We start from the raw sequence: 57,509 nt of genomic DNA on the forward strand, positions 1-57,509 counted from the left end.
AACAGCTCCCTGCTTGCCAAGCCCCGAGACGAAGCCCCGCTGCTGCTGGCTCACCGCGGGCTCGCCCAAACGTTTCATATGGAGGGTATTACCGACGAAACCTGCACCGCTGAACGTATATACGAGCCAGAGCACCCTTACCTCGAAAATACACTGGCTTCCATGGACGCCGCCTTCCGGGAAGGAGCCGACATCGTGGAATTTGACGTGCAGCCTACCAAAGACCGTAATTTTGTCGTCTTCCATGACTGGACACTGGATTGCCGCACGAACGGCAAAGGCGTAACAAGGGAGCATACAACGGCGGAGCTGAAGGTGCTCGACATCGGCTACGGCTATACGGCGGACGGCGGGGCGACGTACCCGTTTCGCGGCAAAGGCATCGGCATGATGCCGACGTTGGACGAAGTGATGAGTACTTTTCCGGATCGGCAATTCCTCATTCACGTCAAAAGCAACGATCCCGCGGAAGGCGTCCAGCTTGCCGAATATTTGCAGGCTCTGCCTGCGCAAAGGCTGGAGCAGCTGACCGTATACGGCGGCGACGAGCCGATTGCGGCGCTGAGCAAGCAAATGCCTCAGCTGCGGACGATGTCCAAGGCTTCGCTGATCAAGTTCGTGCTCACCTACACCGCCGTCGGATGGACCGGCTATGTCCCCGCTTCGATCGGCCATACCCAGGTGCACATCCCGGAAAAGATCGCTCCTTGGCTGTGGGGCTGGCCTACACGGTTTATCAACCGCATGGAGGACGCCGATACGAGGGTCATTCTGGTCGGCGGAGACGGAAGAGAAGCTTCCAGCGGCTTCGATACTCCGGAGGATGCAGCGCAGCGGATTCCGCACGGCTATACCGGGGGGATCTGGACCAACCGAATCGATCTCGTAGCGCCGATGTATTTGAACCGGTAATGCTGCACCAGGCCGTATACCCCGCCCCGCACGCGGAGAGCGGCTTTTTTCATTGCCCAACACTCCGTTCCCCTAACACTAACAAATGGTGGAACTCGCCGATTTACGATTTCCCTCTAGGGCAATCTGTGCTTTAATAAGAGTAGGACGCAGGCCTTCGTTTGAGAAGAACGCCCTGCTTTTTTTGTGTTGGATTTTATAAAGAAATCATACCGGCACACACTTCATTCAGGATAGGAGCTAACATGCTGTGGGAACCGCCAATAACAAATGGATGTATGTCATCCTGGCCCTAGTCGTAGCTTCTTGGGGTCTTAATATCGTGATGGTCAAATATTTGACCGAGACAACGCCGCCCTTTCTCGTGGCTGCCGTACGGATGCCTCTGGCTGGTCTTGCCCTGCTTCCGTTCGCGCTGCGCAAATACGGCTGGTATAAACCGACGCCGAAGCAATGGCTCCTGCTCACGCTCATCGGTCTTACCTCCATTTTCTTTCATCAATTATTTCTCGCTTCAGGAGTCGTTACGACCACAGCGACTAACGCTTCGCTGATTCTCGGGCTGAATCCGCTCACTACCGCCCTTCTAGCTGCCCTGTTCATAGGCGAAAAGATGACTTTCCGGCTGTTCGCGGGCATTTTAGCCGGCTTCTCGGGCGTAGTTATGGTCGTTCTGTCCAGCTCGGGAGAGGCGTCTATCGAAATGTCCGGTTGGGGGGACCTGATCATGGTGCTGTCAATGCTCGGCTATGTTGTCGGCGGCCTTTTGATCAAAGCGATATCGTCCACCGGCATTCCCACCCTCGTCACTACCGCATACTCGACCTTGATCGGGGGCGTGATGCTGAATATCGGCTCGTTTGCAACCTATGGGCCGTCGGCGTACTCGCAGGTTCATTTTACGGCGATGGGTTGGGTGGTCATGCTGCTGTCGGCATGGCTCGCTTCCTCGCTCGGTACCTTGGGCTGGAACCACGGCATCAAGCTGCTCGGCGCCAACAAGACCGCCATGTTCATCAACGGGATGCCGTTCGCCAGCATGGTCGGAGCGGTCTTATTCCTCGATGAGCACGTTCAATGGATCCATCTGCTTGCCTTTGTGCTGACTACCGCGGGTATCGTTATCGGAACGTACCATCCTAAACCGAAAGCAAAGGCGCCATCTCAGGCACAAACGGTCAACCACTAAGGCGACGGTTCGTTCAATGTGGGAGCTCCGAAAAAAAGGGAAGAACCGTCTGCGAGGACGGTTCTTTGCTTGTCTACTTTTATGGATTTTTTCGTAAAACTCCAGAACGGCCCGTTTGTTGAGCAGGGTTGCATTCGTTTCGGACCGTAGATCCGTTATTCCGCCAAAGATGGAACTATTCCCATGGTGATCGGACTACAGATCCTTTATTGCACTAAAATACACTGGTTTCGAACGAAAAAATAGCAAATAGCGGATTCTATGTCCGATCGTACTGCAAAAGAAGCCTATTTCCAAGGAATAGCGGATTCAGTGTCCGATAAACCGCCAGCGCTATTTTCCCAAAGCAAGGGGTGAAGCTTACCCTTTGTTAGCGAGCTCGACCCACTTTTGCCCCTGCTCGACCGGAACATAATTAAGCAATCCTTCGACCAGCCGCTCCGGGTCCGATTCTACGACGAGCAGGCCCAAGTTCTCCTCCCGCATGAATCCTTCGCGGACGGTATGCTTCAGCATATCGATCAGCGGATTGTAAAATCCGCGGACATTCAACAACCCGATCGGCTTCTTATGAATGCCGATTTGCGACCAGCAGGCCGCCTCGAACAGCTCTTCGTACGTGCCCAAGCCGCCCGGAAGTGAGATGAACGCATCGGACAAGCTGGCCATGAGAGCCTTACGCTCATGCATCGTTTCCACTTCGTGAAACTCCGTCAGACCGGTATGCGCCAGCTCTCTGCGGAACAGTCCTCTTGGCATTACGCCAATGGCTTGGCCTCCCGCCGACAACACTTTATCGGCTACGCGGCCCATCAGCCCTACACTCGCTCCCCCATACACCAAGTCCATGCCGTGCGTGACAAGAGCGTCCCCCAGTCGGTTTGCCGCCTGCTCATACTCGGCATGATTGCCGGGATTCGACCCGGAAAATACGCAAATACGTTTGATCTCGTTCATATTCTACCTCCTTAATACTCAATACAGTATAAGATGTTTAGGACTCGATTGCATTATGAACTTGATTCAACGTCGTTCCTTCAAGTGGAGTAATCCCCTGCAGTCAACTAAAAACTCTGCGTACCGAGCAGACTGCAGACTAGACTCATCCCGGACAGCCGAAAAAAGCGCACATTCCCCTGAGTAAAAAAGGAATGTACGCTTTTCATAGCCATTCAATCCTCTAAAAACAGCTTCACCGCACAAAAGCTTGCTTATACTGGAGCCGGCACGCCGATTGCCGCCCACTCTTCTTTCGTCGGCCCATAGACCCCGGACATCTTCACCCCGGCTTGGCGCATTAATACAGTCAGCTGACCCCGGTGATGGATTTCGTGCTTCACGAACAAATCCAGCGTCTTGCCATTTTTCCATTGCTCACCGAAGATGGTTGAAGTATCCTGCAGCTTTTCGTCCGTCCATTGGGCTTCCACGGCTTCCAAGAGAGATTCGGACGCGAAGCGGTAAGCTTCGGCTATAGCTGCAGCAGAAACGGGAGGCTCAATGGATTCTTCCGGAGCGTCGTAACGGAGTCCCGTCGGCTTCAAAATGCCCCCGTTAGGCACCAAATGCCAAGCAAGATGGCCGATCGTCCGGTAGCCCGGAGCTACCTCCTGTTTGAGTGATTCGTCCGTCAAGGCCTCCAGCAGTCTTAGCGTCGCCGCAGCTTCGTTGCGGTATTCTTCTACAAAGTTTTGAATCGATACGTACATAATCGTCGCCTCCATAAAGTGGATATATTTTATTTTAATGTGTGCTCACATGCTTCATGCTTATACTATAGCCCCGAAACACTGACAGCTGTATGTCACACTTTGGGAGGCGGAAAAAATATTTACTTTTTCCTCGCCGCATCGATTTGCTCCAGCACCTCTTTATACTCCGTCCGGTACTTGTCGATCACCGGCTTGACCGCGTCCTGCCAAGGCTTGACGTCCTTGACCTCCGTAATGGTGACGCCGGCAGAGCGCACCTTGGTTTCCGCTTCCTTCTCGTATTTGTCCCACGATTCCCGCTGCGTCTTGACCGAATCGATCGCTGCCTGCTTCACGATTTTGCGGTCCTCCTCGGACAGCTTGTTCCAGGCCGACTGGCTGATCAGCAGCACCTCGGGAACCCGCTGGTGTCCGTCCAAGATCATATGCTTCGCCACCTCGTAATGGTTTGAGGACTGGTAGCTCGGGAAGTTATTCTCCGCCGCGTCGATAACGCCGGTCTGCAAGGAGCTGAACACTTCGCCGTACGCCATCGGCGTCGCATTCGCCCCGAGCGCCGACATCAGGTCGATGTTGATTTTGTTCTGGATGACGCGAACCTTTTGCCCCTTCAGCTCCGCCAAATTCGTCACCGGCTTGCGCGAGTAGAAGTGGCGCGCTCCCGAGCTGTAGTACGCGAGGCCCTTCATCTTCGAGCTCTCCAGGCTGTCCAGCAGCTTGTTGCCGTTATCGCTCTCCAGAAACTTCCACAGATGCTGGTCGCTGTCGAATACGTAAGGAAGGCTGAACACGCCGAAGTTCTTGTTGAATTCGGCCAGCGGCCCGCTGCTGACGCGGGTGAACTCGATGGCTCCGAGCTGCACCTGCTCGATGACCGCCTTCTCCTCTCCGAGCTGCGACGAGGGGAACACGTCGATTTTGATGCGCCCGTTCGTCCGTTCATTGACCAGATCGGCGAATTTCTTGTCTCCAACAACCGTTGGGTAATCCGGAGGGTGCGTGTCCGCCAAACGGAACGTGTACTTTTTGCCTTCGGCTTTGTTGCCGCCGCCCGCCGCCGCTCCCTGAGCCGGCTCCTTCGTGCTGCAGCCCGCAATAACGGCTCCCGCGATAGAAAGTATGGAAATGACGTTCCATGTTTTCATCCATGATTTCATCGTACGATTCCCCTTTTATTATTAATTTATAAAACCCGGCTGAGCAGAGCGCCTTAATGCTTCATCATATTGGGCAGCCACATGACCAGATCCGGTATGTACGTTAGCAGCAGCAGCACGAGACACATGACATAGAAGAAGGGCATCATCGCTTTCGTGCCTTGGCTGATCGATATTTTGCCTATGGCGCAGCCGACGAACAGAACCGTTCCGACCGGCGGAGTCAGCAGGCCGATGCCCAGATTCAGCATCATGATGATGCCGAAATGGACCGGATCCATCCCTAGATGAGTGACGACCGGGAGCAGGATCGGCGTCATGATCAAGATGAGCGGGGCCATATCCATAGGCGCTCCGAGCAGCAGAAGCACGATATTGATGATAAGCAAAATAATAATCGGGTTGTCGGACACGGCGAGCATCGCGTCGGTCACCATACCCGGTATTTTCAAGTAAGCGAGCAGCCAGCTGAAGGCGTCGGATGCGGCGATCAGGAACAGCACCATCGAGACGGTGCGGAACGTTTTTTTCAATATGAGTCCCATCCGGCGAAGCGGAATATCCCGATAAATAAAGAAGGTCAAAATAAAGGCATACAAGCAGGCGAGAGCCCCTGATTCCGTCGCCGTGAACCAGCCGCTGAAGATGCCGCCGAGAATAATAGCCGCGGTCAAGAGCGACATCAGGCCGTCCAGCACAATCTTCGGGATGTCCCTGCGCTCTACCGGATCGCCCTTGGCATAGCCGCGCTTGATAGCATATACATAGCTCGTCGCCATCAACGATACGCATAGGATCAGTCCAGGGACGATGCCCGCGAGAAACAGGCTCGCTATCGACACGCCTCCCCCCGCAGCAAGCGAATACAGCACCAGATTGTGACTCGGCGGCACAACGACGCCTTGAATGGCGGAGGATACGGTCACACCGACCGCGTAGTCGGTATCGTAGCCTTTTTTCTTCATCATGGGAATCATGACCGAGCCGATCGAGGATACGTCCGCAACGGCCGAACCGGAAATGTTGCCGAAGAACATGCACGCAACCGAGTTCACCATCGCCAAGCCGCCGCGAATGCCGCCTACGATCAGCTGCGCCAGGTTGACGAGCCGCAATGCCAGCTTGCCTTCGCTCATAATATGGCCGGCCAGGATGAAGAACGGGATCGTTAGAAGCGAATAGGAGCTGATCCCTTGGATCATCCGCTGTCCTACGACGGCGAGCGGAATGTCCAGATAAATGACCGTCAGCAGCGTAGACAGCACCAGCGTCAAGGAAATCGGAAACCGCAGCAGCATGAGCAGGACGAAGCTTGCCGTTAGGATCCAAATGGCCACCGTCACCTCTTCCATTTAAGCATCTCCCTCCTCGTTGCCCCGATGTCTTCGTGTATCGATCCCGATAAACTGCAGCAGGGAGTAAACGCACACCAGCACGCCTGTGATAGGCATGACGGCGTACATGACGCTGTTCGGCAGCTTCGTTGCCGCAAGAGTGCTTTCATTCATCAATATCGTAAACTCGGTGCCGGATACGATCAAATAGATGCCGAAGGCAAAAATACTCGCATAAATGAGCTTATCGAGAACCCGATTCCACGATGACGGAAATTTGCTTGTCAGCGTATCGATAGCCAAATGCAAATGCTCCCGAAACCCGAAGGCAATGCCCAAAAAAGAAAACCATACTAACAGCAGCAGCGTCACTTCCTCCGACCAGAACAGTACAAAATGAAACAGCTTCCGCGTCATCACCTGGGTTGTCACAATAAGAATCATGGCGAGCAGCGCCGTCAACGAAAACATTTCAAAGAAGCTGTCCACCCATAATGCCGCCCGTTTGATTGTTTTCAATCTCCATCCTCCCCTCTGATTTCGCCCCTCGTGTAAGCACTTACAATTCAAGCGACAAATTCATTGTAATGAAGGACGGCGCGAAAGGGTACGCCACTCGTTTTAGAATGTTTTGTAATTTTTTTAGATGTTTACCGATTTCCAAATGGTTCCATAGCTTGAAATCCGGTCGCAGCTTTGGTACGATCAATGTGCGAACATACATTCCTATTAAAAGAAACGGATGATGGCTATGAAAAAGCCCGTCAAAATACAATATGAGCCGATGCAGGCCAAAACGATTCTAAACCCGGTCAAGGCTCCATCCATGCCGTTCGACTGGTCGATCAATCCTTATCGCGGCTGCCAGCACGGCTGCAGCTTCTGCTATGCCCGCTCCACGCATTCCTTCCTTGGCGTGGAGGCGGACGATACGTTTCAGCGCCATATTTTCTTGAAGCAATCGGCTCCGGACATTTTGCGGGAGCAGCTTCGCAAGCGGATGCGCAGCAGGAAAGCGGCCGAGCTGGGTCAAATCGCCATCGGCACCGCTACCGATCCTTACCAGCAGATCGAAGCGAAGGCGCTGCTGACGCGAGGCTGTCTGGAGGTATTGGCCGAATTCCAGGCTCCCGTCACAATTACGACGCGCTCGCCCCTTATTTTGCGCGATCTGGATCTATTGAAGACGCTGAAGCACGTCTCCGTCAACATCAGTGTGAGCACGTTAAATAATACCGTATGGAAACAGTTCGAGCCTTCCACGCCATCTCCTGCACAGCGGCTTCGCACCGTCCGGGAGTTGAACGAAGCAGGCATACCGACCGGCATTTTCGCCGCTCCGATTCTCCCCCATATTACGGATGGCGAAGCCGATTTATCCGAGCTGATCCAGGCGGCTGCAGACGCCGGCTCCCGGTTCGTTATGCCTTCTTATCTCCGGCTGAGCACGCGAGAGGTGAAGGTGTGGTTTTTCCAAACATTGCGGCAGCACTATCCGCAGCTGGCAGGAGTCTATGCCGACATGTACCATGCTTCGTCCTCTACGCCCGCTCATTACAAGGCCCCCAAGATGAAGCTGATCGATCAATTGCTTCAGAAGCATTCTACGCTGCAGCGCTCCTATCACCCGGCGGATGCTGCACAAAAAGAACCGGCCCGGACGATCTCCATCGAGACCTCCGAACCGGTTCAGTTGACGCTGTTTTAGAGTTTGTCCTCGTTGTTGAGAAACCCATGACACTAAAAAGCTGCAGGGTAACCCGGTGGGGTACCTCCCTCCGGCCGCTGTTGTTTTCGGGAATAACTTAATTATCTCTTTCCAGCGGTAATTTCCCAAAAACAAAGGCGGTCGCTCGCTCCTCCGGGAGATACCCCACCTAACCCCTTAAGCATTTTCTGATTACACGCATTATGACAAGCTAAAGGCTCTGCTACAGCATTCCCAGCTTCTGCCCGGCCCGCTTCAGCGCATCCAAGGCAAAGTCCAGATCCTGCCGTGTATGTCCCGCCGTAACGATGAAGCGGACACGGCCTTTGTCCATAGCTACCGTCGGATAGACGATGCCTTGAGCGAATACGCCCTCCTCCAGCAGCAGATCGGAGAACTGCATCGTCTTCGCCGGGTCTCCAACAATGACAGGGATAATCGGCGTTTCGCTCGCGCCGGTATCAAAGCCGAGCGACTGGACGCCGGAGCGGAAATAGTCCGCATTGGCCCACAGCCGGCCGATCAGCTGGTCGCTCTTTTGCAGAACGCGGATCGCCGCCAAGCAGGAGGCAGCTACCGCCGGAGTCTGCGAGGTGCTGAACAAGAACGGACGCGCCTTGTGAATCAAGTAGTCCTTCAGCACCTGCTCCCCCGCGACGTAGCCTCCGACGACACCGACCGCCTTGGACAGCGTGCCGACTTGCATATGGACTCGGCCGTTCAAGCCGAAATGGTCGGTGATGCCTTTGCCGTTTTTCCCCAGAACACCGCTCGCATGGGCATCGTCAACATAGACGAAAGCGTCGTAGGCCTCGGCCAGCTCTACAATAGCAGGCAGCGGGGCAATGTCACCGTCCATGCTGAACACGCCGTCCGTAACGACAATGCGCTTCTGGAACCCGGCGCTTTGTTTCAACGCCGCTTCCAGCTGATCCATATCCTTATGCGCATAAATTTTCCGGCTCGCCTTGGTCAAGCGGATCCCGTCGATAATGCTGGCATGGTTCAGCTCGTCGCTGATGACTACATCGTCGGGACCGAGCAGTGAAGCCAGCACGCCCTGATTGGTCGTGAAGCCGGACTGGAATACGAGCGCCGCCTCCGTTCCTTTGAAAGCAGCCAGCTCCCGCTCCAATTCATCGTGAATGCGGAGCGTTCCGGTAATCGTGCGCACGGAGCCGCTTCCTGCGCCATATTCCCGGATAGCCTGCTCGGCGGCCTCCTTCAACTCCGGATGCTCGGTCAGTCCCAAGTAGTTGTTGGACGACATCTGCAATACCCGCCGCCCGTTCAGCGTCATCCAAGTACCGGAGCTGCTGTCCCATACCGTCAGCGGGCGATACCGCCCCTCCTTCTTCAGTTGCTCCAGTTCATCATGCAGTGACTGCCAGTTGGCCATGGCTCGTTTCTCCTTTCTCTTTATCGTCCTCGATCACGTTCTCTTCGTGGGTAAATACGATTTTGCCGCACTGGCCGGAAGCCATAAGACCGAACGCCTCCTCATAGCGGTGCAGCGGAAACCGGTGGGTGATGAGCGGAGTCAGATCGATGCGGTTCTGCTCCAGCAGCCCTTTCACTTGATACCAGGTCTGGTACATGCGCCGGCCCGTAATACCATCGATATGCAGCCCTTTGAAAATAATGTGGGACGACAGATCGAGCGACACCTCACGCGTCGGGATACCGAGCAGCGATACGCGCGCAGCGGGTGCGGCCGCCTCGAAGCCTTGCCGGATCGCCTCCGGATGGCCGGACATTTCGAGGATCACCTCCGCTCCCTCACCTCCGGTATAATCCCGAATTGCCTCGGACAAGATCACGTGCCGGCTGTCGATCGTATGGTCGGCGCCCATCCGCCGGGCCAGATCCAGGCGGTAAGGGTTTACATCAACCGCGATGACGGCCCCGGCTCCGCAAGCCTTCGCCACTGCAATGGCCATCAATCCGATAGGGCCGGAACCGATCACGGCAACGGACTTGCCGACAATATCGCCCGACATCACAGTCTGCACGGCATTGCCGAGCGGGTCCTGCAGACAAGCCAGCTCGAACGGCAGCTCCGGCCGGTTGTGAATAACGTTGGACGCCTTAAGAACGGCATATTCGGCGAAGCAGCCGGGAGCTGTAATCCCGAAGCTGCGCGTGTTTGGACAAACATGAGCGTTCCCTGTCCGGCACGCTTTGCATACGCCGCAAACGATATGCCCCTCTCCGGATACCCGGTCCCCCGGCTTCACGTGTACGACCTCCGATCCGACCGCCTCGACAATACCGGCGAACTCGTGGCCGAAGACGTTCGGAGTGACTACCGTCCTCGCCGCCCAATCATCCCATTGGTAAATATGAACGTCCGTTCCGCATATGGATGTCGCTTTCACCTTCACCAATACTTCGTCGGGTCCATAGACAGGTACGGGCACCTCCTTCAACACCGCTCCCGGCCCCCCGGTTTCCTTCACCAAACCGACCATCGTCTTCTCCATGCCGTCCATCCTCCTTTTTACAAAACGCTCATCATAACGCACATTTGTACACGATATAGCACATATATGTTATTATATTATACATATGTACAAGATAATGTACAGACATTCGCCCGGATAATTGAAAAATATTTTTATCCTCCGCAGCCATCGGCTGAGCGGATTGTACGTTTCCCGCATCCTTCGTATATAATGAAAACTAAATCATTGGTTAGGAGCATAACCGCATGGAACACGATCAAATCCATAAAAAAATCGGCCGCAATCTCCAGGCCATCCGCAAGGCAAGGTCACTCAGCCTGGATCAGGTCGCCGAGCTGACAGGCGTCAGCAAAGCCATGATCGGCCAGATCGAGCGCGGCGATTCCAATCCGACCATCTCGATCCTGTGGAAAATCGTCAACGGTCTCCACATTTCGTTCACCACCCTTATTGAGGAGGAGACACCGAGGGTAACCCACATCCGATTTGACGAGCTGGAGCCGTTCTGGGAGGAAGATGGACAGTACCGCGCGTATCCGCTCATCCCTTTCGACCAGAATAAACAATTCGAGGTGTACACGGTCGAGATGGATACTGGATGCGCTCACGAATCCGAGCCCCATAACGAAGGGGTCGAAGAATATATTTTGATGTCCCAGGGCGAGCTTGAGCTTGCGTTCCAACAGGAGACGTACCGGCTGCAGGCGGGCGACGCCGTCCATTTTACAGCCGACAAGCCCCATACGTACAAGAACCTGTCGGACGGCAAGACGGTGTATCACACAATCATTTTTTACCCGAAAAATTAAAAGCCGTCCCGAAAAGCCCCCGTCAGGACTTCGGGCTCACCTGCTTAAGCTCGCAAAAAAAATGACGCTCCCTTCCCACTTGTAACGTGGTATTGGAAGCGTCTTTTGTTATTAGCTTACCGGAATGAATCCTTCACATCCACGGTTACGTGGTCATGGTTAGCCTCCGGCTTGCGGTACGTTGAATTCGCAATAAGCTTCTGCAGCTCGCGATCGTATTCGTTTCCGTCGAACGGCAAGCGCACTTTGCTTTCACGCAGGGACGACAGCACCATGCCGTTGATGAGCATGAGCGAGTTCAGCCCTTCCGCTGCAGGCACCATCGGCTGCCGCTTGTCGATAATCGCTTGCACGAAGTCATTCAAAATATGCTCATGGCCGGGCCCGGTAACATCAGCCCACGAAATCTCCGCTACGTCATGCTTAACCATACCGAAAGCTTGCTTGGCATGCTGAATATATTCGAGAGCGGACTCCTTGTTATGGTACAGTGTCACTTTTTTATGCTCGTATACCAGCTTGCCGTATTCTCCTACGATTTCCAGCCGGTCCGTACCCGGAGCTTCCGAGGTCGAAGCAATGAAGCTTCCCATCAAGCCGCCATTGTACTCGAGCATGGCATGTACCTCGTCCTCGACCTCGATATCGTGGTACTTCCCGAAGGCAGCAGTCGATGTGATAGCCTGCGGGAGGCCGAACAGCCACCACATCATATCGAGGTTGTGCGCGCACTGATTTAGCAGAACGCCGCCGCCCTCCCCTTTCCATGTGCCGCGCCAATTGCCTACGTTGAAGTACGCCTGCGGGCGGAACCAGTTCGTAGTAATCCAGGAGAACCGCATCAATCTCCCGAGCTTGCCGTCTTGTACCTGCTGCCGGATATACTGCCATTGAGGCAGCGTGCGCTGCTGATAAATGGCGGCGAACACCAGATCGGGCGCGAGCTTTTTCTGCTCTTCATAGACGGCATTCATACGCTCCGAATCGTTGACATGAGCAGCCACCGGCTTCTCCACGAGCACATGAATATTCCGGCGCAGTGCCTCTACCGTCACCGTCGTATGCTGATAATGGGGCGTTGCTACGATCACTGCATCCAGATTGCCGGCATCCAGCATAGCGATATAATCCGTGAACCCTTGTACTCCATATTCGGCGGCAAGCATCTTAACTTTTTCTTCCTTTTGGCTCCATATCGAGACCACCTGACAATGCTCCATGTGGGATAACTGTTCGAAATAAAGCTTCCCCATATTGCCCATCCCAATAATCCCGACCTTCACCTTACCGTTTGCTCCCATAGATTACACCGCCTTTCCGCTTTTCTAGTAAGCTGCAGTGGGTTCCGGGAGAGGCCTTGCGATTTCATCGACCCGATAGCCGAATCCGTAACCGGACAGGCTGCCGAGCCGCACCTTGCCTTCTTGTCTCCGATACAATCCCGGATGAATGACAGCTTCATAATGAGAAGCCTCAGGGTAAAATTGCATCCCGTTCGTTTCCACTCCCATAATTGTACCTGCATGATACGCCAACAGCAAATGAGGAATTTGCGCAAGCATCGGATTCGTTAAATCCTGAACCATCAGCGTCATGCCGTGCGCCTTGGCCCAGCATAAGCTAAGCAATGCTCCCGTCTGCGTCTTGCACGTCTTGAGCGCCACGCCGGTCCACCCGAGCTCGCGCCCCAGCTTTACCAGCTCCCAGTCGTGCGCGCTTTCGTCCATGAACAGCGGTTTTCTGGCGCTGACACTGCGGACGTCGAGCTGATGCTCCTCCAGCTCATAGGGGAAGGGCTGCTCGATATACAAGATCGCTTTATAAATTTCCGGATGCTCATGCATTAACCGGTCCAATATATCGTTCACGTAATCGCAATCGGTGACCTGGCAATTAAAATCCGCGGTCAGCCAAACGACCTGTCCCGCCAACGCTATATCGCCCACCTGAACGAGTCTCGTATAATCCCAGGCCGCATCATTGCCTGTCAGCTTGACCTTCAGGCATTTCAAGCCGTCCCGCTCGATCCAATCCTCGAGCGTATAAGGATACCCGTCATCCTTCTCCTCACCTGTCAATTCATGCCGGTACAGCAAATCTTTGCCGCCGACCAAATGCCAGGCTACCAGCTCGTTTTGAGCAGGGATGCTGAAAAAGTCTTGCGGGTACAAGCCTTCGAACCTTACGGACGACCCCGCTGCAGGCTCCAAATAGGCCGACAAATCGTCGTTCATATAATTGCCGTTGTAGGTCTCGTAAATGTTGACCCGATTCGTGTGCCCATAAGCATCATGAAGCGCAATGTCAAAGAGGGAGAAGCAGACGAGCGCCGCCAAATACGGCACAGGCTCAGACAGGCCGGAGATGGCGTTAAAGGAATCGACCACTCGGGACAGCCGCTCCTTCTGATACCGCGAACCTAGCTCGAACGGATGACCTTGCTCCTTCCATTGGGACAAATCATCGGCGATGAGCCGGCATATCGCCTTCAACGCTTGCTCGCGCACTTCATAGCCAAGGGAACTCGGCCATACCCACTGTACGCTTAAAGGGGTCTCCCCCCAGCCTTCGCCGCGCTCGCCGCGCCGATTTTCCGTCTGGATGCGCACTCTTGCGCAGGTTACCGTAGTGAGCACCTCAGCTCCGAATTTCAAAGGAACACGGGTTTGCACAGGCAGCTCATACAGCTGCAGTCCGGTTATCGCTATATCGTACGGCTTCATGCTGTCCCCTCCCCCGTCTCTTGCATCGCTTTCTTAATGTAGGCCACCTCTTCCTGCAGTGCAGGGATGAGGAGATCCAGGTTATTGCTATGGTAAAACGGCTGGAAGTTGAGCACGCCTTGAAACTTCGCTTCGTGCAGCGCCTTCGCAATGACATGCCAATTCGTCACACCATCCTGGCAAGGCGTCCATTGCTTGCTCCAGCCTTTGTTCGGAGCCGCTTTGTCCTCGGAATTGAACACGTACCGGGCATCCTTCATTCCCATTCCGGCCAAATAGGCTCCAAGCGTGGCGATCGCCCTTTTCCAATTATCGGTCCCTTCATGGAACTGGTTGCCCGGATCCAGCATGATGCCGACATGCTCCGCAGGCAATCCATCGACTAGTGTTAAAGCGGCATAAGCATGGTGAATGAGCATCCGTTCGCCGTGGTGAACCTGGTAAACCGCCTTCAGGTTGTACTTAGCGCACAGCTCCGCCATTTGCTGCATCGAGGCGCGCGCTTGCTCCATCTGGGCGAATAACGGTTCACGCTCATCATACGAGAAGTAGGACATACGGAAGCCGCGGATGCCGATATCGGACATCACCTTCAAAGGTGTATCGTCTTGAGCAAGCATTTCGGGCGAAAACCCCGTCGTCGCGAACTCCACCTTCATATGATTGCGCTGCATCGCCTGCACGAACGCCGGCGCTTCTACAGCAAATCGCTCCGGAGTAACCCAATACCCGTCGCGCACAACCAAATCGACCGCATCGAAGCCGCTGGCCTGGGCCACCTCAGCCAGCCGATGCACATCCAAGCTTTGGAAAAACTTCGGGAATAACGTGTACAGCATCGTATTCATCTATTTCCCCTCCAACGGCTATGCCAAGCGGTCCAGCATTTCCCAAGTGACGACCATTTTCGGCTTGGAGCCGTTCAAATAGGCTTTCACATCTTCAACGACTTGGATACCGATATGGTAGCTTTGTCCTCCCGCCAAGTGGGAAGTATAAATGCAGTTAGGCAGGTTGCGGATCGGGTTGCTCATCTCTGCAGGTTCCGGATCGGACACGTCAAGAAACGCAAACAGGCGTCCTTTCTCCAGCTCGGCAATCAACGCCTTCTCATCGATGCAGCCTCCGCGGGAGGAATTGATAAATACGGCGTCGTCCTTCATCGCCTGGAATTCCTTCGCGCCCATCATGTGGCGGGTGCTGTCCGTCATCGGCGTGTGCATGGTGATAGCGTCGCATTCCTTACACAGCTCGAGCAATGTATCAACCTTCGTTGCGCCGAGCTCCGCTGCGGCTTCATGCGTTAAATACGGATCATAGATCAGCACTCTCGGCCCGAACGGGCGTACCAGCTGCAGGAAATACCGTCCTACCTGGGAGGCGCCGATGATACCGACAGTCGCGGCAGCCAAATACAACTTATTAGGGACCGGTTGTCTGAATTCGGTCTGGTTCGATTGAGCATTAGGAATGATGCGGCGGAGGCCGATTATCATTTCGCCGAGCACCATTTCGGCAACGGTTCTTCCGATAGCAGGAGCGCAGGATGCGATCATCAGGTCTCTACCGTGCAGCTCGTCGGTGAAAAAGGCTTTGACCGATCCCGCGGCATGCTCCCACAGCTTGAGAGAAGGACATGCATCCAAGATCGTTTTCGAGGGCTTAGGCGTTCTCCACGAGCCGATCGACACTTCGCAATCTGTTAAAAATGCCGCCGCTTCGTCATCGTTGAATTGTGCTTCCGTCGGGTTCCAAGCTACTTGCGCCATCGATTCGAGCTCACTGCGGCTAGCTTCGGAAAATATAGCATTTTGCATACTTACAGGCATTAGGACTCCTATTTTAACCATGAATTACTCACGCCTCTCCGTCATTATTTTTACAAAGCAACTATAACACCCCGCCACGTGGGGACGAATGGCAAAATCGAAGCAATACTTGTCGTTTTGTGTGATCATTGATATGGTATGGATATGACCATAAGATAGAAGGAGGCGCGGCGATGAACGCGAATCTGCTCATCTTGTTTAAAGGCGAACGACACGACTACGGGAAAGTGAACATGCACGCGCACAAGTTTTGGCAGCTGGAAATTGTCACGCGTCATCATGTTGCTTATACGATGCTAAATGAAGAGCGCCAGCTCCTGAGCGCCGGAGATATGCTGTTGATCCCTCCCGGTCTGGAGCACGAGTTCGTTTACGAGCCTCCCGGAGCCGCATGGATTACGCTGAAGTTCGAGCGCAGTCCAGCCGATTGCTTACAGAGGGAAGTCACCCTGCGAAAATCGCTGTTTACCGAAAAGTTCACGGCATCGCTCCTCGCTATGGTTACAGGCACTATTTTGCGGCCCTATGAAAAAAGGTTCGTAGAGGGGATGCTCGAAGCTTTATTTATGTATCTTGAATCGGAAGAGGCGGACCAGACGGAGGATGCCCCTAGCCAGCTGATACGGACCGTTACGGATATGGTGCGAGAACGGAACGGCAAGCCTATCAGTGTGGATGAGATTGCACAGGAGTTGTCTTACACGCGAAGCCATATATCGAAGCTGTTCCGGCAGCTGACCGGGGAGAGCTTGAAGTCGTTCATCGACCGGATCCGGCTGGATAAAGCGAAGGAAATGCTAAGGTACAGCGAGTTCAATATTTCTTATATAACGGAGGAATTGGGGTTTAAGGACATTTTTACGTTTTCGCGGTTTTTCAAGCGGATGACGGGAGTGAATCCGAGGCAATACCGTTCCGGGAAATAAAAAGCCGGCAAATGCAAAAAAACAGCGATACAAGAATGGCTTCTTGCAGCGCTGTTTTCTTTTGTTCAATCTGAAGCTTATACCGCGTTCAATTCCATTTGATCCTCTTCGTCGCGGTTGAACGATTCACGGTCGAACTCGCCTTCCGAGTTTGCGACAAGCAAGGAGCAGACGGTAGTTCCTGTTGCATTCACCGCTGTACGACCCATATCCACCACGGCATCGATGGCAAGAACAAGACCCAAGCCTTCGACCGGCAAGCCAAGAGCCGTCAATACAACCGTTGTCGAGATAGCGGCAGGTCCAGGTACCCCTGCAACACCGATCGAGGAAATCATGCTTACGATAACGATCAAAATATATTCGGAAATACCCATTGGCACGTTATATACGCGAGCTACGAAAATCGCTACGATGGCCGGCCATACGCCGCCGCACCCGTTCATGTTCATCGTTGCGCCAAGAGGAGCTACGAAGCTGGCGATACGCGGAGATACGCGCAATCGTTTGGTAATAACCTCAAGGTTAACCGGCAGCGTTACATAGCTGCTGCGTGTTGTAAAAGCAACGGCGATAGTCGGATATGCTTTGCGGAAAAACTTGATCGGATTGACTTTCGCCACGAAGGTGACCAATCCGCCGAACGTAATAATGAAGTGCAGCAGCAAAGCTACATAAGTCGCAATAATAACTTTCACGAGCGGAGCCAACGTTTCCAAACCGTATTTGGCAGCCATAGCACCGATCAGGGCATATACACCGTATGGAGTCAAACGGATAATGTATTTCGTTACTTGGTGCATAATTTGGGCGAACGATTCAACGAAGTTCTTGACAGGCTGAACCACTTCAGGCTTCTTCGATCCGACCTGTACCATAGCGATACCCACGAAAATTGCAAACAGCAGAACAGGTACGACTTTGCCTGCAGCCATATCGCTGATAGGGTTCGAAGGAACAAGATCCAAAATAACTTGCGAGAAAGTCGGGATTTCACGAGGCTTGAATGTCTTAGGAACCTCTTGTGCGATACCTGCTCCCGGGTCAAACGCCAAAGCCACCAGCAAACCGATCAATGCGGCAATCCCTGTCGTAATGAAGAACAAGGAAATCGTTTTGACACCGATCTTGCGCAAATGGCCAAGACTGGAGATCGAGGTGATACTGTTAATGACAAGAACTACGACCAGCGGCATAACAAGCATCTTGACCAGGTTGACGTAAATCGTACCGATCGTGCTGACGCTTACTGCACTAATCTTATAAGTATTGAAGAAAATTCCGGCTACAAGCCCGAGACCCAGAGCGAGAAGGACGCGTGTGCCGAAGCCTACCCGTTTCTTAGCCAAGAAGAATAATAAACCGATAATTACTAAAGAAATAAGCAAGCTTATCCAGTTAGTCTGAAAAGCTACAATCAAGTTGTTATTCAAGCTACCCATCCCCTTTATACCCTACTTATTTAGTAGGAATTATGCGCTACAAGAATAATACTGCCATCACTGAAAGCTGTCAAGAATATTTTTTGAGCGAAAAGACATGCATTTTTAAGGAAAATAGGCACTTTTGAACCATATTCTACCCAAATCTCTTCATCCTATTATCATTGTTACGTCGATACAGCGATTTAAGAACTTAGGGTACAAAGTTTCCTAAGCAACGTTAATTCATGCCCAAAGGGACTATTGCGGGAAGTGTCTGGCGGTGAGGAGGGAATGGGGAGGGGCAGCTTCATCGCCGTGTGCGGCTTCTGCCCCAATATGATTGCGGACTATAGAAATCGGTATGTTACGTTATATTACACAATAAAGATGACGCGATCGTGCTCAATCTGCCGGCGACACGGACGGCGGAGCCTTGTGCTCCATAAGCCGATTGATCTTCGCCTCCGTAGACGAATCGGGGACCGGCGTGTAGACGCTGCACCGCAGGTCCGATTCTCCCTGCACCTGCAGCGATGTCAGGTGAAACAGCATTTTGCCCGCCTTGGCATGGCGGAATTCGATCAGTACCTCCGGCGCGGAGCTTACCCTGCTTTGCTCCCATAAAGGCTGGAAATCCGGATGATGCTCCCTCATTTCCCCAAGAAATTGCTCGTACCACTCGTCTTCGACATATTGACCATAGTACGCGCGGAATATGGAAAGAAAGCCGCTGACGAAATGCTCCCAGTTGACCGCCAGGCTGCGGAATTCCTTGCGGGTGAACAGCAGACGGATCATATTCCGCTGCTCGTGCGGCAGCTGCTCGAAGTCGAGAAACACATGGGAGGCCGCCTGATTCCAGCCGACGATGTGGCATCTCCGGTCTGAGATAATCGTCGGGCAATTCCGCAGCTCCTGCAGGATCGTCCGTAAAGACGGGCTGATTTCCGGCTGCTCTTCTTTCAGTACCGTCATTCCGGCCCCCGTCTCCAGAGCGAGGGAGAATAAATATTTGCGCTCGTCCGCGGTCAGCTTCAAAGCGGCGGCTACGCAGTCCAGCACCGAGGAGGATGCCCGGATATCTCTCCCCTGCTCGAGCCATGTGTACCAGGTCGGGCTCACTCCCGCGAGCTGGGCGACCTCCTCTCTGCGCAGACCCGGCGTTCTTCTCCGTCCTCCAGCCGGGAGTCCGGCGGCTTCCGGGGACACCTTGGCCCGCTGCGCTTTCAAAAAAGCCGACAATGCCTGCAGTCTTGTCTGTTGATTCATGCTCATCTCCCCTTATCTGCCTATATCATGGTACTGATTATACTATGATAAACACCAACTTGTAATAGGATATCCACTGTGCCATAATAATTTTTAGTACCAGGTCCTAAACATTTCTATTGGGAAGGAAGGGATTGTACGATGGAAAGAGCAGTGATTACCGGACTGGGGATCATCTCCCCTCTGGGCAATGATGTAGAACGGTTTTGGAGCGGTTTGGCAGGAGGGCAATCCGGCATTTCCCTCATCGATACGATAGATACGTCGGGCTATAAAGCGAAAATTGCGGGGCTCGTCCGCGATTTTGACGCCGATGCCCGCTTCGGCCGCAAGGAGGCGCGCCGGATGGACCGGTTTTGTCAATTCGCCTTGGCCGCGGCGGAGCAGGCGGTGGAAGACTCCGGACTCGTGATGGAGCACGTCGACAAAGAGCGGATGGGAGTCTACGTCGGCTCCGGCATCGGGGGCATCCAGACCTTGCTGGAGCAGGACCGCGTGCTGAAGGAGCGCGGCCCGGACCGGGTCAGCCCCTTCCTCGTGCCGATGATGATATCGAACATGGCTGCAGCTATGATCAGCATGAAGTTCGGCGCAACCGGACCGACCTTGTCGCCGGTGACCGCCTGCTCCATCGGCAATACCGCCATCGGCGAAGCGATGCGGCTGATTCGTCTCGGCATCGCGGACGTCGTACTGGCCGGCGGCTCAGAAGCGGCGGTCACTGACATCTCGCTGGCGAGCTTCGGCAATGCCACCGCCCTGTCGACGCGCAATGAGGAGCCCGCGAGAGCGAGCCGCCCGTTTGACGCCGAGCGCGACGGGTTCGTTATGGCCGAGGGATCCGGCATTGTGGTGATCGAATCGCTGAGCCACGCGATGCGCCGCAATGCTAGGATCTATGCCGAGGTGATAGGATACGGGGCAAGCTCCGATGCTTACCACATCGTAGCGACCCATCCGGAAGGAGCCGGAGCTTACTTGGCAATGAAAGCGGCCCTCGCCGAAGCGGGCATCCAGCCCGAGGACGTGGATGTGATCAGTGCTCATGCGACAAGCACCGAGGCGGGCGACAAGTCGGAGACGCTCGCGATCAAGAAATTGTTCGGCGAGCGGGCCTATCGCATTCCCGTTACGGCCAACAAGTCGATGACCGGCCACATGCTTGGCGCCGCCGGCGGCGCAGAGGCTATCGCCTTGGTGAAAAGCTTACAGGAAGGCTTGATCCCTCCTACGATCAATCTCGAACATTCGGATCCAGTCTGCGATCTGGACTATGTGCCCAATCAAGCGCGGCGTGCCGATATGACGATAGGGATATCCAACTCGTTCGGCTTCGGGGGACACAATGCGGTTATCGTCCTTAGGAAATTTCAGGATTAAACCGGCTTCAGCCAGGAAACACTAGCTTTAGATAAGGCAGCCGCCGGTTAGGTATTCTCTTTCATGAACATCAGCAAGCCGACCCATGCATACCGGGTCGGCTTTTCTAACCATAATAGAATGTTTAACATTCCGGGGTCATCGGATGTGAAATTTCTATTTGGCGATAAAAACTACCTCTAAGCGCGGTCGCTCCTCTGTGAAAGGACCTCGATAGAGGTTTTTCTCATGTAAAGATGGTAAAGAAAAAAGTTAATGATCCACAAACATCGCTGACATACAGCTGTCAGCGTTCCGCCTTTATAGTAAGAAGCGTAGAGAACAGGCAAATGACGCACCGTCCCTCACAGGCGGCGCGATCGTCTAATGATGAATACGAAAGGAAGTTGTTCATGAGCACACCGTCAAACAAAATCGGAATCGTAATCGGAGGGCTGCTGCTGGCTATTCTGATGGCCTCCATGGATAATACGATTACCGCAACCGCAATGGGCACCATTATCGGAGAGCTGGGAGGCCTCGACAAATTCGTCTGGGTTACCTCCGCCTATATGGTCGCAGAAATGGCAGGGATGCCGATCTTCGGCAAGCTGTCCGACATGTACGGCCGCAAGCGCTTTTTCATCTTCGGCATCCTCGTCTTTATGTTCGGCTCCGTTCTATGCGGGACGGCGACGTCGATCGAGCAGCTCAGCTTGTACCGCGCTGTGCAGGGGATCGGTGCGGGAGCCTTGATGCCGATTACCTTCACGATCATGTTCGATGCCGTCGCACCGGAGAACAGAGGCAAGCTCGGCGGATTGTTCGGTGCCGTCTTCGGCATGTCGAGCATCTTCGGCCCGCTGCTCGGCGCCTACATTACCGAGTACATCCATTGGGAATGGATCTTTTACATCAACCTGCCGCTCGGTTTGATCTCGTTCGCCATGATCGCGTTCTTTTACAAAGAGTCGCTGGAGCATTCCAAACAGAAGATCGACTGGTGGGGCGCAGGCTCACTCGTCTGCGCTATCGTCTGTTTAATTTTCGCCCTGGAGCTGGGCGGCAAGCAGTATGCATGGACTTCGCTGCAAATCGGCAGCTTGTTCGCCGGATTTCTCCTTTTTGCCCTACTGTTCCTGTTCGTGGAAAAACGCGCGGAGGAGCCGATCATTTCCTTCGCAATGTTCCGCACCCGCTTATTTGCCACGAGCAATGTGCTGGCGATGCTGAGCGGAGCCGCTTTCATTACAGCCTCCGTCTACATCCCGATTTTTATTCAAGGCGTATTGGGCGGGTCTGCAACCAATTCGGGTTATGTACTGCTGCCGATGATGCTGGGAACGGTAGTCACGGCTACTGCCGGCGGAAGCCTGATGACACGCATACCTTACCGTTCGATCATGATCATGACACTCATTCTGCTTGTGGCGGGAATTGCCCTGATGACTACATTAACGACCGGCTCCTCGCGATTTACTATCACAGTGTATATGATTATGATCGGTCTCGGAATCGGCTCCTCCTTTTCGGTGCTGAGCAACGCAGCCATCCATTCCTTCTCGATTAGACAGCGGGGAGCGGCCAACTCGACACTTACCTTCCTGAGATCTCTTGGGATGACGCTTGGCATCACCATCTTCGGCATCATTCAAAGCCACGCTTTGACGAAGCATTTGACCGAGTCGTTCGCCCAAGGCAGCCAGACAGCCGTGCCTCAAGGCATTGACTTCAAGGATCCGCACATGCTGCTGGACCCGGCGACGCGGGCTCATATCCCCGCTGAAGTACTGCGTGTCATTACGGAAGGACTCTCGTCCTCTATTATAACCACCTTCGCCTGGGCGCTCATTCCCGCCGTGCTGGCGCTGGCGGCAGCTTTCCTGATGGGCAAAGATAAGCTGGATCCTGCCGCAGAGGCGAGGGAATTAGAGGAAGCTAAGGCAAAAGGAGAAGGCTACGTGCCTTCCCACTAAAACGATAAAGCCTGCGTATCCGATACCATTGTTCGGATTCGCAGGCTTTTTTTGCTCCGCTTGCAGACGGCTCTCAGGCCTCTAGCTAGATCAAGTCCAGCAGCTGCTTCCCTATGAGCAGCGCCGTGACGGCAATAAACAGAGGGCGCACATAAGCTGCGCCCTTACGGATCGCGATCCGCGAGCCGAGCAGCGCGCCTCCAATCATGGCGATGCCCATCGGAATGCCGATGCTGTAATTAACGAGCCCGAGGTACATGAACGTCCCCAGACTCGCTATGTTGCTGGCGAAGTTCAATACCTTCGAATTGCCGGCCGCCTTGACGAAGTCGAAGCCCAGCAGCAAAAACGTGAACAGCAGAAACGAGCCGGTTCCCGGCCCGAAGAAGCCGTCGTAGAAGCCCAGGCCGAGCGCAGCCGCGGCGGCTACCGCTTTGGACCCGGGCGACAGCTCGCTGTAAGTCGATTCGCGTCCCCACTGCTTTCGGACCAGCGTATAGATCGTGACCGCAACGAGCATGACGACCACCATCGGCCGCAAAAATGACGATGGGATGAATTGAAGCGTTAAGGTTCCCGACACGGAACCGATAAGCGCCAGCGGGAACAAGTAGCGGACGAGTCCCAGCTCCACCTTGCCTGAGCGCATAAAAGCAATCATGCTGGTGCAGGAGCACATGGACGCAGCCAGCTTGTTGGTGCCAAGCGCGACCGTCGGCGGCATGCCGGTCAACAGCAGAACGGGAACGGCTATAAGACCGCCGCCCCCGACAACCGCATCGACAAAGGCGGCCGCGAAGCCGCCGATCACAACCCACAAGAGCATCTGTACACCAAGCTCCTCCATTGCATACCTTCTTTCCTCACTATGCAGCTGCAGCGGCGTCTTCTACACTTGCCGTGCTTCCAATCGTTTGGCCACAATGGACAGCGCGTAATTAACGACAAAGTACATAACCGCGGTCAGCAAAAGCACCGGGATTACGAAGTTGACGTCCTGTCCGTTAATGATCTGGGCGTTGTGCATCAATTCGGCCAAAGATATGACGACCGCAAGCGACGTATCCTTCAATAGCGATATGAACTGGCTGACCATCGGCGGCATCATCCGGCGAAGCGCCTGCGGCAAAACGATGTGGCCCAGCGTCTGAAGGTACGTCAGTCCCGACGAACGGGCCGCTTCAATCTGGCCCTTCGGGATCGAGTTCAGGCCGCTGCGCACCACTTCCGAAATCATCGCCGCCTCGAAGACGGTTAGCGCCACAATGGCTGCATGCTCCACGCTCAGCTTGATGCCAACCTCAGGCAATGCAAAATAAGTGAAGAAAATTATGAGCAATAAGGGCAGATTGCGGATGACTTCCACGCCTACCGCGGTAAGCTGCGATACGACCGGAAGCTTCGTATATCGAATCGTGCCGAGCAAGCACCCGATTATAAAGCTGAAGATAATCGCAATTACGGCGACCCGCAAGGTGACTCCGAGCCCTTCGAGCAAAAAGCGGATATGATCCCACGTATAAGCGTCTGCGAAATTCATGCTTTCTCACCTCCGCGTCTAGTTCGTTCTCGCCATGCGCCGCTCCAGATAAGCGACCCCGAAGCTGAGCGGAATGGTGATGACCAAATAAAACAAGGCTACGAAAATGTACACACTGAAGGTGACGAACGATTTGGTAGAGATAAGATCGGCATAATACATCAGATCGAGTCCGGCGACGACGCTTAGAACGGAGGAGTTTTTGACCAAATTCAAAAACTGGTTCCCTAGCGCAGGAATCACGATTTTCAGAGCTTGCGGCAAAATAATATAGCCCATTGTTTGTATGTAGGTAAGTCCGGACGAGCGGGCGGCCTCCGTCTGCCCTCTCGGCACCGCCTGAATGCCGGCCCGTATCGCCTCCGCGATAAAAGAAGCGGTGTAGATCGTCAGCCCGATCGTTCCCGCGGCGAAGCCGCTTAAGCTGAACCCCAGCGCCGATGGACCGAGGAAGAACAGGAATACGATCAGAATGATCGGGATGTTCCGAATAAATTCCACATATACAGCCCCGAGCCAATTCAACGGTTTGACAGGAGCTATGCGCATAACTGCCACTAAGGTCCCCAGCAAAAAGCTGCCGATCAGCGCGATGACGCTCGCCTGCAGCGTATTGAGGAAGCCTTCCATATACATGTCCCAATATTTGAATAAGATATTGAAGTTGATCATATCCATCCGCGCTGGCCTCCTTCCGTTACGGTGAACGGAATAGGATGAACGGCTCTTTGGTAAGGCCATTCATCCTGCTCCGGCAGCTTATTTGCTCGGCTTTTCGCCGATCCACTTCTCGTGCAATTTATCGTATTCTCCGCTGGCTTTCATGCCTTTGAGGAACTCGTTGACGTAGGTTACGAACTCCGTATCTCCCTTGCGGATGGCAATGCCGTAAGGCTCATCCGTGAACGTGCCGCCTACGACCTGATAGTTCGGATCCTGCTTCGTCATGCCGTACAGAATCGCATTGTCCGTCGTCAGCGCGTCCCCCTGTCCCGCTTTTAACGCAGTGAAAGCCTCCTGGTAGTTTTCAAACTCCAGCACGGTGGCTTCAGGCGCCTTCTCCCGTATGTTTTGCGCCGAGGTGGAGCCTTTGACGGTCAACACCTTAACCCCTTTCTTGATATCGGCGACGGAAGCGATCTTGCTGCCTTTCTTGACGAGCAGCGATTGGCCCGCTTTGAAATACACGTCTGAGAAGTCGACCTCCTGCTTGCGTTCCTCTGTGATTGTCATAGTCGCGATAATCATGTCGATATCGCCGTTTTTAAGCAGTGGAATACGGGTTTTGGACGTAACCTCTTTCAGCTCGACCTTCGATTCGTCGCCCAATATTTTCTTGGCCAGCGCCTTTGCGATATCGATATCGAAGCCTTCTACATTACCGCTCGCCGGGTCCTTAAGCCCGAACAGCTTCGTATCGAATTTGACGCCTGCTATCACCTTGCCGCGCTGCTTTATTGCATCCAGCGTTTTCGCCGGTGCACTTCCGCCATCCGCTTTGCCTGTATCGCCCGATCCCTGGGTCCCCGTGCTGCCGCCTTGCGTCCCACAGCCGGCCAGCACCATGGTCAGCAGCAAAACAACAGCCAGCGCGGCAGCTCCAAGCTTCTTTCTCCTCTTCCTCATGCAACAATCCCCTCTCTATCGCTAATGTTGTAATAACCGTTTGAGAAACAGCTGCGCCCGCTCCTCCCGCGGACTTGAGAAAAACTGCTCCGGCCCCGCCTCTTCGACGATTTGCCCCTGATCCATGAACACGATGCGATCGGCAACCTCGCGGGCGAAGCCCATCTCGTGCGTAACAACGACCATCGTCATTCCTTCATGGGCCAAACCTTTAATGACGTCAAGCACTTCGCCGATCATTTCGGGATCGAGCGCTGAGGTCGGCTCATCGAACAGCATAATTTTCGGCTTCATCGCAAGCCCTCTGGCTATAGCCACGCGCTGCTGCTGCCCACCGGACAGCTCGGACGGATACGCCTTCGCCTTCTCCGGGATTCCCACCTTCTCCAAATACCGGACGGCTATTTTTTGCGCTTCCTCCCTGCTCATTTTGAGCACCTTCATAGGGGCAAGGGTGATGTTGTCCATCACCGACATATGCGGATACAAATTAAAATGCTGAAACACCATGCCGATATTCCGCCGCAGCTTGTTGACATCCGCTTTCTTGTCGTGAAGCTTGGCATCACTCACGTACAGCTCCCCATCCGTAATCGTCTCCAGCCGGTTGATGCAGCGCAGCAAGGTGCTTTTCCCGGAGCCGGACGGCCCAACAATGACAACGACTTCCCCCTGCTGAATCGTCAGATCGATTTGCTTAAGGACATGGAAATCCCCATAGTGCTTGTTGACGTTGCGGAATTCAATCATAGGCCACCTCCCTGCCTTGGATTACGACAACTTTACTCACATGAACATAACGCTTTAATCTCGCTGTGATCCAACACGTAGTTACAAGTTATTACCCAAAGCTGAAAAGTATGACACTTGAAAGCGTTATTTTGGAACAACCTTCGTTTTTTGGCGATGGACAGGTATTCATACCTAGACAACGCTAACGTCAGCTACCGGCTGTTCGCAGTCTAAGGTTCAAGTTCCGGATAGCTGAAGAAAGCGGGAAATTCACAAAGAAATCTGGGAATTACGAGGGATGTAGAGCAGGAAAATCAGTTTAGGAGAGGGCTTGGCAGGGACAAATTTCAAACATATTAACGGGGTCCGGTGGGCAAATTGTAATTGTGCGAAGGGAAGGGACGGGCCTGCCCGGCGTAATAAGCTAGAGAAAAGGATGATATGACATTTATGGCTACTTTACTTTACATTACGGCACATCCTAACAACGAAACTCAATCGTTCAGTATGGCTGCAGGACAAGCTTTCGTAGACGCTTACCGCGAAGCTCATCCTCAGGATGAGGTGATTTATCTCGATCTGTACAAGGCGCATATTCCGCATATTGACGCAGATGTGTTCAGCGGCTGGGGCAAGCTTCGTTCGGGCAGCGATATGAATCAGCTGTCAGCGGAGGAAAAATCGAAGGTAGCCCGGCTCGGAGAGCTGACGGACCAATTCGTGGGGGCTGACAAATATGTATTTGTAACTCCGATGTGGAACTTTTCCTATCCGCCGATTATGAAGGCTTATATCGACTCCATTTGCACGGCGGGCAAGACGTTCAAGTATACCGCCGAAGGGCCGGTAGGGCTCCTTCCCGACCGTAAGGCGCTTCACATTCAAGCACGCGGCGGCATCTATTCCGATGGACCGGCGGCAGCCATGGAGATGGGGCATCGCCATATCGGGGCGATCATGCAGTTTTTCGGCATTACAGATTTTCAGGGGCTGTTCATAGAAGGGCATAACCAATTCCCGGATAAGGCCGAGAGCATCAAGCAGGAAGCTATAGGGAAAGCTGCAGCATTGGCAAAATCGTTTTAACCTTCCTCATCTATCTCGTATAAATAAAGGGAGCTTAGACTCGGCGCAGCGAGTTCAAGCTCCTTTTCTTTTTTCATATCCAGCTCAATGTCTAATTCTCTCCGGGAACGTAATCGAAGATTTTATCCTCGCTAACACCCAGCTGATCCTCTAACAGCTTCTCGTTGGCTGCATTGAGCTCCCCGCGGTTCACCGTCTTCTCCGCATCATGCTGCTCATCCGCTGACTGCTTGGTTTCTTGTTGTGTCATGGTGCAAGCTCCTTTTTGTAAAATGACCTGATGACCCTCGTTAGTAGGATGTTCTTAAGCTGAATGATTTATTATTTAGTCCCGCAAAGTGGAGCTTCAATCAGTCCTTTGCAGGGAGCCCCGCCCCCCTGATACAAGCAAAAAGAGGGTGTCCTGCAAGCAGGACACCCTCCAGTTCATACCTATTAGAAGCTTTCGCGAATGACCTGGTGCTCCAGCGGCAAACGCTCTGTAGGACGTCCAGATGCAGCTGCTTTGCCGATTGGAATGATCATCACCGGTACATAACGGTCCGGAATGTTCAGCTCCTTGATCAAGGCATCCTTATCGTATCCGCCCATAGGCACGGTATCGTAGCCTTTGGCTTTAGCCGCCAGCATCAGCTGCATGGCTCCCAAGGAACCATTGCGGATCGCTTCGTCTCTAGCCAGCTGCGGATTGTTCTCGTAAGCTCCGTTGATTTGTCCGATCATCATATCGCGGATTTCCGGAGACGCCTTCTCATATACGGCGGCAGCAGCGAGATTCGCTTGAAGATCGCCGAGCACTACTACAACAACAGAGGCGTCGACCGTTTGCTGCTGGTTGAAGGTTACAGGAAGCAGTCTCTCCTTAATCGCTTGATCGGTAACTACCAGAAACCGCCAGTGTTGAAGGTTCCATGAAGACGGGGCGCTTGCAGCCAAGGACAAAATGTCATTCAATTCCGCTTCCGGAATCGTTACTCCGCGCTCGTATTTGCGGACGGAATGACGGGAAAGCATCACTTCTTCAGCAGATAGCTTTTGATCTACAGAACTCATTATGGGATGCACTCCTATCTATATATGATCTATAAATGCCTGCGATAAAGGTCTTGTTGACTATAACCCAATTACTTCTGTTAAGTAAGCTCTGATTTGTAATATCAATAAGACGATAGGAAATGTGAATTGAACCTTGCACAAAGACTCTTCCTATAGAGTCACCCGAAACCCCGATTGTATGTAGCTTAGCGGAGTGTTAATGCATGGAACGGCATGCTTGTCCACATTAAGTAACCTTGTATTGGACAACCAGCCGATGCAAATCCTCCGAAATGCCGGACAAGGCATTCGCCGACGACGTTATCTCCTGGATCGAAGCCAGCTGCTGCTCGGTCGTCGCGGCTACCGTCTGGGCCAGGCTTGAGGTTTGCTCGGCTATCACTCCCATGGTTGTCACTGTAGCCGCTACTTCCTCCGAGCTGGCCGACATTTCCTCCGCAGCCGCAGCTGCCTCCTGAACCCGTTTTGATACTTCCACGGTCGAATCGACAATCATCCCGAAGGTCTCCTCGGCGCGAGCTACCGCCTGCAGCCCCTCCTGCACCTCAGTCAAGCCCTCATCCATAGAGCGGACGGCTTGTACCGTACTGCTGCGGATTCCTTCAATGACCTCGTTGATTTCCTGGATCGAATTAGCCGTTTGCGCCGACAGCTTCTGGATTTCGCCCGCTACGACGGCAAAGCCTCGTCCGTGCTCTCCCGCTCTTGCCGCTTCAATAGCTGCGTTCAGCGAGAGCAGATTGGTCTGTGCAGCAATCTCTCCTATAAATAAGGAAATCCGGTTAATGTTATGCGAATGCTCATCCAGCTCACGAATGACTCCGCCGGCTTTGCCTACCGCGCTGCTGATCGAATGAATTTTGACGGAAGCCTGCTGGATCACTTCCGCTCCTTTTTCCGCACGGGAGGACGCCTCTGCGGATAGCTCCGAAATATCGGAGGTTGCCTCTGCGATCCGCTGAATGCCGATCGCCATTTCGTCCATAGCCCGTCCGCATTCCAAAGCGCTTTGCGCCTGATTCTCCGAGCCGGAGGCAACGTCCTGGATCGAGGTCGTCACGTGCTCGGAAGCAGCCGCATTTTGCTCGGAGCTGGCAGAGAGCTCTTGTGCGGAAGCCGCGACGAGATTGGAAGCCTCCTGCATCCTCAAGACGGAATCCCTTAATGATGCCGATACCCGATTGACCGAAGAAATCATCGTGCCGATTTCGTCGTGAAATTTATAAGCGATGGTGCGGCCGGTCAAATCCCCTTGGGATATGCGCTGCAGCGCCTCGGAAGCCTGAACGACCGGTTTGGAAATATACCGGTTCACCAAATAGCTGATGACAATGACAGATACAAACGCAACCGCGAGGAGGACGATCAGCTCGATCATACTGACCCGGTACAGCTCGTTGCTGTCCAGCTCGGATTGTCTTGCCCGGTGGTTATACTCCACTATAATATCGATACTTTCCTGTACATCAGCAAATGCTTTCGAGAGCTCGGCAGAAGCCTCTCCGCCCCCTTTGCCCGCGGCCTTCTGGCGATTGTTGGTCTCCTTGAACAGGTCCCAACGCTTTTTCAGCAGCGCAAAATTGGCCGCATCCTGCTCGTCAGCCAGAGCAGTTTCATATTTCACAAGCTGATCATCGATTTGCTGAAACGTGGCCTCCGTCTGCTTGTTGATCTCTTCCTTCTTGGCCGGATTCGGCTCCAGAAGTTGCTGATAGTACAGGGTTAAAATATGCTCCTTGGCATATTTGACCTGATTGGCCACCTCCGTGCCTATTAGCCAGTTTCTCGTAATCTCTCTAGTATTCTCTTGCAACCCCCTCATGTTTTTCAAATCCATGAACCCCATGACACCCATAATCACTAAAATCAGGATGTACGTTAAAACCAGCTTCCTTCCTACTGTCAGCACCATCAATGACACCCTCCTGAGACATCTTAACTATGTATGGTACCATTGTAGAAGGAATAGTTTAGAATTCTTAAGGAAAACCTATTTGTTTTATATGAATTTCACTAATAGTTCTCTAACATTTTGTTATAATGAAATCAACAATTCAGCACAAAGGGGGATAGTCTATGTTCTTCTTCCGTGACCGTCGCAAAGCCAAAGCCGATCCGGAGCCGTCACCTGAACAGCAGGAAAAAGCGTTCATCCCGCTCCCGGCCGAGACGCTGGAGGATACCGCGGTAAGTCTCTCCATGCAGCGGCAGGTTCAGAGCTGGGTCGATGAAGCGTATCAGGAGTTCGTCAAAAACGGAGGACTGGAGCATTTGCCCGGATTCGGCAAGCCTCTGGAGGTACCGACAGGAGACGTATTCGAGACGATCATGAAAAACGCCAAGGTGAAGCATCCTTGGATTATGCTGCGGCAGGAAATCAAGCAATTGATGGAGCTGACGCTGGAGCTTATAGATTCGGGAGCGGCGCCTGAGCTGGTGGAGGAGCAGGTTACCGTCATCAACGATTATATTAAAGAGCTGAATCTGCAAGCTCCGAGCCTGTCCTTGCATCGCAAACGGGTCACCGCCGGCACCTTGCGGGAGCAGTACGAGCAGTGGCTCTAGCTCATCGGCTATCAACGGAATCACTAGATGCCGTTCTTTACAACCTTTTCGGCTTCATGTACCTTTATGTACATGAGCTTTTTGCTATATAGAAGGAGGGCTTAAGATGGCCATAATGAAATGGGACGGACATACGCATACCCGCTTCTGCTATCACGGAAACAGCGCTCCGTCGGAGCAGTATATCGACCGGGCTATAGAGCTGGGGTTTGAGCGGTATACGCTAAGCGAGCACCCGCCTATCCCGCAAGGCTGGATTAACGACCCCGCTTTGTTCCGGGAGCTGGCGATGCCGGAATCGGAGCTGCCGGATTATATGACCTATGCGCAGCAAATGAAGCGCCAGTACGAGGGGCGTATCGAAATTACCGTAGGGCTCGAGCTGGATTACTTGCCCGGCCGGCTCGATTACACCGAGCGGATCGTCGACCAATGGCAAGGACAGCTGGAGGACGTAGTATATTCCGTCCATTACTTGCCTGGCATCGACGGCATTCGCTGCATCGACTTTACAGCGGACGATTTCCGCGACGGCTTGATCGCGTACTACGGCACGATGAACAAGGTGGTCGAGGAGTATTATAACCACGTGGAGGCAGCTATCGATTGGGCGGCCAAGCTGCCTGTGCGGACACGGCTCGGGCATATCAATCTGATCGAGAAGTTCCGGCTCGCCCTTCCCGACATCGATCCTTCAATAATCGATCGGCGCCTGAAGGCTATCGTTCCGCGGCTCGCCAAAGCGGGAATCGGGATCGATGTGAATACCGCCGGACTGCGGGTAGCTACCTGCGGCAAGCCTTATGCTCCCGAATGGTTCATCCGCGAATGTATCGCGCAAGGGGTTCCTTGTATTTACGGTTCGGATTCCCATAAGCCTGATCACGTGGGAACCGGGTGGGACTGGTTCGAAGAGCAGCTGACAAGCGCGTCCGCTTAAGCATACCAGTTATAAATACCGGTTAAGCTGCCGATCTTGGCAACGACTTGACCCGCTTTGGCCTTGATTCTTGAAGAAGCCACTACGGCCAGCGGGTCGGCGCTCGTTGCTATTTTGTGCAAATAGGCAAAATCCGGATGAGTCACATCGTCCATCAAATAAGCCGATTTCGTTGCGCCCGGCACCCTAAGCTTGTTCAGCTTCTCAATGATGTACGTCCCGCTCTCAATTCCAACCCCGTGGCCGTAATAGAGATCCGGTCCCATCTTCACCGCATTTTCCCCTTGCCATTCGATCCATTCGGGATTGACCTCCGGATTTTTGAAATACAGAATATCTCCTCCGAACGATTCCGCTCCGGTATGATCGGTAATAAGCTTCAAATCGCGGTCGTAATTCCATGAGTACAAATACAAGTCCGCGAACAGCTTGTCGAATTTCTCATCCCCGATAACATCCAAAACCGCTTTATAGAGCACAATAATAATGGCCGTTGCGCACTCAAAGGCGTACGCGCTTCCGTTAAGAAAAATGTCTCTGACCGCCGCGCTCGGGCTGACTCCTTTTCTCAGCAAAAAAGCGCCGTTCTCCTGGCGTTCCCAATAAGCCTCATTGCTGCGTGACTTTTTGAACGAAGCAAAGGAGGCCTGACCGGAATTCAAATCCGAGGCGGCCCGGATAATGGCTTCTCTCATTTTCAGTTCAAACGCCAGAGCATCCCATGAATCGTATTCGTAAGTAGCAGGGCTTACCACTTTCTCATTATAGATCGCTTTCTGGATATCGGATAAATTAGCGTTGTCGGGAGGAGCACTTAGATTCGGAATACGGATCACAGCATCCCACCTGCCTTTGGTTAGAATCCCTTCCTCAACAGTAGGGTTACTATCATCCTATGTGGCTGCGTCTCGTCACATCCCACTCATTTCTACAGCTTGTAATATCTGCTTGTACCGCCCGGCTTGCATTAACGGAAGGTATACAGTAAAATACTTTAATAGTTTAAATGTTATACGATCGAATATTTATACTATCTAAATATTTGTGCCGCAAAGGAAAAGGTGGAGGACTGAAGGTGAGTTCGACAAACTCGTTGCAAACCGAGAGATTCGAGAAGGCATTGTGGGGCGCCGCCCGCAAATTGGGGCCGGAGATGATGGCTGATTCCAGCATTCCTTTGACCCGGCAGCAGTTGTTCATGCTTTATTTCATATCCAATAAAGGCATTTGCAAAGTAACGGAGCTGGCCGAAACGATGGAGGTTAAGCCAAGCGCAGTAACCGTTATGATCGACCGGCTGATCAAGCGGGGCGTCGCCGAGCGAAAGTATGACCCGAAGGACAGGCGAATCGTTCTGATTGAGCTGACCGAGCAGGGTCGAAATCTGCTGCAAGAATTCAAAGAAAAGCGCAAGCACATTATCGGAAGCTATTTATCGAACATAGACCCCGAACGGCTCGATATCTTTCTTGACGTGTTCGAACACATTTTGGATAACATCATGCAGTCCCATGCCACCGAATCCACTCTCTGATCCTAGGCACATTCACCATGAACAGGAGGCATGCACGAATGGATACATCTGCATCAACATCTGTATCTTCCACATCGGAAAATAAACAACCATTAGATAACCAAGGTATCACGGAGCCGGATTCCAAGAGCGGGATACTCATAACCGGCTTGATTATCGCCATGCTGTTCGCCGCTCTCGACGGTACTATCGTAGGAACCGCAATGCCGCGGATCGTCGGAGAGCTCGGCGGACTCGGTGTCATGGCCTGGCTGACGACCGCCTATATGCTCAGCTCTACCGCGGTAGTCCCAATCGCCGGGAAGCTGGCGGATTTGCTCGGACGCAAGAGCGTCTATGTAGCGGGACTGCTCATCTTTATCGCCGGCTCGGCCCTCTGCGGCATGTCGCAGACGATGAGCCAGCTGATCTGGTTCCGCTGTCTGCAAGGGATCGGCGGCGGCATTATGATGCCGATGGCCATGATCATTATCGGTGATTTGTTCACCGGTAAACAACGCGCCAAATGGCAGGGCGTCTTCGGAGCCATCTACGGCTTGTCCTCCGTGATTGGCCCGCAGGTCGGGGGCTGGATCGTCGACTCCCTGAACTGGCGCTGGGTATTCTACATTAATCTGCCGGTCGGATTGCTTGCCGTCGTCTTTATCGCCATGGGGCTGAAACGCCACAGCGCTACAGGTCCCGTCAAATTCGACGTTGCCGGGATGGTCACCATGATTGTCGGCGTCGTCCCGCTGCTGCTTGCCTTAACGTTCGGAGGCAAAGAATACGCATGGGGCTCTTGGCAAATTATCGGGATGATCGCGGTGTCGATCTTATCGCTGATCGCCTTCGTTATCATCGAATCGAAAGTGGAGGAGCCCATTTTGCCGATGCGGCTGTTCAAAAACCGTACCTTCACCGTCATTAACGGGATCGGCTTCTTGATGAGCGTAGGAATGTTCGGAGCGATCATGTTCGTGCCTCTGTTCATGCAGGGCATTGTAGGGATAAGCGCTTCGGCGTCCGGTACGGTCATGACGCCGATGATGATTACGATGATCGTCGCCAGCGTTATCGGCGGCCAGCTCGTGCAAAAGCTCGGCGTCCGCACGCAAATGACCATCGGCATGTTCATCATGGCCGCAGGCTTCGTCCTTCTCAGCACGCTGAGCATGACTACAACCAAGCTGCTCGCCTCCTCCTATATGATGACGATCGGCTTGGGCATCGGGCTTGTTATGCCGATTCTGACGCTGGCGCTGCAGGAGAGCTTCCCCAAATCGGAGCTCGGGGTCGTCACGTCCTCCAGCCAGTTTTTCCGCCAGATCGGCGGCACGTTCGGCATGACGATTCTTGGAGCGGTTATGAACACCCGTTCCGACCACGAGCTGAGCGATAAGCTCGTTCCGGTGCTGAAGCAGCTGCCCGAGCAAGCGAGCGGCATCGCCAATGAGATGACGAACATGATTCACACCAATCCGCAAGGGCTGTATTCCGCCCTGCTTGACCCGGCATCGCTGGCCAAGCTGCCGCAGGCGCTTGTCGAGAAGCTGGTGCCGATTCTGAAAACGTCGCTTGTCGATTCGCTTCACGGCGTATTTCTTGTCGGTCTCATCTTCGTCCTTCTTGGCGCGGTGCTTACGCCGCTCTTGGGACGAATCCAGCTTACCGATCGTAAAAAAACGGAGGCCGCACCGGTGGAATGATCGCTGCTCTCCATCCTGCGCCTTCAACAATCGAACGGCCGTCACGGCGCTTCATTGCCGGGGCGGAGCTCCGTTCGATTGTTTTTTTATAAAAAGTGGGATGAAATTCCCTCTAGATGGATACAATAGGCATCGGGGCCAAACGGGCCGTTTCGCCATGAACATCTCAAGCCTTTAACAACGTCATATCGTCATGCGAGTTCCTAATTTATTGTGATAAACCGGTATGCTGCTGCATAACTATGTAATGGACAAAGTCGGTTTCCTTCAGCTTCAACTAATGCTTGTTATCCCTTACCATCAGTGGTATAGTTAGGTAACGGCGTAGTGATGTTGAAATTCACATATTAGAAAGGGTATTACTCGGCATTAGGTACTCTTTCTAATGTGTGAATTTTTTTATTCATGCAAATATAATAAGCAACAATTTATTGGAGGGTTTTAAGAAGATGGAAACAGGAACAGTGAAATGGTTTAACGCGGAAAAAGGATTTGGCTTTATCGAAGTAGAAGGCGGCAAAGATGTATTCGTACACTTTAGCGCTATCACAGGAGACGGCTTCAAAACCCTTGACGAAGGACAACGCGTTCAATTCAACGTTGTTCAAGGCAACCGCGGACCACAAGCTGAGAACGTTGTAAAACTGTAAGCTTCATTCACCAAGATGGGGAACTGCCCTTCCGGGCAGTTCCTTTTCAGTGACAGCCGTTCCGCCCAAGGCCCGTCCACCCGATTTTCTCCAAACATGAGTAAGTATGGCTGAATCTTCACCTGCAGCAAGCCTTTGCCGGGAATGTACCTACCGGGAATTTTGCCTAAGGACGCACACAAACCACAAGGAGGGGTTACATTGTATTTCTCGAAGAAAACCGTGGAACCAGTACAAGAAGAACAGACAGCGGTCTGGATGTGCAGTAAAGAAGGATGCTCTTGCTGGATGAGAGAAAATTTTGCCTTGGAAGAACTCCCTTCCTGCCCTTTGTGTCAATCGGAGATGGTAAAAAATACGAAAATGCTCCCCACTCTATTCAATCACCATAAACCTTACTAACGAAAGATAACCCGCTTAACGACCCTGACCCGTTGGCGGCAAGCATACATACGAAAAAGCGCTGACCGTTAAAGGCCGGCGCTTTTCGCTTTTTATCTATATCGATTCCATCGGCTAGGAGCCCTGGTTTTCACTCGGCTCCTGACTTTCCGTCACTGGAGGTAAAGCAAACTCCTGATTGTAGTCGGGCAGCGCTTCTTTGGTCAAATAATCCTGATCGATATATTTGGCCAAATACTGCTTGCCGAACAGCTGGTCATACTGCAAATCGCTGTACTGGCTCACCAGCGGCTGATACTGTTCCGGCACCGACCGGTACAGGCTTCCATTGGCATCGACGACCAGATCGCGCAAGAGACCCGGCGTTTGCTGCAGCAAAGCATCGTTAATCGCCAGCGATGCAGGCTTCTCCATGCCGAGCTTATTCAGCACGTACGTTCCAAGGAACGAGTCGCTAAGGCTTGGGACATGCTCCTGCGGCAGCCCCACATTCGACCACATCACGAACGGTACGCTGTGCATGCTCTTTGTTTCCTCAAGCGACCATTGGCTGCTGCTGTTGATCATGCCTCCCTGCTTATACACATCGTAGTCCATCCCGAGCATCGGCAGATGATCGCCATAGAACACAACGACGGTCGGTTCGTCCGACTGCTCGAAATGATCGATCAGCTTTTGCAGGCTCTGATCCGCATCGTGTGCGCCCTGCGTGTACGTTTCCAGCGTGTTCTTCGCACTCGCCGTTAAATCACCCTCGGCGCTGATCGAATTGCCGCCATAGCGGTTATCGTCATACGGACCGTGGTTTTGCATCGTCACGGCATAAATGAACATCGGCTTCTCCGTCTCGTCCACCTGCTTAATAATTTGCCGCGACACTTCGTCGTCGGAAATAAACGTGCCTTTATATTCCGGATTGTCGAATTGATCCTTGCTCATAAAGCTTTGGAAGCCGAGCTGTTTATACACATTCTCGCGGTTCCAGAACCAGCCCTCGTAGGAATGAATCCCCATGCTCTTGTAGCCCTGCGTTTCAAAATAGCTCGCCAGACTCGGAACCGGCTTATTGATATATTGCTGGTACGGAACGGAGCCGTCCGGCAGGAAGCTCATCGACTGTCCCGTCAGCACCTCGAATTCCACATTGCTCGTGCCGCCGCCGAATTGCGGGGAGAGCAGATAGCCCGATGTCGATTCCTTTTGCAGCTTGTGCACGGTCGGAATCGGATCTTCGCTAAACTGCACGTTCGGCAGGAGCGTCGGATCCCAGAACGCTTCGTTCATAATGAAAATTACGTTCGGCTGCTTGCCTTGGAACGGGTCGCTTTTTTTAGCGGAGGCGGTTTGGACCGCGCTTTGATCAGCCAGATTTTGCGCGAGCGCCGCCATGGCCGGCTCCCCGTAGCCTTCCGGCTTCGGAACGATGGCGTTTTTCACATTCATCGTAAAAGCCAGCGCCATCCCGTTATTGGCGTAGTTCTCCTGCTGGTTCCAGACGATTTCGCTTACGCCCATTTTGTTAATCAATTGCCCTGCCCATGGGGTTCTGACCCCTAAAGAGTACAAGGCGAACAGCGACAGCAATCCCAGCGCGATCCGGCTTCCTTTGCCCACTCGAAGGCGCGGCCAGTAGAAGCAAAGTACGACCAGAACGAGCACGATGACTCCGACGACGGACAAACGCTTAATCGCCTCCGCCCCGGTGACCAGCGGAATAATGTTCATGCTTTCTTTTTTCAGAAAAATATCCCACGGAAAGAATGGCTCTCCGATTAATTTCGTTTTGAAATAAGTAATTAAAGCCATAATAAATAAGAGCAGCGTGGCGACCGCAGTCCCCGCCATAATGGAGTTGAACAGCATATAAAAGATAACAAGCACGCACAAATTGATCAATGCATTCATCGCCAAAAGCTTACCATTTTGCACAGCCCATACGGTTGTTTCGGCCAACGAGCCTCTTTGAATCCACTCCACACCCACAACAAGCAATACCGATACCACTGCGAGCATTATCAAGACTACGGCGTATTTCTGAGCCGGGTTCCGCTCCCATTTCGCGAGCTGCTTCTCCCTGGCTTTCCCCCTACGCTTCATCGCATATCACTCTCCTTATCCTATTCCGGGTTCCGCGCCGGACCGCAATATTAATTAATTGTAAAGGATGAACCTGAAAGCCACCTGAACTTAAGCTGAAAAAAGCTTGAAAGGGATAAATTGGAATTTTAATTCGCGTCTGCTGAAGTATAAAAAAGCCCGATTCCGTCCATGCTTTTTAGTAGATTCGTAGATTCATAGAAACTACTTGGAAGAGGTGCGAGCGATGAAGCGAAAAGCATTGGCGTACGGGATTTGCGCCGTCATAGCATTAGGAGCATGGATAGGCGGGTGGGCCGCTCATGCGGACGCCGGACGCGAAGCCGCTCTCGGCTTGCTGCTGCCCGTATCGAGCGAGGTCATGTCTGAAGGCAATCCCAAGATCGTCATGAAACACGCGAGCACTTATATTCCTTATGAAAATAATGAGCAGCTGCTGCGCACAGGCCAAAGCTTAAGCCAAACGCTAGGACTCCCTGCCAGTCAAGCTATGATTGAGGATCGCGATCATCTGCTATATAAGTCGGCAAGCACCGATGCAAGATCCGGGATCGAAACGACCCTGCTGTGGATCGGCTTCGGGGACGGAACGACGGAATTGATCGTGTCGTCGCAGACGGAAGGAACGGCCGGCGCTGCGGAAGCGATGATACGGGCTCAGCGGGAGCTCGACGGGAAGCTTCTGGCACTCGATATCAAGCCGCAGTGGAACATCATGATCCAGGGGGAACTGTCGGATTCCGGCGCTGATCCGGAGCGTCTGCTGAATACGCTGTCGCGCCAGCTGCAAGCGCAGGAAGTAGAACGGTATGAAGACCGGGGAAGCACAAGCGTAACCTATTACTCTCCGGCTATTCAAGAGAGAGTTTCGAACGGGAAGCAGGCCATGAACGTGCAAATCGCCGTACACCGCGACTCCGTTACCCAGAAGCAGCGGATGACGATCGGCGTTCCGGCCATATCGATAGAGTATTGATTCCCCTTCGCTGCCCTTGTCCGAACAGTTGTTCTTTCCGCACTTTTGTTGTACACTCTCATAGTGCCGATACCTAAGCAGAGGCTTCACAACATTTTCGGCGCGCAGGCATAATAAACAAAGGTGATTACGGAAATGACTCCATGGATCTCATACAATACGCCTCTTGGCGCTAGCGGCAAACCCATCCCCCGTGCGGCGATGGCTCCCGCCAAAACAACCAAAGATCTGGTGTCCGATGATCAGTCGGACGCCTTTTATTTTCGCGCGCTGGAAAGCCGCGGCATCGCATTGAACGCCCGACAGCTGGAAGCGGTCCGCCACTTCGAGGGACCGATTCTCACCCTCGCCGGCGCCGGTTCCGGCAAAACCTCCGTGCTGGTTGCCCGCACAGGCTATTTGATGACCGTCCGGCAGGTTCCGCCGGCGAATATTTTGCTTGTGACCTTCTCGAGCAAGGCGGCTGCCGAGATGAAGCAGCGGATTGCCGGACTGCCCGGCATAACAAGCCGCATGGCTCAGGAGGTGCAGGCGCGCACCTTCCATTCGTTTTTCCTCCTGCTGCTGCGCAAGCAAGGCTACAGCCAGGAAATTTTCAGCGAAACGCGCTACCAGCACATCGTCCTAAAGCGTCTGCTCCGGGAACGGGGGCTTGCCGACGATTACGAGCCCGAGACGATACTGGCCGCTCTCTCTTCCTATAAAATGAACCTTGTCGATTTGAGCGGCCTTCCCGAACGGACGCCGGATGAGGCGAATATTAAGCATATCTTTATGCAGTACGAGCAGTGGAAGGCTGCGAATGACAAAATGGACTTCGACGACATTCTCTTGTTCGCCCATCGTCTGCTGAAGGAATCGCCCCAGCTGCTCTCGTCGCTGCAAAACCGGTTCCGTTACGTCATGAACGATGAGTTTCAAGACACGAACAAGCTGCAGTACGAGCTTGTCCGCATGATTGCCGCACCGCAGAACAACCTGATGGTCGTGGGCGACGACGATCAGACGATCTATACGTTTCAAGGCGCGAGCCACGAGTTTATTTTGCAGTTTCACACGGAATACCCTGGCGCCAAGACGGTTACGCTGGACATTAACTACCGCTCGACCGCAAGCATTGTCGGCTTGGGCAACGAGATCATCCGGCACAATACGCAGCGCAAGAGCAAGACGCTGCTCGCCACCAGACAAAGTACGGAGCTTCCGCAATATATGCGCCCGGGAGATACCGACGAAGAGGCGCAGCAGGTGCTGAACCGGATTCGTCAAGAGGTGGAGCAAGGGAAGCGCTCCTACAGCGACTTTGCCGTCCTGTACCGGAGCGCGAGCAGCAGCCGGGCGATGCTGGAGGAGCTCGTCGTTCACAACATTCCGTTCGTTCACTACGGCAATGTCGATTTATTTTATGAGCAGTGGGCGGTGCGGCCCTTGATCGACCACCTGCGGCTTGTTCTCGACCGCCGCAACTTCGAGGCGCTGGGAGGCATTCTTCAGACGCTGTATATTAACCGCGACAGAGGAATGGAATTTATTCACCGCTGCGAGAAGGTGAAGAAGAAGAAAGGGCCGTTGATTCATCTGCGGGAGCTTCCCGAGCTGAAGGATTTTCAGAAGGACAAGGTGATGGAACGGATCAAGCTCATCCACATGCTTTCGGATATGAAGCCGGCCGATGCGATCCGGCACATGCGGCGAAGCTTCTACGACGCCTTCATGGAGACGGCGGACGGCCGTTCGCTCACGGCCCACAAAGAAATGCTGAAGGAAACGCTCGATGAGCTCGAAGCGTCGGCCAAGCGGTTCGACACGGCGGCCAAGTTCGTCGAGCATATCGATCATATGACGGAAATGCATCAGGCGATGGAGCAGCTGCGCAGCGACCCCGGCGCCGATACCGTCACGCTGATGACGATCCATAAGGCCAAAGGCTTGGAATTCCCCGTCGTGTTCGTGATCGGCGCCTCCGAGGGCATCCTGCCGCACAGCTCCGCACTGGAGCCCGGTGAAGGAGCAGCGAAGAACGAGAAGCGCGAGAAGCGGGAAAAGCTGCAGCCGCAGGAGGACTCCCGCGCCGCCCTGGAGGAGGAGCGGAGGCTCGCCTATGTGGCGATCACGAGAGCGAAGGAGGAGCTGATCATCAGCTCCCCGGCCTACTACCGCGGCAAGAAGGCGCACGTGTCGCGCTTCATTCTGGCGCCGTTCGGCGCGGCGTCATCCGCGGCTAACGGCGCAGTCTCCGGCGGAGTCGGCACCGCTTCCGCCGCTAAAGGGCCGTCGGCGCGCCCGGCCCCTGCCGTCCGTTCGACGTACGAACGGACAGGGCAGCAGCGGGGCGGCTCGCCGACGAAGCTGGTTACGGTGCAGGCATGGCTCTGCACCGCGGAAGGCTGCGCTGCCTGGTCGCGGATCAGCAGCGTCAAGGAAGGCAAGCTTGCGTCCAAGGCTTGCCCGTTGTGCCAGTCTCCGATGCGCCGGGGTACCCGCGACGTGCCGGTATAACCGCCGGCGCGGCGTTGCTCTCCGCTCCGCTCCACCGCCTCCACGCCGCGCCGCTGCGCTAAAGGATGCGGGCGATGAAGCGCAGATGCATTAATGGGAATCATTGCAAGAAATAGGGATCCGGCATATAATCTCTTCAAACTAAAAGAGAAGAGGCATCGGATCATGCAGCAGCTCAAACGGTACGTCACCATAGCCGCCGGCACATTTGCCGTCGCTCTCAGCTTCAACTGGTTTCTCAGCCCGAATCAAATCGCCTCCGGCGGCTTGTCGGGAGCGTCTATTTTGCTTGGAAGCTTGTTCCGGGTCGACCCTTCCGTCATGCTATGGATCGGCAGTTTGCTAGTCCTGCTCTTAAGCGTCTATCCTCTCGGCATCCGCTCGCTGGCGGCTTCCGCTGCGGGCTCTCTGCTGCTTCCTTTTTTCGTCTACATTACAAAGCATTGGGAGCCGCTCACCGGCAATCCTCTCCTCGCTTCGATTTACGGGGGCATTATGACCGGAATCGGTCTCGGACTCGTCATCCGTGCTCAAGGTAACACAGGCGGCTTCACGCTGATCGCCCAGATCATCTACCGGTGGAGGGGCGTCAAGCATAGCAAATCGCTGATGGTGATGGATTCGATCGTCGTGATTGCGGCGGGCATCATGTACGCCCCGGAAAAACCGCTGTACGCCCTTATTTGCGTATTCCTCACCCGCAAAACCATCGATGTGACGCTCAAGCTGCATCGCGAATCCAAGGTCGCTTACATTATTTCCTCCGCTATGTACGAGCAATCGATCGCGAGAACCGTGCTCCATGATCTGGACCGCGGATTGACCAAGCTGTCGGGAACCGGCGGCTATACGGACGATAAACGCGTTATTATGATGACCGTGCTTGGTGCCGGAGACGTCCACAAGCTCAAGCTGCTCGTTCAGTCGATCGATCCGCAGGCGTTTCTCATTTTTTGCAATGCGGAGGACGTGGTTGGCGTAGGGTTTACAGATCGCCAGATGGCACTTTAACGGACATTTTCAATTGGCAAATATTTGATTTTGTGGCATATTACACATATAGGCAGTGGATTATCACACAGAAATGCGCGCAGCCCTATGCTAATATATTTATTGGGTAAGCGACGAGATCGAATCTGTATCTGGGCACTTGGATTCGATGGAGCTAGTAGTGCAACCGGACCACCTTTCTTCGATGAAGGGTGGTTTTTATTTTTCCAGAGGAGGCTTTACTATGAGACAAGCTTTGGATTGCGAACGCATCATTCATGCTTTGGGCATCTCTCCTGAACGGTTCAAGGAAGTAATGGCAGCATCGTTTGCAGCCGGGAATCCGCCCCATGAATTTTCAGTCAGCGAGTATGCTGCATCCGCGCACTGCGACCTATTGCCGCCAAGCGGAAAGCGCCATCATATTGTTCCGGCACAGCTGCTTGCCGTGCCGAACCTTGCACAAGACACTTCACACTCTTTACATATAAATCAACTCTGCATTAGATGAAGTGCGATTACAGGGAAAGGAGGTATCGATGAATCTGCGTGCATCCGAGGCTGCAAGCCTGGCGCAAGGCCAGGCAATAGGGTTTTGGGAATAACGACAGGACAAAAAACGGAGGTGCCATAGAAGTCATGGTAAAGAAGATAAGTACACTGCTCGCTTCTCTTATGCTCATGGTACAGGTGATGTATGCAGTCGGCCTTTCGCCACAGGCAAACGCCGCTGCGATACCCGGCAGCATTATTAACAGCGTAACGATGACGGTGTACGACAAATCCGGTCAAGTGGTAACGGAGACGGTATACGAGCAAGGCGCGAAAGTACAGCTGGACTATACCTGGTCTCTGCCCAACGGCCACCCTTACAAGAACGGGGACACGTTCACGTTCAAGGTGCCGGAGCAATTCAAATTTTACAATGATATTCCCGAGCAGCCGCTTCTGTCCGGCGGCGGTGAAGCCATAGGGAAATTCAAGCTGAATAAAGACCGCCACGAGGTAGTCATGACCTTGCAAACGATCGAGCATTTGGTCGATGTGCAAGGAACCTTAACGTTCCTGACCGAGTTCGATACCCAGGTCATCCATGGTAGCACGACGCAGATTATTAAAATTCCCGTTTCAAGCGGGGAGCAGGTGTTTACGCTCCATTTTAGGCCGAATGTGACTTCCGCCATTGCGAAAAGCGGTGTGCCGAAAGGCTATAACGCAAAAAGTATCGATTGGGAAGTCGACGTGAACAAGGACCTGTCCGTCATCCAAAATGCGGTCGTCACCGACCCGATTCCAGCGGGGCTCGGATCACCTGTTACCGTGGCTGTGTACGAGCTCAATATGAATCTGGATGGAATTGCAGCTCCAGGCGCCCCGCTTGCTGCCGGCAAATACAGTGTCAGTACGGCCGGCAATCTGCTTACCGTCAGCTTTACCGACAGCCCTATCCGCTCGGCGTACCGCATCCAGTACGAAACGCCGATTGCAGATGAGGACAAGCCGATCTTTGAGAACACGGCAACGCTTCAAGGAAGCGACAGGCAGCCGGTCAGCGCAACAGCCTCCGTTAAGGTGCAGCGAGGCGCCGCATTGGACAAGTCGTCAACGAAATACGATAGCTTCACTCAAACGATTGACTGGGAAATCAAATACAATTACAACGAAAAAACGATTGTTCAAGCTAACGCTTATGTGACGGACTTATTCAACGATACTCAAAAATTGGTCGATCATTCCATCCACGTGTATCCGGTGACGATCGGCTCGAACGGATCCCAAACCGTCGGCGCCGAGCTGGCTGCATCCCAGTATACGGTAAGTCCGGCGACAGGCACGGGAACCGCCGGATTTAAGCTGCAATTCCACACCAGCATCACGTCCGCTTACCTGATCAAGTATCAGACTAAGGCCGTCGACCGCGTGCTTGACAACTCTGTGGTGACGAACAAGGTTACTTCCGGCAGCGGGGACAACAAAACGGCAACGCGCCCCATGATTCAAGTCGTTATCGGCAAAAGTGCTGGAGCGGTAAACTACGCCGCCAAGACGGTAGACTGGACCATCGCCATTAACCGCGACAGCCAGCCGATGAGTGACGTGGTCGTTGCCGATACGTTCCCTAACAAAGGGCTTCGTCTCGTACCGGGGTCATTGGTTGTAAAGGAAGGCAGCAACCCAATGCCGGCATCCGATTACACGGTGGATCCTGCCATACCGGCCGATCAAGGCTTCAAGGTGAGCTTCAACAAGGCGCTGAACAGCTCGGTAACCATCACCTTCCAAACGGAATTCCATTTGGATTGGCTCGTTGGAAGCGGGACGAATTTCCCTAACCATGCCTCCATCGCTTGGACGGACAGTGCATCCAAGCCGCAGGCGAAGACGGTTTCCGCAGCGTTCGATCCAAGAGTCGAGGTGAAGAACAACGGCTTCAAGAACGGCGTCTATAACGCCTCCTCCAAGCAGATTACATGGACGATCGGCGTGAATTATAACGGCAAACCGCTTGCCGAAGCGATCGTTGACGATACGCTGGAGTCGGGTCAGAAGCTCGTCGACAACTCGCTTGCCGTGTACAACATGACCATCCCTGCCAATGGCAGCCCTGCACTAGGGTCTGTAGTCGACAGTACCTATTACAGCTACGCCGTCAACGAGAATAATAAGCTGGTTGTAACCTTTTTGAAGCCTATATCCGCTCCTTATACCGTTGTTTTTGCAACAAGTCTTGATGGGAAGCTTATCGGCGATAAGGTTAACAACACCGCTGATTTCTTCGATGGAGCGACGGCGGTTTCGAAGCCGCTGACGGCTTCCGTCACTATTCCCAACGGCGGCGAATACGTGAACAAGAGCGGCCAGCAAACCGGCAATAAAATCGCCTGGACCGTCGCTATCAACCGGGGACAATCCACGGTAGCCGATGCCAAGCTGATCGACACACCTTCCGATAACCAGCTGCTGCTGCCCGATACGTTCAAGCTCTACACGACCGTAGTTAATGCAGGAGGAACGGTGACCAAGGGTGCGGAGCTGATCAAGGGAACGGATTACTCCCTGGATTTTCGGACGGATAGCGACGGCAAGCAATCGTTCGAGCTAAGCTTTCTGAAGGTTCTTTCCACGTCGGCCATATTGGAATATCAGTCTCTCATTGTTGCCAACGATAAAGATGCCGTATCCAACCAAATTGCGTTCTCGGGCAATAATGAAATTACGGTAACCAAAGATACAACCAACACGATCGTAGTAGGAGTCAGCAGCGGCTCCGGTACGATCAGCGGGATCCGAGGCTCGCTCACGGTCACCAAAGTGGACGGGTCGGACCATACGGTTCGGCTTGGCGGCGCAACCTTCGAGCTTTACCGGAAATCCGGCTCGGAGAAGCTGCTTATCAGCACTTTGACAACCGATGCAAGCGGTACAGCCGAATTCAAGAAATTGCTTGCAGGAGATTACGTCGTGAAAGAAGTCGCCGCTCCTGAAGGCTATATTCTCGATTCCAAAGAATACTCCGTGCCGATTCAAAGCGCGAGCGGATTCCAGATAACGGTGTCCAACACGAAGTCTTCCAACCCTAAGCCGCCGGTCATTGAAGGCTCTCTGACCATCCGCAAAATCGATTCGGCCCAAAGCGAGCTGCTGCTCAGCGGAGCTGTCTTCGAGCTGTTCCGGAAGCAGGATCCCGGATTGAATCGGATCGGTACGGCAACGACGGACGCCGGCGGAACCGCCACCTTCAGCAAGCTGGCGGTTGGCGATTACGTTGTGAAGGAAACGGCGGCTCCGGCCGGCTACGTGCTCGATTCCAAAGAGTATCCGGTCACTATTCAGAGCACGGGCAACATTCAGCTAACCGTTGCCAATACGAAAACCGACACACCTAAGCCGCCGGTCACGGTAGGCTCCCTGACGATCCGCAAAGTCGATTCGGCCCAAAGCGAGCTGGTACTTAGCGGAGCTGTCTTCGAGCTGTTCCGGAAGCAGGATTCCGGATTGAATCGAATCGGCGCGGCAACGACGGACGCCACCGGAACCGCTGTCTTCGACAAGCTGCCGGCAGGCGACTACGTTGTGAAGGAAACGATGGCTCCAACTGGCTACGTACTCGATTCCAAAGAATATCCGGTCACCATTCAGACAGCGAACGGCAGCAAGCTGACCGTAACCAACTTGAAGCTCCCGGACACTTCCAACCCGGGTTCAACCGATTCATCGGGATCATCCGATTCACCGGATTCACCGTCAACGCCGGTACCGGTGCCAACGCCTGGAGCCGTTCCGCCAACCGATCCGAAGCAGCCGGAGAAAGAAACCATAATTGACGGCGACATCAAGGTCCCGCTAGGTCCTCCGCCTGTCGTGAAGCCGGAGAACGGACAAGACACGGCCCAGCCGGGTCAGCCCGAGACCAACCATCCGGAGATCATCGTGGATGTTGAGCCTCAGGAAGTGCCGCTTGGCAGTCCGCAGCCGGACACTGGAGCACCTGCAGCGACGCTTCCCAAAACGGGACAGTCCAGCCCTGTTTATGTACAAGCTGCCGGTATCGCCTTGATCCTTCTGGGCTTCATGCTGCGCCGCAAATGGCTGAAAAACTCGTAGGTTAGGCCATTCTGATGATCAAAAGAATGTTACCGTCGCTTTGTATTTTGCTGGGGATGCTTATTTTTCTCTATCCAACGCTCAATGACCGCTATGAAAGCTACCGGCAGGAACAGCTTATGAGGCAATGGACGGAAACCATGAAGCGTATCGATCAAGGGCCTGGGTCGCCGGATACCCGGCAAACCGTTACCCCTGTCCCGATATCGGCTATTACTGCGCCTCCCTCAGCGGAAGTTCCGCCGGAAGAACAACAACAGCAGCCATTGACGCCCGAGCCGACGTCGGCACCCGACCCTCTTCGCAATAAAAAGCTCGAGGGAGTGCTGAGCATCGATAAGATTAAGCTGAAGCTGCCGATCATCACCGATGCAACCACAGCCAATCTTAAGCTTTCCGTTGCGAGCATTGCGGGTACAGGCCAACCGGGCGCTGTAGGAAACTATGCCATTGCGGGTCATAGAAGCTTGACCTACGGGAAGAACTTCAACAGGCTGGATGAAGTAGAGCAAGGTGACTTTATCGAAGTAGACACGGGACAACATCAGTACCGTTATGAAGTATACGAGAAGCTGTATGTGCTTCCGGAGGATGTCTGGGTATTGAAGGGCAACGGCAAGGATCGGGACATTACATTGATTACGTGCCATCCTATCGATACCGGGACCCATCGTATCATCGTTAAGGCGAGATTGGTAGAAAAGTAATAATTGGAAAGAAACTGTACAAAGTTCGACAGTCATATGGTATGATAGAACTATAAAAAAAATTCGGCGCTTTCAACCGATAAAGGCAAACCCTGCGAAAGCCGGGGACGCAAAGCTACAGGGCCTTCCTTAGTCCGAACGGACTAAAATGGCAGCCAGTTACCGAAAGGAGAGCTTTTTTTATGTTCAAAAAACTCTTTACGATGACTTTGCTAGCCGCTCTTCTGATAGGATCGCCAAAAGGTATAGAGGCGGCTGCACCCTACACCGTAGACCGCAGCGCTTTGGATAAAGGCATCATCACGGTTGCCGGTTCCGACCTCAACGATACGAAAGCGATCGTGCGCATATCGAAGGACAATAACAAATACGATTATTATCTGACGAACGGGGCCCAATATCCATTGCAGCAAGGCAATGGAACGTACAGCATCACCATCGCCCAATTCCTAAGTGAAAATAAATATAAAGTCGTCTCGCAAGAAAGCATCGAGCTGAAGATGGACGACGAGAACGCCGTATTCGTACAGTCGATCCCGATGATCGATTGGAATAGCAATACAAAAGCCGTCGCAGAGGCTAAGCGGCTGACGAGTGACGCGATGTCGGATAGAGAAAAAACGGCCGCCATTTACTCCTATATCGTTCGCAGCATTCAATATGACTACGCTAAGGCACAAGCGCTCGATTCCGGCTACACCCCTGATCTGGATGCCGTTTACGATACTTCCAAAGGGATTTGCTACGATTACGCTGCGCTATTTGCCGCAATGGCCCGCAGTCTGAACATTCCGACCCGGCTCGCGATGGGTTACGAGGCTTCGGCTCCGGCTACGTTTCATGCGTGGAACCAAGTGTACTTGAAAGACAGCAATCAATGGATCACCATCGACACAACCTATGACGCGGCTCGCGTTCAAAACGGACAAGATACTCCGATGATCAAGCAAGCTGCCGATTATACTATTACGCAAATCTATTAGTCTAGTTAAACGCCCTTGCCGGGCGCACATTATGGACAGCCTGCATCCATGCAGGTTGTTTTTTTATGCCTCCCTACCCCGTCCCATCGTTTTTCCACATTTGGTCCAAAGTTTTGCCGGAGATGACCTGTACAATAAATCTTGTAAGACACAACGACCTAAAAGGAGATGGAGAAACATGAATATTATCGCAGCAACCGTATTGGCAGGAAGTCTTTTGACAGGAATTGGATCGGCGGGAGCCGGAGCGGATCAAGCTCATCCAGTGGAATTGAAAACATTGACACCCTCCGCACAAGCCATTCAAGTGGATGCATCGCAAACAGCACCGATGCAGCTTATTCCATTGACTGAAGCGGGCGGGGATTCTGTTTCTACACAAGCGGTCAAAATGTGGATCAAAGCGTTGCCGGCAACATCGACTGCGGCTGCGCAATTGGAACAAGCGGACGGCGAGGTCATCTTGGTGAAGCCAATGGAAATAAAAGAAGGCAAATTGGATGATGCTGCAGCGGTACCGGTACAACTGCACAATCTACAAACCGTGGAAGCGGCAAAACTCGTGCCTGCACAAAAATAAAATCATACACGTTTCCTAATGAAATGCGCCGGAACGGAGGTACTTATCGTACCCGCCGTCCGGCGCTCTTTTTTATACTTAACCCCGTCTGCCGCTTTTGCCGAAATAGTCAATGCTCATAGCTTCCCGCACTTCCAGCATCGTCTCTTGGGCTATGGAGCGTGCCGCATCCGTACCGGACATGAGCAGCTCGTCGATAAATGCCGGCTTCTGCTCATACTGCCGTCTGCGCTCCCGAATCGGCTCGAGCACCGTATTCATCGCATCCGTTACCCGCTTCTTGCAGTCAGAGCATCCAATGGCACCGCTGCGGCAGCTCTGCTCGATCTCCTGCCTTCCCTCCGGAAGAAAAGCGGCATGATAACCGTATATTGGGCAAATTTCCGGATGCCCCGGGTCGTGCTTATGAATACGGCTCGGGTCCGTTTTCGCTTTTTTGATCTGGTTCGCCACTTCTTCCTTGGACGAATCGAGATAAATGGCGTTGCCCATGCTCTTGCTCATCTTGCTGTTGCCGTCGAGTCCCTCCAGACGCTCTCCGACGAGAGCCTGCGGCTCCGGAAACACAGGGGCATACAAATCATTGAACCGGCGCACGATTTTTCTCGTCTGCTCGATATGGGGAACTTGATCCTCCCCGACCGGAATGAGCGTCGCTTTGCAAAAGGCGATATCCGCCGATTGGCTTACAGGATAACCGAGAAAACCGTAATACATATCGGTATATCCCCGATCCTTGGCCTCCGTCTTGATGGTCGGGTTGTGCCGCAAAGCATTCACGGTAACGAACATCGAAAAATACACCGTCAGCTCGGCAATTTCGGGTATCATCGATTGCACGAACAGGGTCGATTTCGCCGGGTCGATGCCGACGGACAAATAATCGAGCGCGACTTTGCGCAAGTTATTCCGGATCAGCTGGGGATTGTCAAAATGCGTTGTCAGCGCCTGCACATCCGCAAGCATTATAAAGGTCTCATACTGCTGCTGCAGCTCCACCCGATTTTTCAAGCTCCCGACGTAATGGCCAAGGTGAAGCTTGCCGGTAATGCGGTCTCCAGTCAGTACACGTTCTTTCATCGTCATAGTCATCGTAATTCCTCCTGATATGGATTATGAAATTGCAGATCGTTCGCCACCACCAACCATCATCCATGGCCATCACCTCCTTTCAATGAGCTCTTGATCGGGCTTTGTGCTGTGCCGGCAGCACTTGTCACTACCTGAAGAAGAGCCTTACTGCCCCTGAGCTTCGGGAAAAATAAAAAAACTCCGTCCTGTATAAGGACGAAGTTGAATTCGCGGTACCACCTTGATTAGCCCGCCGCTGCCGGCAGACTCGCTTTACGGGTACGGAGAGATACAGCTGCCGAAGACGGCGCTCTTGCTCGATACCCTGTCTTTTGTAACGGTAAGACATCCGCTTCACCTACCGGCCGTAGCCTTCAGATCGGAGCTCCGAAGCCCATTCAACGCTGCGCCGACACGGATTCGCACCAACCATCCGCTCTCTGCCGTCATTAGCAGCGCCTACTCTTCTTCATCATCGCGCACTATTCATTTGCGCTATTATATCACAGACGCCAGTGCGTTTCACTCCTAAATTTAACCTGTGCAAACCCAGTCGTTCGTCGGCAAATTGGACTTAGCCTCTGAGAATGTTCTCGATTGCCGTCAGCTCTTCTTCGCTGAACTCCAGGTTGCTCAGTCCCGCTACCGCATCCTCGATTTGGCTCACTTTGCTTGCACCGATCAGAGCCGTCGTTACGCGGCCGCCGCGAAGCACCCACGCAACAGCCATTTGGGACAGCTTTTGTCCGCGCTGCTGAGCAATTTCATTGAGCTTGCGCACTTTGCCGAGCACTTCTTCCGTCAGCTCTTCCGGCTTCAGGAACACGCTCTTGCCGGCTGCGCGGGAATCTTCCGGAATGCCGTTCAAGTAACGGTCGGTCAAAATCCCTTTGTACAGCGGAGAATACGCAATACTGCCCACTCCCGCCTCGTCCAGCACATCAAGCAAGCCATCCTCTACCCAACGGTCGAGCATCGAGTACCTTGGCTGATGGATAACGACCGGCGTACCCATGCTTTTCAAAATCGCCAGCGCTTCCTTGGCGCGGTCCGCTCTGTAGTTGGAAATACCGACGTAGAGCGCCTTGCCTTGACGCACGATTTGATCAAGAGCAGCCATTGTTTCTTCCAGCGGCGTATCGTTGTCCGGACGGTGGTGGTAAAAAATATCCACATAGTCCAGGTTCATCCGCTTCAAGCTTTGATCCAGACTGGAGATCAAATATTTACGCGAGCCGCGGTCGCCGTAAGGGCCAGGCCACATGTAGAAGCCGGCTTTTGTCGCAATGATCATTTCATCGCGGTAGCCCGCGAAATCCGCTTTCAAAATTTTGCCGAAGTTTTCCTCCGCGCTGCCTGGAGGCGGCCCGTAGTTGTTCGCCAAGTCAAAATGCGTAATCCCCAGATCAAACGCGCGTCGCACCATCGCCCGGCCGTTCTCGTATACGTCCTCGCCGCCGAAATTGTGCCAAAGCCCCAGCGATACCGCCGGAAGCTTTAATCCGCTTTTACCGCAACGGTTGTACACCATGGAAGCGTAACGTTCACTGCTTGGAATGTAACTCATTCATATCCTCCTCAAATGGTCCCATAGGAACTCCCGTGACAGGCCGAGCTCCTTTCGGGCATCTCTTTTTGTTGTTCTTACATACAAGCGATGGTTTCATTCTAGCGTTTTCCTTGTCCAAACCATATGTCAGCATGTATGATATATATGTCATGATGTCTCTCGTTTATAAACCAGCTATGACCTATGGAGGTTGGCCATGTCTCAATTCGACTACCGTTTCACATCGGATCCTGCCACACCCTGTATAGAATTAAAGCTTTTTTACTGCGGCTCGGAGCAATGCGCTCCGGGACATTCCTGGGGTCCTGCATTGAAGGACCACTATAAATTTCTGTACATCCACAGCGGCAAAGGCATTTACCGCGTCGGCGAGCAGACGTACCGTCTCGGCCCGGGTGACGGCTTCCTGCTAAGCCCGGATGTTGTCTCTTATTACCGCGCGGACGACGAAGATCCGTGGGTTTACTCTTGGGTCGCGTTTGACGGACTGAATGCGGAGCTGTATTTGACCCGTGCCCGCCTGTCGGCGTACCGGCCGATTTTTCGCCCCCGCGATCCGGAGGAGCTCGAACAGTGCTTCCGTCAAATTTACGAAGCCTGCCAAAGAAGCGGAAGCAGCGACACCCGGCTGCTCAGCCATTTGTACGGGCTTCTGTCCATCCTCATCGAGGAGGCTCACACCGACATTCGTGCGCCCAAAGCCGAGAACGCCCAGGACCTGTATATCAAAAAAGCGATCGAGTTCGTGCATATCAACTACTCGCAGACGGTAACCATCGCTGAAATGGCCGACTGGATCGGCTTGGAGCGCAAGTATTTGTCCAAGCTGTTCAAAGCCGCTACGGGGCTGTCTCCGCAGGATTATTTAATTCAGTTTCGCTTGAACAAAGCGTGCGAGCTGATGAACAACCCGTCGCTGTCGATCGGCGAAATCGCCTACTCCGTCGGGTACAAGGACCAGCTTCTGTTCTCCAAAATGTTCAAGAAGCTCAAAGGCGTTTCCCCCTCGGAATACCGGAAGTCCTCGTGACCGGAACGTGGCGCGCGGGGCGCGGCTCGGTCGATGGTGGTTCAGGTTGCTGGAAAGCGGAAAATCCGCGTTACAGCTCAGCAGCGGCGCGTTCCGTTCACCGTAAGCCGCTTTTTCCGCGCTACAGCGGGGAGGCGGCTCAACCAGTGGCGCAACAGGCTACTGGAACGCGGAAAATCCGCGTTACAGCTCAGCAGCGGCACGTTCCGTTCGCCTGTAAGCCGCTTTTTCCGCGCTACAGCGGGGAATCGGCTCGACTGAAGGCGTTATCACCTCTCTTCCCATCTCAAGCTGAGAACGATTTCATCACAAATCGATGATGGTATTCCTGCTGCTCATCCCATACAATTGACCCATATTTATCCATAAAAATAGAAGAGGTGTGGGATATGAGCCACAGCTGGCACGATTCCTACTTGGGACAGCTTCGTCAAGTCGTAGGCACCAGGAAGCTCATTGTTCATTCCGTCCGGGCTATCCTGCTCGATGCGCAAGGCCGCGCGTTGTTCATCCGCCGCAGAGGCGACGGCTATTGGGGAATGCCGGCCGGCGCAATGGAGCTGAATGAATCCGTGTACGACTGCATGATGCGGGAAGTCAAGGAAGAAACCGGTCTGGATGTATTGCGGGCAACGCTGATCGCCATTTACTCTTCACCGGTCAAGCAGTCTTACACCGACAGGTTCGGCAATGAGCATCAGGTGGTGGAGTATTTGTTCCGGGTCGACGAGTGGACAGGAAGGCTGGAGACCGAAACCGATGAGAGCACGGATGCGCGCTTTTTTCCGATCGATGCCCTGCCGCAAGCATCCAGCGAGCGGTTTGCCCGGCACCATGAAGAAGTGTTCCAAGACTATTTGAGATTCGATGGTACATTGATTTTGAAATAACCTGAATGCTGCAGGTACTAAGCCCTCGGTATCCGTGTGCATGCAAAAAGACGCTTCCAGCCAGCCCTGCTTCTTACGCGGCTTTGGAAACGTCTTTTCATATGGGATCGGCTCTCTCCCTTATTCAACTTTCGAGACTGACAGCCTCTGCATTACGCTGAGGCTGAGCAGCGAGCCTCGCCTGCTTTGCTACGCTTTTGCCCGTGCCAGCAAATACAGGAAGTACGGCGCGCCGATGACGGCGACAACGATGCCGGCCGGAATTTCGCTCGGCTGAATCAAGACACGCCCGATCGTGTCGGCCACGATCAGCAGAAGACCGCCAGCCAAAGCGGATGCCGGGATCAAGTACTGATGCTTCGGTCCCACCAGCCCCCGAGCAAGATGCGGGCCGATCAAGCCGACGAAGCCGATTCCGCCGCCGACGGCAACACACGACCCGGCCAAAGCGACAGCTGCCGCTATGAGTCCGAGGCGTTCTTTTTCAAGCGGCGTCCCCAGTCCTGTGGCGGTCTGATCCCCCAAAGTGAGCACATTCAGCACCCGTGCCTTATACATCACATAAGGGATCAGAATGATAATCCATGGCAGCAGGGCGAGTACGAACTTCCAGTTCGAGCCCCAGATGCTGCCCGCAAGCCATACTTGCACGAATTGATAGCTTTGGGGATCGAGACGGAGCGTCAACACAATCATAGCCGCGCTTATGCCTGCCGCTACGGCAATGCCTGTAAGCACCATCCGTGTCGGCGACAGTCCTTCATTTCTGCGGTAGGCCAAGCTGTATATAAGCACGGCGGTCAAGCCCGCTCCGGCCAAAGCGAGAAATGGCAGCAAAAATACCGGAGCCGCCGCCTTGGTCGGATAAAACGAAATGAACAGCACCACCATGAGCCCCGCCCCCGCGTTGATCCCCAAAATGCCCGGATCGGCCAGCGGATTACGTGAAATGCCCTGCAATATGCAACCGGATACGGCTAGACCGGCTCCAACCAGCACCGATATGACGATTCGCGGAAGCCGAAACTCGAACAAAATCAACTCCTGCTTCGCTGTACCCGATCCGACTAAAGTCTTGATCACATCAATCGGAGCAAGCCTGGTAAAGCCCGTATTCATGCTGATAAGAAGCATGAGAAACAACAAAATGCCAAAGATCGATAACACCGTGACCGCGCGCACGCTTCGCCTGCGTTCCCCGACAGAAGACCGTAATGCTTGCATTACAGCTCCCTCCTTTCCTTGCGCACCAAATACAGGAAGAAGGGCACGCCTATTAACGCGATCAGCGCACCGACCGGCGTTTCATAAGGAGGATGTATCATCCTTGCGGCGATATCGGCAAATACCATAAGCAGGCTCCCCAATACGGCGGAGCACGGAATGATCCAGCGGTAATCGACCCCGACCAGCGCCCGGACGACGTGCGGAATGACCAGGCCGATAAACCCGATGGCGCCTACGGCGGACACCGCCGCTCCAGCCAGCACAAGCACAATGATCAAAGCCATAACCTTCACGAGCCCCGTCCGCTGTCCGAGACCTACGGCCAGCTCCTCTCCGAGGCTCAGCACCGTAATCGAACGAGACAGCAAGATCGTACCGATCATAGCTGCCGCCACCCATGGAAACATGATTTTAAGCTGCAGCCATTTGGTTCCAGCTACCCCTCCGGCATACCAGAAAGCCATATCCTGCCCGATACGGAAGTAGAGCTGGAGTCCTTCGCTCAGGGCAACCAGCAGCGCTCCGACCGCCGCGCCTGACATCGCGAGCCGGAACGGAGTGAGTCCGTTTTTGGCTATCGAGCCTATACCGTATACCATTCCGGCTCCCAACGCAGCTCCAACGAACGAGTACATAATGAGGTACATGAAAGGCATTCCTGGAAAGAACGCAAAGCAGAGCGCCAGCGCAAAACCGGCTCCGGCATTGACGCCGAGCAGCCCCGAATCCGCCAGCGGGTTTCGGGTGATCCCCTGCATGATGGCTCCCGCTACGGCAAAACAAGCCCCGACCATAGCCCCGGCGATCGCTCTCGGCAGCCGAAGCTCTTGTATGATTTGATGCTGCGTTACATCCGGCTGAAAGCTGAAAATCGCCTGCCAGACTGTAATCAAGCGAATATCCGCGGCACCCAGCGATATGGATAGGCCGAGCCCTGCCAGCAAAGCGATTAGCCCGCCGATCAAAACAAGTGACGCGGCAAAAGGCCGGGTACGAAAAGGAACAGCCGCTTTTTCTTCAGTAGGGTTGACCGATTCTGAAAGTATCATCTAGTCCAAACCATCCTTTATGTAGCAATTTCCTCAGCTTTCGATAATGAGAATCAATTTCATTAAGATAATAGCATATGTTGCTGCGAATGGGTAGCCAAAAATGCTCATGGAGGTGCAATCTACGCAAATGTAACTTGGGAGTGACAGATGATGTCATTCTTTTTTCGTCTCTCATTGGTATATATCGTAAATAGTAGGGCAGAATTTAGAGCAACTTGATTGAAGGGGTGCATGTCATGGAAGCCAATATGAGTGTAGTTGACGTCGTGTCGCAAATCCAACAGCTTAAACAAAGCGGAGAAACGATGAGCAAGAAAAAAATCAAGCAGTCGCATCCGGATCTGCTGCAAAATGCGCTTTACTACTTCCCGAGCTGGGAGCATGCCATTCAAAACTCAGAATCCGTCTGATCGAACCGAGTGACAGCAGGCCGTGTCAGTTTCTAATGCCGATGTACATGACTTTCTTTCAACACATGCAAAAGGGCTCCCGAGAATGGGCGCCCTTTTGTTCTTTTATACATAGAATATGAGAATCCGGATCCACATGAGTCCCTCTTTACCTGGCATTCACAAAAAAAGACACCTGCTACAGGTGCCCTTTCTACTTCTTATAAGTTTT

Annotated in this window: 54 protein-coding genes, 2 riboswitches and 1 other annotated feature (2 of these 57 cut by a window edge); of the genes, 26 read left to right on the forward strand and 28 right to left on the reverse strand. The window is 53.4% G+C overall.

From position 1 onward, the window contains the following. Together ACFQ88_RS28850 and ACFQ88_RS28855 are read left to right on the forward strand one after the other, a co-directional pair. On the forward strand, nt 1-912 hold the 3' portion of the coding sequence (locus tag ACFQ88_RS28850) for a glycerophosphodiester phosphodiesterase family protein (RefSeq protein WP_379459631.1). The gene continues 72 nt to the left of window position 1, outside the view; the window shows 912 of its 984 coding nt (coding positions 73-984); its start codon lies beyond the left edge, outside the window; its stop codon occupies nt 910-912. Between the two features lie 250 nt (nt 913-1,162). Then, the gene (locus ACFQ88_RS28855; protein WP_239630217.1) at nt 1,163-2,101 is read left to right on the forward strand and encodes a DMT family transporter; all 939 of its coding nucleotides are present in this window, start codon (nt 1,163-1,165) and stop codon (nt 2,099-2,101) included. Nucleotides 2,102-2,461: 360 nt separating this feature from the next. Here the strand turns inward: ACFQ88_RS28855 and ACFQ88_RS28860 are convergent, their stop codons facing one another. From ACFQ88_RS28860 to ACFQ88_RS28880, 5 genes are all read right to left on the reverse strand, one after another. Further along, nucleotides 2,462-3,049, reverse strand: a complete 588-nt coding sequence (locus ACFQ88_RS28860; RefSeq protein ID WP_379460063.1) for an LOG family protein — start codon at nt 3,047-3,049, stop codon at nt 2,462-2,464. A 263-nt stretch (nt 3,050-3,312) separates the two neighbouring features. Beyond that, entirely contained in the window at nt 3,313-3,810 is a 498-nt protein-coding gene (locus ACFQ88_RS28865) for a DinB family protein (RefSeq protein WP_379459633.1), read from the reverse strand. Between the two features lie 122 nt (nt 3,811-3,932). Next, a complete protein-coding gene (locus ACFQ88_RS28870; protein WP_379459635.1) occupies nt 3,933-4,970 on the reverse strand; it encodes a TRAP transporter substrate-binding protein in 1,038 nt (345 codons plus the stop codon). Nucleotides 4,971-5,023: 53 nt separating this feature from the next. Then, on the reverse strand, nt 5,024-6,322 hold the full coding sequence (locus tag ACFQ88_RS28875; protein WP_379459637.1) for a TRAP transporter large permease: 1,299 nt from the start codon (nt 6,320-6,322) through the stop codon (nt 5,024-5,026). Further along, entirely contained in the window at nt 6,323-6,823 is a 501-nt protein-coding gene (locus tag ACFQ88_RS28880) for a TRAP transporter small permease (protein WP_379459639.1), read from the reverse strand. A gap of 232 nt (nt 6,824-7,055) precedes the next feature. Here ACFQ88_RS28880 and ACFQ88_RS28885 point away from each other — a divergent pair, with 232 nt between their 5' ends. Next, nucleotides 7,056-8,012 (forward strand): SPL family radical SAM protein, encoded by a 957-nt coding sequence (locus ACFQ88_RS28885; RefSeq protein ID WP_379459641.1) that lies wholly within the window; start codon nt 7,056-7,058, stop codon nt 8,010-8,012. A gap of 223 nt (nt 8,013-8,235) precedes the next feature. On the opposite strand, the gene ACFQ88_RS28890 is transcribed toward ACFQ88_RS28885, so the two are convergent. Both ACFQ88_RS28890 and tdh read right to left on the reverse strand, forming a co-directional pair. Next, nucleotides 8,236-9,411: a glycine C-acetyltransferase gene (locus ACFQ88_RS28890; RefSeq protein WP_379459643.1), complete on the reverse strand. Its 1,176-nt coding sequence runs from the start codon at nt 9,409-9,411 to the stop codon at nt 8,236-8,238. Then, entirely contained in the window at nt 9,386-10,495 is a 1,110-nt protein-coding gene (gene tdh, locus ACFQ88_RS28895) for an L-threonine 3-dehydrogenase (protein ID WP_379459645.1), read from the reverse strand. The genes ACFQ88_RS28890 and tdh overlap by 26 nt, the downstream gene beginning before the upstream one ends. Nucleotides 10,496-10,722: 227 nt before the next feature. On the opposite strand from tdh, the gene ACFQ88_RS28900 reads away from it, so the two are divergent. After that, a complete protein-coding gene (locus ACFQ88_RS28900) occupies nt 10,723-11,286 on the forward strand; it encodes a helix-turn-helix domain-containing protein (protein ID WP_239630225.1) in 564 nt (187 codons plus the stop codon). A gap of 116 nt (nt 11,287-11,402) precedes the next feature. Here ACFQ88_RS28900 and ACFQ88_RS28905 read toward each other — a convergent pair whose 3' ends face one another. From ACFQ88_RS28905 to ACFQ88_RS28920, 4 genes are read right to left on the reverse strand one after another with little or no spacing between them, the layout of a single operon-like run. Continuing rightward, on the reverse strand, nt 11,403-12,587 hold the full coding sequence (locus tag ACFQ88_RS28905) for a Gfo/Idh/MocA family protein (RefSeq protein WP_379459648.1): 1,185 nt from the start codon (nt 12,585-12,587) through the stop codon (nt 11,403-11,405). A 24-nt stretch (nt 12,588-12,611) separates the two neighbouring features. Next, nucleotides 12,612-14,009: an enolase C-terminal domain-like protein gene (locus ACFQ88_RS28910; RefSeq protein ID WP_379459650.1), complete on the reverse strand. Its 1,398-nt coding sequence runs from the start codon at nt 14,007-14,009 to the stop codon at nt 12,612-12,614. Continuing rightward, nucleotides 14,006-14,857 (reverse strand): sugar phosphate isomerase/epimerase family protein, encoded by an 852-nt coding sequence (locus tag ACFQ88_RS28915; protein ID WP_379459652.1) that lies wholly within the window; start codon nt 14,855-14,857, stop codon nt 14,006-14,008. The genes ACFQ88_RS28910 and ACFQ88_RS28915 overlap by 4 nt, the downstream gene beginning before the upstream one ends. An 18-nt stretch (nt 14,858-14,875) precedes the next feature. Then, a complete protein-coding gene (locus ACFQ88_RS28920; protein ID WP_379459654.1) occupies nt 14,876-15,838 on the reverse strand; it encodes a hydroxyacid dehydrogenase in 963 nt (320 codons plus the stop codon). A 173-nt stretch (nt 15,839-16,011) separates the two neighbouring features. Here ACFQ88_RS28920 and ACFQ88_RS28925 point away from each other — a divergent pair, with 173 nt between their 5' ends. Then, on the forward strand, nt 16,012-16,764 hold the full coding sequence (locus ACFQ88_RS28925; RefSeq protein ID WP_379459656.1) for a helix-turn-helix transcriptional regulator: 753 nt from the start codon (nt 16,012-16,014) through the stop codon (nt 16,762-16,764). Between the two features lie 77 nt (nt 16,765-16,841). On the opposite strand, the gene ACFQ88_RS28930 is transcribed toward ACFQ88_RS28925, so the two are convergent. Both ACFQ88_RS28930 and ACFQ88_RS28935 read right to left on the reverse strand, forming a co-directional pair. Next, the gene (locus ACFQ88_RS28930) at nt 16,842-18,197 is read right to left on the reverse strand and encodes a dicarboxylate/amino acid:cation symporter (protein ID WP_239630231.1); all 1,356 of its coding nucleotides are present in this window, start codon (nt 18,195-18,197) and stop codon (nt 16,842-16,844) included. A gap of 393 nt (nt 18,198-18,590) precedes the next feature. Next, nucleotides 18,591-19,457, reverse strand: coding sequence for a helix-turn-helix transcriptional regulator (locus ACFQ88_RS28935; protein WP_379459659.1), 867 nt, complete (start codon nt 19,455-19,457; stop codon nt 18,591-18,593). A gap of 141 nt (nt 19,458-19,598) precedes the next feature. On the opposite strand from ACFQ88_RS28935, the gene fabF reads away from it, so the two are divergent. Then, nucleotides 19,599-20,837, forward strand: coding sequence for a beta-ketoacyl-ACP synthase II (gene fabF / locus ACFQ88_RS28940; RefSeq protein ID WP_379459661.1), 1,239 nt, complete (start codon nt 19,599-19,601; stop codon nt 20,835-20,837). A gap of 392 nt (nt 20,838-21,229) precedes the next feature. Further along, a complete protein-coding gene (locus ACFQ88_RS28945) occupies nt 21,230-22,792 on the forward strand; it encodes an MDR family MFS transporter (protein WP_379459663.1) in 1,563 nt (520 codons plus the stop codon). An 85-nt stretch (nt 22,793-22,877) separates the two neighbouring features. Here ACFQ88_RS28945 and ACFQ88_RS28950 read toward each other — a convergent pair whose 3' ends face one another. From ACFQ88_RS28950 to ACFQ88_RS28970, 5 genes are all read right to left on the reverse strand, one after another. Next, on the reverse strand, nt 22,878-23,639 hold the full coding sequence (locus ACFQ88_RS28950; protein WP_379459665.1) for a sulfite exporter TauE/SafE family protein: 762 nt from the start codon (nt 23,637-23,639) through the stop codon (nt 22,878-22,880). Between the two features lie 42 nt (nt 23,640-23,681). Beyond that, nucleotides 23,682-24,332: an amino acid ABC transporter permease gene (locus ACFQ88_RS28955; protein ID WP_239630235.1), complete on the reverse strand. Its 651-nt coding sequence runs from the start codon at nt 24,330-24,332 to the stop codon at nt 23,682-23,684. Nucleotides 24,333-24,350: 18 nt separating this feature from the next. Further along, on the reverse strand, nt 24,351-25,004 hold the full coding sequence (locus ACFQ88_RS28960; RefSeq protein ID WP_239635595.1) for an amino acid ABC transporter permease: 654 nt from the start codon (nt 25,002-25,004) through the stop codon (nt 24,351-24,353). A gap of 87 nt (nt 25,005-25,091) precedes the next feature. Beyond that, nucleotides 25,092-25,958 (reverse strand): glutamate ABC transporter substrate-binding protein, encoded by an 867-nt coding sequence (locus ACFQ88_RS28965; protein ID WP_379459705.1) that lies wholly within the window; start codon nt 25,956-25,958, stop codon nt 25,092-25,094. Nucleotides 25,959-25,979: 21 nt separating this feature from the next. Beyond that, nucleotides 25,980-26,708, reverse strand: a complete 729-nt coding sequence (locus ACFQ88_RS28970) for an amino acid ABC transporter ATP-binding protein (RefSeq protein WP_239630237.1) — start codon at nt 26,706-26,708, stop codon at nt 25,980-25,982. Nucleotides 26,709-27,140: 432 nt separating this feature from the next. On the opposite strand from ACFQ88_RS28970, the gene ACFQ88_RS28975 reads away from it, so the two are divergent. Then, on the forward strand, nt 27,141-27,776 hold the full coding sequence (locus ACFQ88_RS28975; protein ID WP_239630238.1) for an FMN-dependent NADH-azoreductase: 636 nt from the start codon (nt 27,141-27,143) through the stop codon (nt 27,774-27,776). A gap of 91 nt (nt 27,777-27,867) precedes the next feature. Here ACFQ88_RS28975 and ACFQ88_RS28980 read toward each other — a convergent pair whose 3' ends face one another. The 3 genes from ACFQ88_RS28980 to ACFQ88_RS28990 form a co-directional block, all read right to left on the reverse strand. After that, entirely contained in the window at nt 27,868-28,026 is a 159-nt protein-coding gene (locus tag ACFQ88_RS28980; RefSeq protein WP_239630239.1) for a hypothetical protein, read from the reverse strand. 185 nt (nt 28,027-28,211) lie between these two features. Next, complete coding sequence (locus ACFQ88_RS28985) at nt 28,212-28,829, reverse strand: nitroreductase family protein (protein ID WP_379459708.1); 618 nt, start codon at nt 28,827-28,829, stop codon at nt 28,212-28,214. Nucleotides 28,830-29,058: 229 nt separating this feature from the next. Next, a complete protein-coding gene (locus ACFQ88_RS28990; protein WP_379459710.1) occupies nt 29,059-30,744 on the reverse strand; it encodes a methyl-accepting chemotaxis protein in 1,686 nt (561 codons plus the stop codon). Between the two features lie 164 nt (nt 30,745-30,908). Here ACFQ88_RS28990 and ACFQ88_RS28995 point away from each other — a divergent pair, with 164 nt between their 5' ends. Both ACFQ88_RS28995 and hisJ read left to right on the forward strand, forming a co-directional pair. Further along, nucleotides 30,909-31,397, forward strand: coding sequence for a DnaJ family domain-containing protein (locus ACFQ88_RS28995; protein ID WP_239630242.1), 489 nt, complete (start codon nt 30,909-30,911; stop codon nt 31,395-31,397). A gap of 106 nt (nt 31,398-31,503) precedes the next feature. After that, nucleotides 31,504-32,337, forward strand: a complete 834-nt coding sequence (gene hisJ, locus ACFQ88_RS29000) for a histidinol-phosphatase HisJ (RefSeq protein WP_379459713.1) — start codon at nt 31,504-31,506, stop codon at nt 32,335-32,337. Here the strand turns inward: hisJ and ACFQ88_RS29005 are convergent. Further along, nucleotides 32,334-33,173 carry a protein-glutamine gamma-glutamyltransferase gene (locus tag ACFQ88_RS29005; protein ID WP_379459715.1) on the reverse strand — a complete coding sequence of 280 codons (840 nt, stop codon included), beginning with the start codon at nt 33,171-33,173 and terminating at the stop codon, nt 32,334-32,336. The two genes, hisJ and ACFQ88_RS29005, sit on opposite strands and share 4 nt — an antisense overlap. A 239-nt stretch (nt 33,174-33,412) precedes the next feature. Here ACFQ88_RS29005 and ACFQ88_RS29010 point away from each other — a divergent pair, with 239 nt between their 5' ends. The 4 genes from ACFQ88_RS29010 to ACFQ88_RS29025 all read left to right on the forward strand — a co-directional run bounded on the left by ACFQ88_RS29010 (nt 33,413) and on the right by ACFQ88_RS29025 (nt 36,611). After that, a complete protein-coding gene (locus ACFQ88_RS29010; protein ID WP_379459717.1) occupies nt 33,413-33,871 on the forward strand; it encodes a MarR family winged helix-turn-helix transcriptional regulator in 459 nt (152 codons plus the stop codon). A gap of 38 nt (nt 33,872-33,909) precedes the next feature. Continuing rightward, nucleotides 33,910-35,559, forward strand: a complete 1,650-nt coding sequence (locus tag ACFQ88_RS29015) for an MDR family MFS transporter (protein WP_379459719.1) — start codon at nt 33,910-33,912, stop codon at nt 35,557-35,559. Nucleotides 35,560-36,008: 449 nt separating this feature from the next. Next, entirely contained in the window at nt 36,009-36,209 is a 201-nt protein-coding gene (locus ACFQ88_RS29020; RefSeq protein WP_239630246.1) for a cold-shock protein, read from the forward strand. Nucleotides 36,210-36,353: 144 nt separating this feature from the next. Continuing rightward, complete coding sequence (locus tag ACFQ88_RS29025) at nt 36,354-36,611, forward strand: cold-shock protein (RefSeq protein WP_379459722.1); 258 nt, start codon at nt 36,354-36,356, stop codon at nt 36,609-36,611. Nucleotides 36,612-36,725: 114 nt separating this feature from the next. Here ACFQ88_RS29025 and ACFQ88_RS29030 read toward each other — a convergent pair whose 3' ends face one another. Continuing rightward, nucleotides 36,726-38,708, reverse strand: coding sequence for an LTA synthase family protein (locus tag ACFQ88_RS29030; protein ID WP_379459724.1), 1,983 nt, complete (start codon nt 38,706-38,708; stop codon nt 36,726-36,728). A gap of 226 nt (nt 38,709-38,934) precedes the next feature. On the opposite strand from ACFQ88_RS29030, the gene ACFQ88_RS29035 reads away from it, so the two are divergent. The 8 genes from ACFQ88_RS29035 (at nt 38,935) to ACFQ88_RS29070 (ending at nt 50,048) form a co-directional block, all read left to right on the forward strand. After that, nucleotides 38,935-39,684, forward strand: coding sequence for a YwmB family TATA-box binding protein (locus ACFQ88_RS29035; RefSeq protein ID WP_379459726.1), 750 nt, complete (start codon nt 38,935-38,937; stop codon nt 39,682-39,684). A 135-nt stretch (nt 39,685-39,819) separates the two neighbouring features. Further along, a complete protein-coding gene (locus ACFQ88_RS29040) occupies nt 39,820-42,183 on the forward strand; it encodes a UvrD-helicase domain-containing protein (RefSeq protein WP_379459728.1) in 2,364 nt (787 codons plus the stop codon). Between the two features lie 165 nt (nt 42,184-42,348). After that, nucleotides 42,349-43,194: a YitT family protein gene (locus ACFQ88_RS29045; protein WP_379459730.1), complete on the forward strand. Its 846-nt coding sequence runs from the start codon at nt 42,349-42,351 to the stop codon at nt 43,192-43,194. A gap of 97 nt (nt 43,195-43,291) precedes the next feature. Continuing rightward, nucleotides 43,292-43,375: riboswitch (cyclic di-GMP riboswitch) on the forward strand. A 42-nt stretch (nt 43,376-43,417) separates the two neighbouring features. After that, entirely contained in the window at nt 43,418-43,684 is a 267-nt protein-coding gene (locus tag ACFQ88_RS29050; RefSeq protein WP_239630252.1) for a hypothetical protein, read from the forward strand. Between the two features lie 128 nt (nt 43,685-43,812). Next, nucleotides 43,813-47,778: a collagen binding domain-containing protein gene (locus tag ACFQ88_RS29055; RefSeq protein WP_379459733.1), complete on the forward strand. Its 3,966-nt coding sequence runs from the start codon at nt 43,813-43,815 to the stop codon at nt 47,776-47,778. 14 nt (nt 47,779-47,792) lie between these two features. Beyond that, nucleotides 47,793-48,485: a class D sortase gene (locus ACFQ88_RS29060; RefSeq protein ID WP_379459735.1), complete on the forward strand. Its 693-nt coding sequence runs from the start codon at nt 47,793-47,795 to the stop codon at nt 48,483-48,485. Between the two features lie 74 nt (nt 48,486-48,559). After that, nucleotides 48,560-48,652, forward strand: a riboswitch (cyclic di-GMP riboswitch). Nucleotides 48,653-48,667: 15 nt separating this feature from the next. Then, nucleotides 48,668-49,468 carry a transglutaminase-like domain-containing protein gene (locus ACFQ88_RS29065; protein ID WP_379459737.1) on the forward strand — a complete coding sequence of 267 codons (801 nt, stop codon included), beginning with the start codon at nt 48,668-48,670 and terminating at the stop codon, nt 49,466-49,468. A 178-nt stretch (nt 49,469-49,646) separates the two neighbouring features. Further along, nucleotides 49,647-50,048: a hypothetical protein gene (locus ACFQ88_RS29070; RefSeq protein ID WP_379459739.1), complete on the forward strand. Its 402-nt coding sequence runs from the start codon at nt 49,647-49,649 to the stop codon at nt 50,046-50,048. 78 nt (nt 50,049-50,126) lie between these two features. On the opposite strand, the gene trpS is transcribed toward ACFQ88_RS29070, so the two are convergent. After that, nucleotides 50,127-51,140: a tryptophan--tRNA ligase gene (trpS, locus tag ACFQ88_RS29075; RefSeq protein WP_345774027.1), complete on the reverse strand. Its 1,014-nt coding sequence runs from the start codon at nt 51,138-51,140 to the stop codon at nt 50,127-50,129. Between the two features lie 188 nt (nt 51,141-51,328). Further along, nucleotides 51,329-51,604: a binding site (T-box leader), on the reverse strand. Between the two features lie 89 nt (nt 51,605-51,693). After that, nucleotides 51,694-52,686 (reverse strand): L-glyceraldehyde 3-phosphate reductase, encoded by a 993-nt coding sequence (gene mgrA, locus ACFQ88_RS29080; RefSeq protein WP_239630257.1) that lies wholly within the window; start codon nt 52,684-52,686, stop codon nt 51,694-51,696. 199 nt (nt 52,687-52,885) lie between these two features. Between mgrA and ACFQ88_RS29085 the strand changes: the two genes are divergently transcribed. From ACFQ88_RS29085 to ACFQ88_RS29095, 3 genes are all read left to right on the forward strand, one after another. Then, nucleotides 52,886-53,719: an AraC family transcriptional regulator gene (locus ACFQ88_RS29085; protein ID WP_379459742.1), complete on the forward strand. Its 834-nt coding sequence runs from the start codon at nt 52,886-52,888 to the stop codon at nt 53,717-53,719. Nucleotides 53,720-53,752: 33 nt separating this feature from the next. Beyond that, the gene (locus ACFQ88_RS29090) at nt 53,753-53,980 is read left to right on the forward strand and encodes a hypothetical protein (protein ID WP_379459744.1); all 228 of its coding nucleotides are present in this window, start codon (nt 53,753-53,755) and stop codon (nt 53,978-53,980) included. A 128-nt stretch (nt 53,981-54,108) separates the two neighbouring features. Next, nucleotides 54,109-54,609: an NUDIX domain-containing protein gene (locus tag ACFQ88_RS29095; RefSeq protein WP_379459746.1), complete on the forward strand. Its 501-nt coding sequence runs from the start codon at nt 54,109-54,111 to the stop codon at nt 54,607-54,609. 189 nt (nt 54,610-54,798) lie between these two features. Here the strand turns inward: ACFQ88_RS29095 and ACFQ88_RS29100 are convergent, their stop codons facing one another. Both ACFQ88_RS29100 and ACFQ88_RS29105 read right to left on the reverse strand, forming a co-directional pair. Beyond that, on the reverse strand, nt 54,799-55,833 hold the full coding sequence (locus ACFQ88_RS29100; protein WP_379459748.1) for a FecCD family ABC transporter permease: 1,035 nt from the start codon (nt 55,831-55,833) through the stop codon (nt 54,799-54,801). Further along, entirely contained in the window at nt 55,833-56,885 is a 1,053-nt protein-coding gene (locus tag ACFQ88_RS29105; protein WP_379459750.1) for a FecCD family ABC transporter permease, read from the reverse strand. Before ACFQ88_RS29105 ends, ACFQ88_RS29100 begins: the two co-directional genes overlap by 1 nt. Nucleotides 56,886-57,124: 239 nt before the next feature. On the opposite strand from ACFQ88_RS29105, the gene ACFQ88_RS29110 reads away from it, so the two are divergent. Further along, on the forward strand, nt 57,125-57,298 hold the full coding sequence (locus ACFQ88_RS29110; RefSeq protein ID WP_379459752.1) for a hypothetical protein: 174 nt from the start codon (nt 57,125-57,127) through the stop codon (nt 57,296-57,298). A gap of 200 nt (nt 57,299-57,498) precedes the next feature. Here the strand turns inward: ACFQ88_RS29110 and ACFQ88_RS29115 are convergent, their stop codons facing one another. Further along, nucleotides 57,499-57,509: the 3' end of an HIT family protein gene (locus tag ACFQ88_RS29115; protein ID WP_239630264.1), read on the reverse strand. 409 nt of this gene lie beyond the right edge of the window; only the last 11 of its 420 coding nucleotides appear in the window; its start codon lies beyond the right edge, outside the window; it ends in the stop codon at nt 57,499-57,501.

The sequence above is a fragment of the Paenibacillus sp. NPDC056579 genome (assembly GCF_042793215.1).
In the GTDB taxonomy this organism is placed as follows: domain Bacteria; phylum Bacillota; class Bacilli; order Paenibacillales; family NBRC-103111; genus Paenibacillus_S.

Bases quoted from the DNA above. Each gene is read 5' to 3' on its own strand.
- ACFQ88_RS28910 (WP_379459650.1), bottom strand. From the start codon at position 14,009: ATGAAGCCGTACGATATAGCGATAACCGGACTGCAGCTGTATGAGCTG.
- ACFQ88_RS28865 (WP_379459633.1), bottom strand. From the start codon at position 3,810: ATGTACGTATCGATTCAAAACTTTGTAGAAGAATACCGCAACGAAGCT.
- ACFQ88_RS29015 (WP_379459719.1), top strand. From the start codon at position 33,910: ATGGATACATCTGCATCAACATCTGTATCTTCCACATCGGAAAATAAA.
- trpS (WP_345774027.1), bottom strand. From the start codon at position 51,140: ATGACTATGACGATGAAAGAACGTGTACTGACTGGAGACCGCATTACC.
- ACFQ88_RS28995 (WP_239630242.1), top strand. From the start codon at position 30,909: ATGTTCTTCTTCCGTGACCGTCGCAAAGCCAAAGCCGATCCGGAGCCG.
- ACFQ88_RS29090 (WP_379459744.1), top strand. From the start codon at position 53,753: ATGGTGGTTCAGGTTGCTGGAAAGCGGAAAATCCGCGTTACAGCTCAG.
- ACFQ88_RS29085 (WP_379459742.1), top strand. From the start codon at position 52,886: ATGTCTCAATTCGACTACCGTTTCACATCGGATCCTGCCACACCCTGT.
- hisJ (WP_379459713.1), top strand. From the start codon at position 31,504: ATGGCCATAATGAAATGGGACGGACATACGCATACCCGCTTCTGCTAT.
- ACFQ88_RS28950 (WP_379459665.1), bottom strand. From the start codon at position 23,639: ATGGAGGAGCTTGGTGTACAGATGCTCTTGTGGGTTGTGATCGGCGGC.
- ACFQ88_RS28920 (WP_379459654.1), bottom strand. From the start codon at position 15,838: ATGCCTGTAAGTATGCAAAATGCTATATTTTCCGAAGCTAGCCGCAGT.
- ACFQ88_RS29105 (WP_379459750.1), bottom strand. From the start codon at position 56,885: ATGATACTTTCAGAATCGGTCAACCCTACTGAAGAAAAAGCGGCTGTT.
- ACFQ88_RS29025 (WP_379459722.1), top strand. From the start codon at position 36,354: ATGTACCTACCGGGAATTTTGCCTAAGGACGCACACAAACCACAAGGA.
- ACFQ88_RS29100 (WP_379459748.1), bottom strand. From the start codon at position 55,833: ATGCAAGCATTACGGTCTTCTGTCGGGGAACGCAGGCGAAGCGTGCGC.
- ACFQ88_RS28890 (WP_379459643.1), bottom strand. From the start codon at position 9,411: ATGGCCAACTGGCAGTCACTGCATGATGAACTGGAGCAACTGAAGAAG.
- ACFQ88_RS29070 (WP_379459739.1), top strand. From the start codon at position 49,647: ATGAATATTATCGCAGCAACCGTATTGGCAGGAAGTCTTTTGACAGGA.
- ACFQ88_RS28870 (WP_379459635.1), bottom strand. From the start codon at position 4,970: ATGAAATCATGGATGAAAACATGGAACGTCATTTCCATACTTTCTATC.
- ACFQ88_RS29065 (WP_379459737.1), top strand. From the start codon at position 48,668: ATGTTCAAAAAACTCTTTACGATGACTTTGCTAGCCGCTCTTCTGATA.
- ACFQ88_RS29110 (WP_379459752.1), top strand. From the start codon at position 57,125: ATGGAAGCCAATATGAGTGTAGTTGACGTCGTGTCGCAAATCCAACAG.
- ACFQ88_RS29035 (WP_379459726.1), top strand. From the start codon at position 38,935: ATGAAGCGAAAAGCATTGGCGTACGGGATTTGCGCCGTCATAGCATTA.
- ACFQ88_RS29060 (WP_379459735.1), top strand. From the start codon at position 47,793: ATGATCAAAAGAATGTTACCGTCGCTTTGTATTTTGCTGGGGATGCTT.
- mgrA (WP_239630257.1), bottom strand. From the start codon at position 52,686: ATGAGTTACATTCCAAGCAGTGAACGTTACGCTTCCATGGTGTACAAC.
- ACFQ88_RS28955 (WP_239630235.1), bottom strand. From the start codon at position 24,332: ATGAATTTCGCAGACGCTTATACGTGGGATCATATCCGCTTTTTGCTC.
- ACFQ88_RS28945 (WP_379459663.1), top strand. From the start codon at position 21,230: ATGAGCACACCGTCAAACAAAATCGGAATCGTAATCGGAGGGCTGCTG.
- ACFQ88_RS28885 (WP_379459641.1), top strand. From the start codon at position 7,056: ATGAAAAAGCCCGTCAAAATACAATATGAGCCGATGCAGGCCAAAACG.
- ACFQ88_RS28905 (WP_379459648.1), bottom strand. From the start codon at position 12,587: ATGGGAGCAAACGGTAAGGTGAAGGTCGGGATTATTGGGATGGGCAAT.
- ACFQ88_RS29095 (WP_379459746.1), top strand. From the start codon at position 54,109: ATGAGCCACAGCTGGCACGATTCCTACTTGGGACAGCTTCGTCAAGTC.
- ACFQ88_RS29055 (WP_379459733.1), top strand. From the start codon at position 43,813: ATGGTAAAGAAGATAAGTACACTGCTCGCTTCTCTTATGCTCATGGTA.
- ACFQ88_RS28975 (WP_239630238.1), top strand. From the start codon at position 27,141: ATGGCTACTTTACTTTACATTACGGCACATCCTAACAACGAAACTCAA.
- fabF (WP_379459661.1), top strand. From the start codon at position 19,599: ATGGAAAGAGCAGTGATTACCGGACTGGGGATCATCTCCCCTCTGGGC.
- ACFQ88_RS29040 (WP_379459728.1), top strand. From the start codon at position 39,820: ATGACTCCATGGATCTCATACAATACGCCTCTTGGCGCTAGCGGCAAA.
- ACFQ88_RS28970 (WP_239630237.1), bottom strand. From the start codon at position 26,708: ATGATTGAATTCCGCAACGTCAACAAGCACTATGGGGATTTCCATGTC.
- ACFQ88_RS29030 (WP_379459724.1), bottom strand. From the start codon at position 38,708: ATGAAGCGTAGGGGGAAAGCCAGGGAGAAGCAGCTCGCGAAATGGGAG.
- ACFQ88_RS29050 (WP_239630252.1), top strand. From the start codon at position 43,418: ATGAGACAAGCTTTGGATTGCGAACGCATCATTCATGCTTTGGGCATC.
- ACFQ88_RS28990 (WP_379459710.1), bottom strand. From the start codon at position 30,744: ATGGTGCTGACAGTAGGAAGGAAGCTGGTTTTAACGTACATCCTGATT.
- ACFQ88_RS28980 (WP_239630239.1), bottom strand. From the start codon at position 28,026: ATGACACAACAAGAAACCAAGCAGTCAGCGGATGAGCAGCATGATGCG.
- ACFQ88_RS28915 (WP_379459652.1), bottom strand. From the start codon at position 14,857: ATGAATACGATGCTGTACACGTTATTCCCGAAGTTTTTCCAAAGCTTG.
- ACFQ88_RS28900 (WP_239630225.1), top strand. From the start codon at position 10,723: ATGGAACACGATCAAATCCATAAAAAAATCGGCCGCAATCTCCAGGCC.
- ACFQ88_RS28935 (WP_379459659.1), bottom strand. From the start codon at position 19,457: ATGAATCAACAGACAAGACTGCAGGCATTGTCGGCTTTTTTGAAAGCG.
- ACFQ88_RS29020 (WP_239630246.1), top strand. From the start codon at position 36,009: ATGGAAACAGGAACAGTGAAATGGTTTAACGCGGAAAAAGGATTTGGC.
- tdh (WP_379459645.1), bottom strand. From the start codon at position 10,495: ATGGAGAAGACGATGGTCGGTTTGGTGAAGGAAACCGGGGGGCCGGGA.
- ACFQ88_RS29045 (WP_379459730.1), top strand. From the start codon at position 42,349: ATGCAGCAGCTCAAACGGTACGTCACCATAGCCGCCGGCACATTTGCC.
- ACFQ88_RS28965 (WP_379459705.1), bottom strand. From the start codon at position 25,958: ATGAGGAAGAGGAGAAAGAAGCTTGGAGCTGCCGCGCTGGCTGTTGTT.
- ACFQ88_RS28925 (WP_379459656.1), top strand. From the start codon at position 16,012: ATGAACGCGAATCTGCTCATCTTGTTTAAAGGCGAACGACACGACTAC.
- ACFQ88_RS28960 (WP_239635595.1), bottom strand. From the start codon at position 25,004: ATGATCAACTTCAATATCTTATTCAAATATTGGGACATGTATATGGAA.
- ACFQ88_RS28985 (WP_379459708.1), bottom strand. From the start codon at position 28,829: ATGAGTTCTGTAGATCAAAAGCTATCTGCTGAAGAAGTGATGCTTTCC.
- ACFQ88_RS28875 (WP_379459637.1), bottom strand. From the start codon at position 6,322: ATGGAAGAGGTGACGGTGGCCATTTGGATCCTAACGGCAAGCTTCGTC.